Annotated in this window: 54 protein-coding genes (1 of these 54 running past the window's edge); 33 read left to right on the top strand and 21 right to left on the bottom strand. The window is 72.3% G+C overall.

What is annotated here, in order from left to right; all coding sequences use genetic code 11:
• Positions 1-189: 189 nt before the first annotated feature.
• The 4 genes from ACIQUC_RS08880 to ACIQUC_RS08865 form a co-directional block, all read right to left on the bottom strand.
• Complete coding sequence (locus ACIQUC_RS08880; RefSeq protein ID WP_022905954.1) at positions 190-792, bottom strand: DUF1992 domain-containing protein; 603 nt, start codon at positions 790-792, stop codon at positions 190-192.
• Positions 793-805: 13 nt separating this feature from the next.
• A complete protein-coding gene (locus ACIQUC_RS08875) occupies positions 806-2,635 on the bottom strand; it encodes a glycoside hydrolase family 15 protein (protein WP_402265649.1) in 1,830 nt (609 codons plus the stop codon).
• A 65-nt stretch (positions 2,636-2,700) separates the two neighbouring features.
• A complete protein-coding gene (locus ACIQUC_RS08870; protein WP_402265646.1) occupies positions 2,701-3,468 on the bottom strand; it encodes an alpha/beta hydrolase in 768 nt (255 codons plus the stop codon).
• Positions 3,468-3,995: a phenolic acid decarboxylase gene (locus ACIQUC_RS08865; RefSeq protein ID WP_402265644.1), complete on the bottom strand. Its 528-nt coding sequence runs from the start codon at positions 3,993-3,995 to the stop codon at positions 3,468-3,470. Before ACIQUC_RS08865 ends, ACIQUC_RS08870 begins: the two co-directional genes overlap by 1 nt.
• A gap of 64 nt (positions 3,996-4,059) precedes the next feature.
• On the opposite strand from ACIQUC_RS08865, the gene ACIQUC_RS08860 reads away from it, so the two are divergent.
• The 4 genes from ACIQUC_RS08860 (at position 4,060) to ACIQUC_RS08845 (ending at position 8,384) form a co-directional block, all read left to right on the top strand.
• Complete coding sequence (locus tag ACIQUC_RS08860) at positions 4,060-4,524, top strand: MarR family winged helix-turn-helix transcriptional regulator (RefSeq protein ID WP_402265641.1); 465 nt, start codon at positions 4,060-4,062, stop codon at positions 4,522-4,524.
• A gap of 529 nt (positions 4,525-5,053) precedes the next feature.
• Entirely contained in the window at positions 5,054-6,220 is a 1,167-nt protein-coding gene (locus tag ACIQUC_RS08855; RefSeq protein ID WP_402265638.1) for an RtcB family protein, read from the top strand.
• 124 nt (positions 6,221-6,344) lie between these two features.
• Positions 6,345-7,178 (top strand): DUF1206 domain-containing protein, encoded by an 834-nt coding sequence (locus tag ACIQUC_RS08850; RefSeq protein WP_402265635.1) that lies wholly within the window; start codon positions 6,345-6,347, stop codon positions 7,176-7,178.
• 126 nt (positions 7,179-7,304) lie between these two features.
• On the top strand, positions 7,305-8,384 hold the full coding sequence (locus tag ACIQUC_RS08845) for an alpha/beta fold hydrolase (protein WP_402265632.1): 1,080 nt from the start codon (positions 7,305-7,307) through the stop codon (positions 8,382-8,384).
• Between the two features lie 144 nt (positions 8,385-8,528).
• On the opposite strand, the gene ACIQUC_RS08840 is transcribed toward ACIQUC_RS08845, so the two are convergent.
• The 4 genes from ACIQUC_RS08840 to ACIQUC_RS08825 form a co-directional block, all read right to left on the bottom strand.
• On the bottom strand, positions 8,529-9,722 hold the full coding sequence (locus ACIQUC_RS08840) for an NAD(P)/FAD-dependent oxidoreductase (RefSeq protein WP_402265629.1): 1,194 nt from the start codon (positions 9,720-9,722) through the stop codon (positions 8,529-8,531).
• A gap of 66 nt (positions 9,723-9,788) precedes the next feature.
• Positions 9,789-10,295 (bottom strand): Dps family protein, encoded by a 507-nt coding sequence (locus tag ACIQUC_RS08835; protein ID WP_402265626.1) that lies wholly within the window; start codon positions 10,293-10,295, stop codon positions 9,789-9,791.
• 107 nt (positions 10,296-10,402) lie between these two features.
• Complete coding sequence (locus ACIQUC_RS08830; protein ID WP_022908038.1) at positions 10,403-10,915, bottom strand: MarR family winged helix-turn-helix transcriptional regulator; 513 nt, start codon at positions 10,913-10,915, stop codon at positions 10,403-10,405.
• 142 nt (positions 10,916-11,057) lie between these two features.
• Positions 11,058-11,615, bottom strand: a complete 558-nt coding sequence (locus tag ACIQUC_RS08825) for an NADPH-dependent FMN reductase (protein WP_022907734.1) — start codon at positions 11,613-11,615, stop codon at positions 11,058-11,060.
• Between the two features lie 164 nt (positions 11,616-11,779).
• On the opposite strand from ACIQUC_RS08825, the gene ACIQUC_RS08820 reads away from it, so the two are divergent.
• The 7 genes from ACIQUC_RS08820 (at position 11,780) to ACIQUC_RS08790 (ending at position 19,499) form a co-directional block, all read left to right on the top strand.
• On the top strand, positions 11,780-13,417 hold the full coding sequence (locus tag ACIQUC_RS08820) for a glycoside hydrolase family 13 protein (protein ID WP_402265622.1): 1,638 nt from the start codon (positions 11,780-11,782) through the stop codon (positions 13,415-13,417).
• Positions 13,418-13,519: 102 nt separating this feature from the next.
• A complete protein-coding gene (locus tag ACIQUC_RS08815; protein ID WP_402265620.1) occupies positions 13,520-15,538 on the top strand; it encodes a hypothetical protein in 2,019 nt (672 codons plus the stop codon).
• A gap of 130 nt (positions 15,539-15,668) precedes the next feature.
• Positions 15,669-16,310: a DUF308 domain-containing protein gene (locus ACIQUC_RS08810; RefSeq protein WP_402265618.1), complete on the top strand. Its 642-nt coding sequence runs from the start codon at positions 15,669-15,671 to the stop codon at positions 16,308-16,310.
• Positions 16,307-16,570, top strand: a complete 264-nt coding sequence (locus ACIQUC_RS08805; RefSeq protein ID WP_402265615.1) for a hypothetical protein — start codon at positions 16,307-16,309, stop codon at positions 16,568-16,570. The genes ACIQUC_RS08810 and ACIQUC_RS08805 overlap by 4 nt, the downstream gene beginning before the upstream one ends.
• A 55-nt stretch (positions 16,571-16,625) precedes the next feature.
• On the top strand, positions 16,626-18,038 hold the full coding sequence (locus ACIQUC_RS08800) for an MFS transporter (protein ID WP_031262401.1): 1,413 nt from the start codon (positions 16,626-16,628) through the stop codon (positions 18,036-18,038).
• Between the two features lie 143 nt (positions 18,039-18,181).
• A complete protein-coding gene (locus ACIQUC_RS08795; RefSeq protein ID WP_402265612.1) occupies positions 18,182-18,721 on the top strand; it encodes an RNA polymerase sigma factor in 540 nt (179 codons plus the stop codon).
• Positions 18,711-19,499 (top strand): hypothetical protein, encoded by a 789-nt coding sequence (locus ACIQUC_RS08790; protein WP_148286952.1) that lies wholly within the window; start codon positions 18,711-18,713, stop codon positions 19,497-19,499. The genes ACIQUC_RS08795 and ACIQUC_RS08790 overlap by 11 nt, the downstream gene beginning before the upstream one ends.
• Positions 19,500-19,572: 73 nt before the next feature.
• Here the strand turns inward: ACIQUC_RS08790 and ACIQUC_RS08785 are convergent, their stop codons facing one another.
• Complete coding sequence (locus ACIQUC_RS08785) at positions 19,573-20,502, bottom strand: LysR family transcriptional regulator (RefSeq protein WP_402265609.1); 930 nt, start codon at positions 20,500-20,502, stop codon at positions 19,573-19,575.
• Between the two features lie 49 nt (positions 20,503-20,551).
• Here ACIQUC_RS08785 and ACIQUC_RS08780 point away from each other — a divergent pair, with 49 nt between their 5' ends.
• On the top strand, positions 20,552-21,844 hold the full coding sequence (locus ACIQUC_RS08780) for an MFS transporter (RefSeq protein WP_402265606.1): 1,293 nt from the start codon (positions 20,552-20,554) through the stop codon (positions 21,842-21,844).
• Positions 21,845-21,891: 47 nt separating this feature from the next.
• Positions 21,892-22,503, top strand: coding sequence for a hypothetical protein (locus ACIQUC_RS08775; RefSeq protein ID WP_402265604.1), 612 nt, complete (start codon positions 21,892-21,894; stop codon positions 22,501-22,503).
• A 276-nt stretch (positions 22,504-22,779) separates the two neighbouring features.
• Here the strand turns inward: ACIQUC_RS08775 and ACIQUC_RS08770 are convergent, their stop codons facing one another.
• Entirely contained in the window at positions 22,780-23,700 is a 921-nt protein-coding gene (locus tag ACIQUC_RS08770; protein ID WP_402265601.1) for a cation diffusion facilitator family transporter, read from the bottom strand.
• A gap of 47 nt (positions 23,701-23,747) precedes the next feature.
• On the opposite strand from ACIQUC_RS08770, the gene ACIQUC_RS08765 reads away from it, so the two are divergent.
• Both ACIQUC_RS08765 and ACIQUC_RS08760 read left to right on the top strand, forming a co-directional pair.
• The gene (locus ACIQUC_RS08765) at positions 23,748-24,413 is read left to right on the top strand and encodes a DUF4166 domain-containing protein (protein WP_402265598.1); all 666 of its coding nucleotides are present in this window, start codon (positions 23,748-23,750) and stop codon (positions 24,411-24,413) included.
• Between the two features lies 1 nt (position 24,414).
• On the top strand, positions 24,415-25,392 hold the full coding sequence (locus tag ACIQUC_RS08760) for an epimerase (RefSeq protein WP_402265596.1): 978 nt from the start codon (positions 24,415-24,417) through the stop codon (positions 25,390-25,392).
• Here the strand turns inward: ACIQUC_RS08760 and ACIQUC_RS08755 are convergent.
• Positions 25,361-26,389 carry an EamA family transporter gene (locus ACIQUC_RS08755; RefSeq protein ID WP_402265593.1) on the bottom strand — a complete coding sequence of 343 codons (1,029 nt, stop codon included), beginning with the start codon at positions 26,387-26,389 and terminating at the stop codon, positions 25,361-25,363. The two genes, ACIQUC_RS08760 and ACIQUC_RS08755, sit on opposite strands and share 32 nt — an antisense overlap.
• A gap of 72 nt (positions 26,390-26,461) precedes the next feature.
• Between ACIQUC_RS08755 and ACIQUC_RS08750 the strand changes: the two genes are divergently transcribed.
• A complete protein-coding gene (locus tag ACIQUC_RS08750; RefSeq protein WP_402265590.1) occupies positions 26,462-27,376 on the top strand; it encodes a LysR family transcriptional regulator in 915 nt (304 codons plus the stop codon).
• 60 nt (positions 27,377-27,436) lie between these two features.
• On the opposite strand, the gene purB is transcribed toward ACIQUC_RS08750, so the two are convergent.
• The 3 genes from purB to ACIQUC_RS08735 all read right to left on the bottom strand — a co-directional run bounded on the left by purB (position 27,437) and on the right by ACIQUC_RS08735 (position 29,849).
• Positions 27,437-28,822 carry an adenylosuccinate lyase gene (gene purB, locus ACIQUC_RS08745; RefSeq protein WP_022907179.1) on the bottom strand — a complete coding sequence of 462 codons (1,386 nt, stop codon included), beginning with the start codon at positions 28,820-28,822 and terminating at the stop codon, positions 27,437-27,439.
• Complete coding sequence (locus ACIQUC_RS08740) at positions 28,819-29,331, bottom strand: low molecular weight protein-tyrosine-phosphatase (RefSeq protein ID WP_031262388.1); 513 nt, start codon at positions 29,329-29,331, stop codon at positions 28,819-28,821. The genes purB and ACIQUC_RS08740 overlap by 4 nt, the downstream gene beginning before the upstream one ends.
• Positions 29,332-29,450: 119 nt before the next feature.
• A complete protein-coding gene (locus ACIQUC_RS08735) occupies positions 29,451-29,849 on the bottom strand; it encodes a phage holin family protein (RefSeq protein ID WP_022907176.1) in 399 nt (132 codons plus the stop codon).
• Between the two features lie 218 nt (positions 29,850-30,067).
• Here ACIQUC_RS08735 and ACIQUC_RS08730 point away from each other — a divergent pair, with 218 nt between their 5' ends.
• The 5 genes from ACIQUC_RS08730 (at position 30,068) to ACIQUC_RS08710 (ending at position 35,721) form a co-directional block, all read left to right on the top strand.
• Complete coding sequence (locus ACIQUC_RS08730; protein ID WP_402265585.1) at positions 30,068-31,147, top strand: histidinol-phosphate transaminase; 1,080 nt, start codon at positions 30,068-30,070, stop codon at positions 31,145-31,147.
• A 23-nt stretch (positions 31,148-31,170) separates the two neighbouring features.
• Positions 31,171-32,307 carry a thiamine pyrophosphate-dependent dehydrogenase E1 component subunit alpha gene (locus ACIQUC_RS08725; RefSeq protein ID WP_022907174.1) on the top strand — a complete coding sequence of 379 codons (1,137 nt, stop codon included), beginning with the start codon at positions 31,171-31,173 and terminating at the stop codon, positions 32,305-32,307.
• Positions 32,308-32,393: 86 nt separating this feature from the next.
• Positions 32,394-33,353, top strand: a complete 960-nt coding sequence (locus tag ACIQUC_RS08720) for an alpha-ketoacid dehydrogenase subunit beta (protein WP_031262385.1) — start codon at positions 32,394-32,396, stop codon at positions 33,351-33,353.
• Positions 33,354-33,393: 40 nt separating this feature from the next.
• Positions 33,394-35,016 carry a dihydrolipoamide acetyltransferase family protein gene (locus ACIQUC_RS08715; RefSeq protein ID WP_402265582.1) on the top strand — a complete coding sequence of 541 codons (1,623 nt, stop codon included), beginning with the start codon at positions 33,394-33,396 and terminating at the stop codon, positions 35,014-35,016.
• Between the two features lie 129 nt (positions 35,017-35,145).
• On the top strand, positions 35,146-35,721 hold the full coding sequence (locus tag ACIQUC_RS08710) for a GNAT family N-acetyltransferase (RefSeq protein ID WP_022907171.1): 576 nt from the start codon (positions 35,146-35,148) through the stop codon (positions 35,719-35,721).
• Here the strand turns inward: ACIQUC_RS08710 and ACIQUC_RS08705 are convergent.
• The 5 genes from ACIQUC_RS08705 to ACIQUC_RS08685 form a co-directional block, all read right to left on the bottom strand.
• Positions 35,683-35,889 carry a hypothetical protein gene (locus tag ACIQUC_RS08705; protein ID WP_022907170.1) on the bottom strand — a complete coding sequence of 69 codons (207 nt, stop codon included), beginning with the start codon at positions 35,887-35,889 and terminating at the stop codon, positions 35,683-35,685. The two genes, ACIQUC_RS08710 and ACIQUC_RS08705, sit on opposite strands and share 39 nt — an antisense overlap.
• Entirely contained in the window at positions 35,886-37,166 is a 1,281-nt protein-coding gene (locus tag ACIQUC_RS08700; protein ID WP_402265578.1) for an alpha/beta hydrolase, read from the bottom strand. Before ACIQUC_RS08700 ends, ACIQUC_RS08705 begins: the two co-directional genes overlap by 4 nt.
• Entirely contained in the window at positions 37,163-39,181 is a 2,019-nt protein-coding gene (locus ACIQUC_RS08695; protein ID WP_402265575.1) for a bifunctional lysylphosphatidylglycerol flippase/synthetase MprF, read from the bottom strand. Before ACIQUC_RS08695 ends, ACIQUC_RS08700 begins: the two co-directional genes overlap by 4 nt.
• Before the next feature lie 98 nt (positions 39,182-39,279).
• Positions 39,280-40,482: a sensor histidine kinase gene (locus tag ACIQUC_RS08690; RefSeq protein ID WP_402265573.1), complete on the bottom strand. Its 1,203-nt coding sequence runs from the start codon at positions 40,480-40,482 to the stop codon at positions 39,280-39,282.
• Positions 40,475-41,098 (bottom strand): response regulator transcription factor, encoded by a 624-nt coding sequence (locus tag ACIQUC_RS08685; protein ID WP_222836466.1) that lies wholly within the window; start codon positions 41,096-41,098, stop codon positions 40,475-40,477. Before ACIQUC_RS08685 ends, ACIQUC_RS08690 begins: the two co-directional genes overlap by 8 nt.
• 115 nt (positions 41,099-41,213) lie before the next feature.
• Between ACIQUC_RS08685 and ACIQUC_RS08680 the strand changes: the two genes are divergently transcribed.
• Entirely contained in the window at positions 41,214-41,954 is a 741-nt protein-coding gene (locus ACIQUC_RS08680; protein WP_402265571.1) for a GntR family transcriptional regulator, read from the top strand.
• A 79-nt stretch (positions 41,955-42,033) separates the two neighbouring features.
• On the opposite strand, the gene ACIQUC_RS08675 is transcribed toward ACIQUC_RS08680, so the two are convergent.
• On the bottom strand, positions 42,034-42,486 hold the full coding sequence (locus ACIQUC_RS08675) for a PTS glucose transporter subunit IIA (RefSeq protein WP_402265568.1): 453 nt from the start codon (positions 42,484-42,486) through the stop codon (positions 42,034-42,036).
• Complete coding sequence (locus tag ACIQUC_RS08670) at positions 42,483-42,719, bottom strand: PTS transporter subunit EIIB (protein WP_022907163.1); 237 nt, start codon at positions 42,717-42,719, stop codon at positions 42,483-42,485. The genes ACIQUC_RS08675 and ACIQUC_RS08670 overlap by 4 nt, the downstream gene beginning before the upstream one ends.
• Positions 42,720-42,897: 178 nt before the next feature.
• Here ACIQUC_RS08670 and ACIQUC_RS08665 point away from each other — a divergent pair, with 178 nt between their 5' ends.
• The 11 genes from ACIQUC_RS08665 to ACIQUC_RS08615 all read left to right on the top strand — a co-directional run.
• A complete protein-coding gene (locus tag ACIQUC_RS08665) occupies positions 42,898-44,163 on the top strand; it encodes a PTS transporter subunit EIIC (protein WP_022907162.1) in 1,266 nt (421 codons plus the stop codon).
• Positions 44,164-44,295: 132 nt separating this feature from the next.
• Positions 44,296-45,207 (top strand): metal ABC transporter solute-binding protein, Zn/Mn family, encoded by a 912-nt coding sequence (locus tag ACIQUC_RS08660; RefSeq protein WP_402265564.1) that lies wholly within the window; start codon positions 44,296-44,298, stop codon positions 45,205-45,207.
• Positions 45,204-46,085, top strand: a complete 882-nt coding sequence (locus ACIQUC_RS08655) for an ABC transporter ATP-binding protein (RefSeq protein ID WP_022907160.1) — start codon at positions 45,204-45,206, stop codon at positions 46,083-46,085. Before ACIQUC_RS08660 ends, ACIQUC_RS08655 begins: the two co-directional genes overlap by 4 nt.
• Positions 46,085-47,032, top strand: coding sequence for a metal ABC transporter permease (locus tag ACIQUC_RS08650; protein WP_402265561.1), 948 nt, complete (start codon positions 46,085-46,087; stop codon positions 47,030-47,032). Before ACIQUC_RS08655 ends, ACIQUC_RS08650 begins: the two co-directional genes overlap by 1 nt.
• Entirely contained in the window at positions 47,029-47,454 is a 426-nt protein-coding gene (locus tag ACIQUC_RS08645) for a Fur family transcriptional regulator (RefSeq protein ID WP_022908195.1), read from the top strand. Before ACIQUC_RS08650 ends, ACIQUC_RS08645 begins: the two co-directional genes overlap by 4 nt.
• A gap of 10 nt (positions 47,455-47,464) precedes the next feature.
• Positions 47,465-48,160, top strand: coding sequence for an alpha/beta fold hydrolase (locus ACIQUC_RS08640; protein WP_402265557.1), 696 nt, complete (start codon positions 47,465-47,467; stop codon positions 48,158-48,160).
• A 455-nt stretch (positions 48,161-48,615) separates the two neighbouring features.
• Positions 48,616-48,852 carry a 50S ribosomal protein L28 gene (rpmB, locus tag ACIQUC_RS08635; RefSeq protein ID WP_022903747.1) on the top strand — a complete coding sequence of 79 codons (237 nt, stop codon included), beginning with the start codon at positions 48,616-48,618 and terminating at the stop codon, positions 48,850-48,852.
• Complete coding sequence (rpmG, locus tag ACIQUC_RS08630) at positions 48,852-49,022, top strand: 50S ribosomal protein L33 (RefSeq protein WP_022908193.1); 171 nt, start codon at positions 48,852-48,854, stop codon at positions 49,020-49,022. The genes rpmB and rpmG overlap by 1 nt, the downstream gene beginning before the upstream one ends.
• 2 nt (positions 49,023-49,024) lie before the next feature.
• Positions 49,025-49,330, top strand: coding sequence for a 30S ribosomal protein S14 (rpsN, locus tag ACIQUC_RS08625; RefSeq protein WP_022908192.1), 306 nt, complete (start codon positions 49,025-49,027; stop codon positions 49,328-49,330).
• Positions 49,331-49,618: 288 nt separating this feature from the next.
• Positions 49,619-49,906, top strand: coding sequence for an HU family DNA-binding protein (locus ACIQUC_RS08620; protein ID WP_022908191.1), 288 nt, complete (start codon positions 49,619-49,621; stop codon positions 49,904-49,906).
• A gap of 147 nt (positions 49,907-50,053) precedes the next feature.
• A protein-coding gene (locus tag ACIQUC_RS08615) for a cytochrome c oxidase assembly protein (RefSeq protein ID WP_402265552.1) crosses the window boundary here: on the top strand, positions 50,054-50,177 show its 5' portion. 1,820 nt of this gene lie beyond the right edge of the window; the window shows 124 of its 1,944 coding nt (coding positions 1-124); it begins with the start codon at positions 50,054-50,056; its stop codon lies beyond the right edge, outside the window.

Genomic DNA, 50,177 nt, shown 5'->3' with positions numbered 1-50,177 from the left:
GAAGCTGCTCAACAGCACCTTCAAGACCGACGCCGTGAAGTCCGGCCTCCTCGTCGGCGTCGCGACCATCACCGCACAGATCAAGTAACACCCCCCCGCCAGGAACGACCGCAGCACCGCGCCACGAGCGCGGTGCTGCGGTCGTTCTGGCGTCCGGGGGAGGGGGCGGTCCAGGAGGCGCAGATCACCTCATCGACGTCGGTGCCACCACCGTCGTGGTCGGTCCGCCTCGGCAGCGGCCCAGTCCGCGGCCGCCTGCGCCTCGGCCGCGAGGCGTTCCTGCCGGCGTTCCCGCCAGCGCCCCACCTCGGTGTCGACGTCACGGAGCGGGGTCACCACCGGCGGCCCACCGAGCAGCTGCCGACGGGCCTCCTTCACGCGGGCGTTGAAGTCCTCGAGCACGGCACGGACGTCGGCCTCGAGGGCGAGGTCATCGAGCCGTCCGTCCAGCTCGCCGTCCTCCTTGCGCAGCGACAGCGCCGGCGGAGCGATGCCGGTGATCTCCTCGCGCTCGATCTTCGCCTTGATCCACCAGTCGGGATCGTGGCGCCCGTCGTTCCCCGGGAGCGGCTTGCCGTGGTACGGGTTGCCCTCGAAGGCGCCCCGCCGCTCGGCCTGTTCGATCTGGGCGCGGGCGTGCGCGGCGACGTCGGCGGCCTTCAGGAGCCGACGTTCCTCGCGGACCTCGTCGGGGTCGAGGGAGCCGCGTTCGATCTCGCTGTCCACGAGCTGCTGGTACCGGTAGCGAGCGGCTCGTCGCAGCCGGTCCATGCGTGCATCGACGTCGTTCATGACCCCTCCATGATCACTCCCCGGAGCGCTCCTCGCCAGCGACCTCCTCGATCGTGAGCGCCGCCTGGATGAGCGCGAGGTGCGACAGCCCCTGCGGGATGTTGCCCATGAAGGCGCCGTCCTCGCTGATCATCTCGCTGAACATGCCGACGTCGTTCGCCTGCTCGACCATCTCGTCCATGAGCGCACGGGCGTCGTCGACCCGTCCGACACAGGCCATCGCGGCGGCGAGCCAGAACGAGCACGCCACGAACGGCGACTCCTCGGACTCCATGCCCGAGTACCGGTACACGAGCGGGCCGTGCTGCAGCTGCTCCTCGATCGCGCGGATCGTCGACTCCATGCGGGGGCCGCGGTCGAACGCGCTCATCGCGTGCAGCAGGATCGACGTGTCGAGCTCGTCGGACCCCGGGTACATCACGTAGTACCCGCGCTCCTCGTCCCACCCGTGCTCGGCGACCCACTGCTCGATGAGCTCGCGGTTCTCCACCCACTTGTCGCGGGGACCGTCGATCATGCCCGCGTCGTGCAGCTCCGCCGCGGCGTCGAGCGCCTGCCAGCAGCCGATCTTGCTCGAGACGTAGTGCTGCGTGTCCTGCAGCTCCCACATGCCCGAGTCCGGCTCCTCCCAGCGGTGGCACGCGTCGTCGGCGAGTCCCTGCAGGACGGCGGCGGTCTTCCGGTCGAGGACGTTGCCCGCGCGGACGTACTGGCGGAGGATCTCGAAGACGTCGCCCCACACCCCGAGCTGCAGCTGGTCCCCGGCACGGTTCCCGATGGTCACGGGGCCGATGCCGTTCCAGCCCGGCACGTCACGCTCCTCGACGCCGTCGCTCTTCGAGCCGTCCAGACCGTAGAAGATCGGCATGTCCGAGTCGTGCTCGGCGATGGTCCGCATCACCCACGAGACGGCGGCGTGGGTCTCCTCGCGCAGCCCGAAACGGGTCAGCGCGTGCACCGTGTAGGACAGGTCGCGGACCCACGCGAAGCGGTAGTCCCAGTTCTTGCCACCCGTGCGGTCCTCCGGCAGGCTCGTCGTCGGCGCTGCCGCGATCGCACCGGTCGGCGAGTAGATGAGCAGCTTCAGTGCGAGGGCGCTCCGCTGCACGTGTTCGGCCCACGGTCCGTCGTAGTGGAACTCCCGCGACCAGGTGGCCCAGTTCTCGATCGTCCGGTCCATCGCGTCGAGGGCGCTCTCCGGGCGTGGCATGAAGATCGGTTCGTCGTGCGTGCCGACGATGGTCAGGATGTGCTTCGAGCCCTCGGTCGCCGAGAACCGTCCGGAGAACCGCGGCCCGTCGTCGTGCCCGGGGTCGAACCCGTGCTCGACGATCGCGATCGTGATGCCGTCGATGCCGATGACGGCACCGTTGGCGGTGTCGAGTCGCTTCGGCTCAGCCGTGTTCAACAGGGTGCCCGGCACGACGGCCCACTCGAGCTCGACGCTGCCGGCGACGCCCTGCACGCACCGCGCGACCTCGGCCCACGGCAGCCGTCCGGCGACCCCGGTCACCATCGCGTCCGTGACGGTCACGGTGCCCGTCGACGTCGTCCAGGTGGTCACGAGCACGTTCGTGCCGGGCAGGTACTCCCTGGAGACCCGGGCGTCCTGGTCGACCGGGCGGAGCGCGACGTACCCGCCGTGCTCGGCGTCGAGGATGCTCGCGAAGACCGGCGGTGAGTCCATCGACGGGATGGGCAGCCAGTCGATGCGCCCGTCACGCGCGACGAGCGCCACGGTCCGACCGTCGCCGATCGCCCCGTAGGAGCGGAGCGGCGCGTATCCGTCGGTGCGCTCCTCGTCGTGGATCACGTCAGGGGTGTCTCCGGTGCGCTCGGTCATGCTCCCAGACTGCCCGTGCCCCGTGCCGGGCCATCAGGCGGACGTACCCCGCGGCGTCGGACCGGTCAGCGCACGCTGCCGCTCGTCGCGGCGAGCAGGTGGTCGAGGAGCGTCCGCCGCCACGGCACCGACGACCAGCCGTGGTCGGCGCCGTCCACCGCGGTGAACACCGCCCCGGGGAGCACCTCGCCGTACCGCTGCCCGTACCGGACGGGGACGATCTGGTCCGCGGTGCCGTGCAGGACCTCGGCGGGGCCGGTGTACCGGTCGATCGTGTCGTACACGTCGAGGCCTGCCCGCACCTCGTCGATGAACGCGGTGCCGAGGGCCATGCCGCCGAAGTCGAACCACCCCTGCTCCCGCGCCGCAGCGAGCGGCTGCCCCTGGATCTCGTCGTGCCGCGCGATGTCGTCGACGACCACGCCGGCCGGTGACCACAGGGTGAGGGTCGCGACCAGGTCGGGCACCCGCGCGGCCGCCATGGCGGACTCCACCGCGCCGAGGCTGTGGGCCACGACGTGGACGGGCGCGTCGGTGTCGGCGGCGAGGCTGCGGATCATCCCTGCGACCTGCTCGACCTCGTCGCCGATGGTGATGTCGGCGAAGTCGCCGTCGCTCGTGCCGTGTCCGAGGCGGCTGTAGGAGCGCGTGGCGGTGCCGTGCTCGGCCAGCGCGCGGGCGGTCTGGACGAACAGCTGCTGCCCGCCGGTGTCGGTGCTGCCGAAGCCGTGCACGAGCAGAGCGGCTCGGTGCCCGGGCGTGACGTCGCCGAGCTGCCACCCGCGGAGCGTCCGACCGCCGTGGTCGAGCGTGATCGCCGTCGTCGTCGCCATCAGTTGCTCCGGTCCGCGAATCCAGCGGGCAGGTCGCCCGGGGCGGTGTCGACGATGGTCTCGTCGTCCTCGCCGACGTGCTCGAACAGCGTGATGTGGGCGAACTCGGGCACGACGTAGATCGGGTAGGTGGGGCCCTGGTCGCGGTACTCGCGCATGCGGTCGAGGTGGTCGTTCTGGAACAGCACGGTCTTGCTGCCGTCCTCCTCCACCCAGTGCGGGAAGAAGATCGTGCCGTGCAGGACCCGCTCGCCGGGCACGACCGTCACGACGACGCTGGTACCGGTCGGTTCGTTCCACGACACCTTGTAGACGCCGGCGGTGAGGGCGACCAGGTCGACCTGCTGGTCCTTCACCCAGCGGCCGCCGACCATGCCGGAGTGGATGCGGTAGTCGATCGTGGTGGCGTTCTTCACGTACATCTCGTACTGCCACCCGTTGGCGTAGGTGTAGATGAAGCGGTGGCCGACGATGCCGGAGAGGTCCTGCTCGGGGACGGGGTGCTCGACGCTGGTGGTGATGTCCATGCCATCGAGTTTGCTCTCGGATTACGTTTGTTGCAAGCGTACTTCCGGTGACTACCCTGGGAACGTGGACGAGCGAGCGGACGGATCCGACCTGCCCCGGGTGGCCCGGCGACTGAGCGCCGAGATCGGGCCGTTCCGACGTGTCCTGCTGACCACCGCGCGGTCGTCGGTGGACCTCCCCGACATCCCGGACGCGCAGATCGAGGTGCTCCGACGGCTCGACGAGGACGGGTGGTCGAGCCCGACGGCGATCGGCCGTGCACTCGGCCTCGCACGCTCCACCGTGAGCAACCTCGTCCAGGCGATGGAGCGCGACGGGCTGGTCGAACGGCGGCTCGCGCGCGGTGACGGGCGGAGCACCGAGGTCGGCTTGACGACCCTGGCCCGGGAACGGCTGGCGGTCTACGACGCCTCGGCCGAACGGGTGCTCGTCACGGCGATGTCCGCGCTGTCGGAGGACGACCGGCGGGCGCTCGCACGTGCGGTGCCGGCGCTCGCGCGGTTGCGCGAGCAGCTCGACGGCGACTGAGACCAGCGCCCGAGCCCGGCGACCGAGCCCGGTGACCGAGCCCAGCCGCCGAGCCGAGCGACCGAGCCCGGCGACCGAGCCCAGCCGCCGAGCCGAGCGACCGAGCCGGGCGACCGGGCAGTCGACCGGCGACCGAGCCAGACGACACGCCCGGGATGACTTGTGCATCCCGGGCGTGTCGTACTACGGTCGTGCTCCTGCCCACCGGCAGGACCGCCCGTCCCGGGCACCAGTGGAAGGACCGCGCGTGCGCGCCGAACAGCACCCCGAACAGTGGGTCGAGCTCCAGCTTGACGCACTCGTCGTGCTGCTCGATCAGCGCAACGAGCAGCAGTCCGACCGCTACCCCGCATAGGCACGCGACGTCACCCGACGCCCCGTGCCCACCCGGCCCGGGGCGTCCTCAGAACGCGCTGCCCTCCGGACACCACGGCTCGTGGTGCAGGACGGCAGCAGGACCTCGCCTCGGACCGTCACCGAAGACCGTCACAGAAGGCGGTCGCCGACCGTCACGAAAGCGAGACGAACCATGCAGAAGATCACCGACCGATTGCTCAGCTGGGCCTCACTGCTCGAGGAGAACACCGAGCAGCAGGCCCGCACGACGGCACGGATGCCGTTCGTGTTCCCGCACCTGGCCCTCATGCCGGACGCCCACCTCGGGCTCGGCGCCACCGTCGGGTCGGTCATCCCGACCCTCGGCGCCGTCATGCCCGCGGCCGTCGGCGTGGACATCGGCTGCGGCATGATCGCGGTCCGGACGCAGTTCACCGCGGGTGACCTGCCCGACGACCTGCGGGTCCTCCGCGAGCAGATCGAGCGCGCGATCCCGCTGTCGGCGGGTGCGTCGAACCGGAAGGTCGTCGCGACCGCCGCGCCGCGGATCGCCGAGCTCGAGGCGATGGCCGAGGCCGCCGGCTTCGACCCCGCCGGGGCGCACGGCGGCTGGCGGAACCAGCTCGGCACGCTCGGGTCCGGCAACCACTTCATCGAGGTCTCCCTCGACGAGGCGGACCGCGTCTGGCTCTTCCTGCACTCCGGGTCCCGGGGCGTCGGCAACAAGATCGCCCAGCGGCACATCAGGATCGCCAAGCAGGCGATGCAGCGCTGGTGGATCGAGCTGCCGGACCCCGACCTCGCGTACCTCGTCGAGGGCACCCCGGAGTTCGACCGCTACATCGCCGAGCTGCGGTGGGCGCAGCACTTCGCGCTCCTCAACCGCGAGGAGATGATGGACCGCGTCGTCCGGCAGCTGTCCGAGGTGCTCGGGACCCCGGTCGACGAGCAGGAGCGGATCAACTGCCACCACAACTTCACGCAGCGCGAGACGCACTGGGGGAAGAGCGTGTGGGTGTCCCGCAAGGGCGCGATCCAGGCGAAGGCGGGACAGCCGGGGCTCATCCCGGGGTCGATGGGCACGGCGTCGTACGTGGTCGAGGGCCTCGGCAACAAGCCGTCGCTGGAGTCGTCGCCGCACGGTGCGGGCCGGCTGTTCTCGCGGAGCGCGGCACGGCGGACGTTCACGCACGACCAGCTCCGCGAGGCGATGGTCGGCATCGAGTACCGCGACACCGACGCCTTCCTCGACGAGATCCCGGCGGCGTACAAGCCGATCGACCAGGTGATGGCGGACGCGTCGGAGCTCGTGTCGATCCGGCACACGCTGCGGCAGGTCGTCAACGTCAAGGGTGACTGACGAGGCGACCCCGGTCACGACGGGAGGCGCGGTGCGGGCCCGCACCGCGCCTCCCGTCTGCCAGATCGCCGGGTGTCACCGCCCCTGCCGGACAGGGGCGGTGCGGACGGGCACGCTCGATGGGGTGAGTGAGCAGGCGGAACAGGCGGCCCGGACGACGGGCCGCGAAGCGAAGCGCATCGCCGACAGCCGGTGGTTCGAGCTGACAGCGCGCGCAGGGTTCGTCGGCAACGGCATCGTGCACCTGCTGATCGGGTACCTGGCGATCCTGCTCGGCGTCGGCACCGCGTCGTCCGGGAGCGAGACCGACCAGTCCGGTGCGCTCCAGCAGCTCGAAGCGGTCCCCGGCGGCGTCGTCCTACTGTGGGTCGTGGCGATCGGGTGTGCGGCGCTGACGATCCGTCTCGCGCTCGAGGCCGTCGTCGGCGGCCGGACCGACAGCGCCCGTGCGTGGGGCAACCGGTTGAAGAACGTCGGCAAGGCCGTGGTCTACGGGGTCATCGCGTACTCCGCGGCGTCGTACGCGGTCGGCGCGGGGAAGAGTTCGAGCGGCTCGTCCCGGAGTGCCGCGGCCACGGCGCTCGCGACCCCCGGCGGTGTGTTCCTGCTCTTCCTCGTCGCCGCGATCGCCGTCGCGGTCGGCGTCGGCCTCGTGGTCATCGGCTGCCGGCGCTCGTTCTGGAAGCAGCTCGTCCGGCCGCGACGGCCGATCGAGCGCGTCGTCACCGTGCTCGGCGTCGTCGGGTACGTCCTGAAGGGCATCGCGATCGTGGTCGTCGGTGTCCTCGTCGCCGTCGCGGCGGTCCGGAGCGACCCGGACCAGGCGACCGGACTCGACGGGGCCTTCGACGCGCTGCGCTCGATGCCCGGCGGGGCGTTCGTCCTCGTCGTGATCGGCATCGGCTTCATCGCCTTCGGGGTCTACAGCTTCTTCCGCGCCCGCTACGCCCGCCTCTGACCACGGGCGGACCCCGCGAACACCTTCAGCCGCCGCCGGGGCGGTGTCCCGGTGATCGGCCGTCCCGCGGGTATCCTGGGCGATCGCCCGAAGCCGAGGAGCGACGACCGACCCGAGGAGACCCACGTGGACGACGAGCACACGGACGCTCGACCGGATCCGGCGAAGCGACTGGGCGAGGCGGAGGACGCCGACGTCACGGTCGAGGTCGACCGCGTCGCGGTGGACGGCACCTACGTGCGGGTGAGCTCGGTGGGCCAGCCCGGCGACCGTGCGTTCCTGCTCGTCGCGGGACTCGGGATCGCAGCCACGTACTACGAGCGACTCGCCCCGCACCTCAACGAGAACGGCCCGGTGCACGCCCTCGACCTGCCGGGCTTCGCGGGTGTCCCGCGCTTCCGGGGGAAGGTCTCGATCGAGCGGTACGCCGACGCGGTCGAGAAGGTCATCGACGACCTGCGGCTCGTCGACCCGGTGCTCGTCGGCCACTCGATGGGGACGCAGGTCGTGACCGAGGTGGCCGCCCGTCGGCCGGAGATCTCCGACCTGGTGCTCATCAGCCCGGTGGTCGACTCGCACGCGCGGACGGTCCGGCAGTCGGCGTTCCGGTTCCTCCGGTCCACGGTGCACGAGCCCGCGGCGGTGCGGTGGCACGGGATCACTGCGTACGCGCTGTGCGGGTGGCACTGGTTCTCGAAGGTCCTGCCGCGGATGATCGCGTTCCCGATCGAGGAACGCGCCGCCGAGGTGCAGGCCCACACGCTCATCGTCCGTGGCGAGCACGACGCGATGGTGCCGCGCGACTGGGTCCGTCGCCTCGCACGGGTGTTCCCGTACGCGGTGCTGCGCGAGGTCGTGGACGGTGCGCACTCGGTCATGCACGCGCAGGCCGACGCCGTCGCCCGGCTCGCGGTCGCGCACGTCGCCGGGCGGCTGCCCGACCGTGGCGTGTCCTCGCTGCAGCGGGTGCGGGACGACTCGACGTCGTCCGATCTCGCCCGGCTGAGCCCGCGGGACGCCTGGCTGCTCGTGAAGTCACGCTTCGTCGAACTGGCCGGCATGGCGCGGAACGACGACGAGACGCTCGAGGCCGCGAAGTCGGCGCACGCGGTGGCGATGGCGGACGGCGACGGCCTGCCCGTCGACCCCGCTGATCGTCGCGAGGTCGTCGACGAGGTCGCGCCGGAGACCCGAGGGACGGACTGAGCCGCGGGACGGAGACCCGCGCGACGGACTGAACCGCGGGACGGAGACCCGAGGGACGGACTGAGCCGCGACCGGACCCCACGACGAACGCGGCACGGCGCCGGTCGAGACGACCGGCGCCGTGCCGCGTGACCGGACCGGTCGCTAGGGCGTGATCCGCCCCACGAGCATGTCCGGGGTGAGGCTGTGTGCCTCAGCGAGGACCTTGCGGGCCTCGTCCGTCTTGTCCCACACGTTCCACAGCAGGACGCCGCGCACGGTGTCGTCGTCGTCGAGGTAGTAGACGACGCCCGTGACGGTCGGGTCCTGCCAGTCCTCGACGGTGCGGAGCTTCGTGGAGACCTGTCCGACCGCCTCGTACCCCATGTCGAAGACGTCCGAGTAGAACATCGGCGTGTGGTCGTAGGTCTCGTCGGCGTCGGCGAGGTTGCGGCCCGCCTGACGACCCTGCTGCTGCGCGTTGTCGACGTGCTCGACCCGCCGTGTGCCGAGGATCCGGTCCGGGTACTCGGCGACGTCGCCGGCCGCGAAGACCGAGTCGTCGTCGGTCAGCAGCGTCGAGGACACGACGATGCCGTCGCGCACGGTCAGCCCGGCGTCGGCCGCGAGCTGCGTCGCCGGCTCGATCCCGAGGCCGACCACGACGGCGTCCGCTTCGACCGTGGAGCCGTCGTCGAGGGTCAGCGTGACGCCGCCCTCGTGCTCGGTGCCCCGCTCGACCCGACGACCGAGCCGCAGCTGGACACCGTGGTCGACGAAGCGCTGCTGGAAGGCCTTCGCGAGGTCCTCCGGGAACATCCGACCGCCGACGATCTCGTCGGGGTCGACGAGCGTCACGCGGGCACCGTTCTGGACGACGCCCGAAGCGATCTCGGTGCCGATGTACCCGCCGCCGACGACCGCGACGTGGGCACCGGCGTCGGCGAGCTCACGCAGCCGCCGGTAGTCGGTGGCGCTGCGGTAGTCGAGCACGCGCTCGGACGGCTCGAGACCGGGCAGTCCGCGTGGTCGGCCGCCGGTGGCGAGGAGCAGACGCTCGTAGCCGTGGGTCTGCCCGTCGGCGGTCGTGACGGTCTTCGCCTGGCGGTCGATCGCCGTCACCGCAGACCCGAGCAGGAAGGTCGCCCCGGTCTCCTCGGTGTGCAGGTCGACCTTCTCGTCCCAGCTGAAGTCCGGGTCGGTCCAGAGCTTCTTAGACAGCGCCGGACGGGCGTACGGCCGGTCCGGCTCCTCGCTGAGGATGCCGATCGAGCCCTCGGTGTCGAGTTCGCGGATGCCGCGCGCTGCGGCATCGGCGACCATCCCGCCGCCGACGACGAGGTAGCGGAAGTCGGTCATGACGTCTCCTGGATCGTTGCGACCGAGTCGGTCCCGACTCGGTGGTGACGGCGCACCTGGTCGCCCTTACGAGTGTGCCGAGGCGTCCGCGACGGCCGGCGTGGTGGCGGACGCGAGCGGGGTGCTCGGTGCGCGGTTCTCGGCCGAGACCATCCAGGCGAGCTGCTCGAGGCGCTCGATGAAGCCGTGCAGCAGGTCGGCCGTCGTCGGGTCTTCGTCGTCGACCTCGTCGTGGACGTCGCGCATGGTGCCGGTCGCCTGGTAGAGGCGCAGCGTCACCTGGTCGATGGCGTCGTGGGTCGTGATCTCGCCCTCGGGGAACTGGTCGAGGTGGCTCGTCGCGGCGACGGTCGACGAGCGGCCGTCCGGCACGGCGTAGAGCGCACGCATGCGCTCCGCGGTGTCGTCCGCGAACTCGCGAGCGGCGTCGACGATCTCGTCGAGCTGGAGGTGGAGGTCCCGGAAGTTCGTCCCGAGGATGTTCCAGTGGGCCTGCTTGCCCTGCACGTGCAGGTCGATGAGGTCCACGAGGACCGCCTGGAGGTTCTTGGCGAGCTTGTCCGATGCGTGCATGATCGGTTCCTTCCGCGTTGGTGACCGGTACCAACCCGGTCTACGCGGCGCGGCATGGCGTCCGCTCAGAGGACGCGTCCCCCGTCCGTTCGGCTCGCTCGGTGGGCTCAGTGCGCGACGGCGGGGTCCACCTGGTCGACCGCGGCGCGCATCTGCTCGAGGAACACCGCGACGACCCGGGCGTCGTCCGGCGAGAGGCCCTCGGCGATGCCCATCATCCGGCGGTGCATGACGCCGAGGGTCGCGCGGACCTCTTCGTCGGTCTCGGTGGTCGGCGTGATCACGAGCGCACGCCGGTCGGTCGGGTGCGGGTCGCGCCGGACGTGGTTCGACTTCACGAGCCGGTCGATGAGGATCGTCGTCGACGCCGACGAGATCTTGAGGTAGGCGGAGAGGTCCTTCGGCTTGACCGTCCGACCGGCGCGCTGGGCCTGCAGCAGGAAGCGCACCGCGAGCAGGTCGGTCTCGCCCATGCCCATCGAGTCGCGGGTGCGGCGGCGCATCGCGGTCTCGGCGGCACGGTACCGACGGAGGGCGTTCAGGACGGTCACGCCCCGCTGGGTCGCGTCGTCATCGGGGAACCAGTACCCGGACGCTTCCGTGATCTCCTGCGTGGACATGGGAGACAGGGTAGCCGGTCTCGTTGCTAGGACGTCTAGCGATCTCTCGGGATGCGGTGGGCGCGACCGTGCAGGGACGGGAGGCGCGGTGCGGGCCCGCACCGCGCCTCCCGTCCGCCGCCTGGTCGCGTCGGCGACGTCGTCAGGCCGCGGCCTGCTCCTCGGACGCGCCGGCGAGCGCGGTGAGCGCGCCCTGGACGAGCTCGACGACCTCGGCGTCCTCGCGCGGGTGGGTCTCGGCGAACCGGACGACCGACTGCGGGATCGCGACCTTGACGTCCTCGAGGACCTTCGCACCGGCGATGCCGGCGACCTTCCGTGCGTCGTCGTGCGCCCAGACGCCGCCGAACTGGCCGAACGCCGAGCCGATGACGGCGAGCGGCTTGCCCGAGATGGGCGAGGCGCCGAACGGACGCGAGGCCCAGTCGAGCGCGTTCTTCAGGACGGCCGGGATCGTGCCGTTGTACTCGGGCGTGACGAGCAGCACGGCGTCGGCGGCGTCGATCGCGGCGCGGAAGGCGACGGCCGCGGCGGGCGGGGTGTCGCCGTCGATGTCCTCGTTGTAGAAGGGCAGGTCGACGATGCCGTCGAAGGTCGACAGTTCGATGCCCTCCGGGGCGTGGTGCGCGGCCGCCTCGGCGAGCTTGCGGTTGATGGACTCGGCGCGGAGGCTGCCGACGAGGGCGAGGACGTTCGTCATGGGGATCCTTCGGTTCTGGGACGGAAAGGTGTCATCGACAACCAATGCGTGCGCGCCGAGCGCTATTCCCGGGCCGGTCGGACGCCGTCCCCGGGTCGGGCGGACGCCTTCCCGGGTCGGGCGGACGCCTTCCCGGGTCGGGCGATCGTCGCTACGGTGGCGACGTGAGCACGCTTCGGACGCCGGCCAGCACACCCCGCACGACCGACCCGGACTGGTGGCGGGACGCCGTCGTCTACCAGGTGTACCCGCGGAGCTTCGCGGACAGCGACGCTGACGGGCTCGGCGACCTGGCGGGGATCACGAGCCGGGTGCCGTACCTGGCGTCGCTCGGCGTCGACGCGGTCTGGCTCTCCCCGTTCTTCCCCTCGCCCCTGGCCGACGGAGGCTACGACGTGGCCGACTACCGCGACGTCGACCGTCGCCTCGGGACGCTCGACGACTTCGACGCGCTGGTCCGTGCCGCGCACGAGCACGACATCCGGGTCATCGTCGACATCGTGCCGGACCACACCTCGGACGAGCACGCCTGGTTCCGTCAGGCGCTCGCCGCGGCCCCCGGGTCGCCGGAGCGGGCCCGGTACGTCTTCCGCGACGGCGCGGGGGTCGACGGCGAGCTCCCGCCGAGCGACTGGGTGTCGAACTTCGGCGGCAGCCCCTGGACGCGGGTGGCGGACGGCCAGTGGTACCTGCACCTGTTCGCGCCCGAGCAGCCGGACCTCGACTGGTCGAACCCCGAGGTCCGCGCGGACTTCGAGGACACCCTGCGCTTCTGGTCCGACCGGGGTGTCGACGGCTTCCGGGTGGACGTCGCGCACGGCCTGGCGAAGGACCTGTCGACGCCGTACCGGCCGTCCGACGAACACGCGCTGCCCCTCGACGGCTCCGACCCGCTGTACGACCGCGACGAGGTGCACGAGATCTTCCGGGCGTGGCGTCTCGTGCTCGACGAGTACGACCCGCCCCGGGCCGCGGTCGCCGAGGCCTGGGCGCCCGGCCCGCGCCGCGTCCTCTACGCGCGCCCGTCGGAGCTCGGGCAGGCGTTCAACTTCGACCTGCTCGAAGCGCCGTTCGACGCCACCGCGTTCCGGGAGATCGTCGACCGCAACCTGTCCGCGTCGGCCGAGTCCGGTGCGTCCAGCACGTGGGTGCTGTCGAACCACGACGTCGTCCGGCACGCCACCCGCTACGGTCTGCCGGACGGCACCGACACCGACGCGTGGCTGATGACCGACGGCACCGCGCCGGCACTCGACCGGACGAAGGGGCTCCGACGGGCGCGGGCGGCGACGCTGCTGATGCTGGCACTGCCCGGGTCTTCGTACGTCTACCAGGGCGAGGAACTCGGCCTCGAGGAGGCCGTGGCGATCCCGCACGAGCTGCTGCAGGACCCGAAGTGGATCCGCACCGGGCACACCGTGAAGGGGCGGGACGGGTGCCGCGTGCCGATCCCGTGGACCACGTCGGGGCCCTCGTTCGGCTTCGGGGCGGTCGCGCCGCACCTGCCGCAGCCGGCCGACTTCGGGGCGTCCTCGGTCGAGGCGGAGGACGGCGACCCGGCGTCGACGCTCTCCCTCTACCGGGCGGCGACCGCTGCCCGTCGGGACCTGCAGCGCGGCGAGGACCTGGTCTGGCTCGACGCTCCGGCCGGGGTCGTGGCCTTCGCGCGCCACGACGGCTGGCGGTCGGTCACGAACTTCGGGACCGAGCCGGTGCCGCTGCCGGACGGCGAGGTCGTCGTGGCGTCCGGTCCGCTCGCCGACGGGTTGCTCCCCGGGGAGACCACCGTCTGGCTCCGCTGACGGTTCTCCGTTCGTCCTCCACAGCCAGGAGGCGCGGGGCGGCGTTCCACAGATCGGCTCACGTCCGTCCGGCGGGTGCGTGCCGCTCGCGACCATCGGGGCATGACAGCTCCCAACACCCCACCGGGCGGCCGACCGCCCGCCCGGTCGCGCCGGCTCCGCCGCGTCGCGGCCGCCGCCTCCGTCCTCACCGCGCTCGGCGTCCTCGCCGCACCGGGCCTCGTGCCGTCCGCCTCCTCGGCCGACGAGCTCGCCTTCCCCTACGAGAACTCGTTCACGACCGCAGCCGGCGGTGCGCTGCACGGTGACGCCACGGTCGTCGACGGCCGACTCCGGCTGACCGACGACGTCAAGGACCAGGCGGGTGCGTGGTCGATGGACGACACGTTCCCGTCCAGCCTCGGGCTCGAGGTCGAGTTCAGCTACGCGATGTACCGCGACGTGGACGACCCCGGTGCCGACGGCCTCCTGCTGTTCCTCGCCGACGGTGCCGCCCCGCAGGGCGTCGGGTCGTTCGGCGCCGGACTCGGGTACGCGTGCCGCCGCGAGGCGTCCCAGGGCGGCGGCCTGTCCTGCGACCTGCCGGGGGTCCCCGGTGGGTTCGCCGGCATCGCGATCGACCACTACGGCAACTTCTCCACGCCGATCAACTACTCCGGACCCGGCGCGCAGCCCGACACCGTGTCGATCCGCGGCTCCGGCGACGGGGTGCTCGGCTACCGGTGGGTCGCCGCCGCCCCGGCTCCCGGCGGCACCGAGACCGACGGGCCGTCGCTCCGCAAGGTCCGGGTGACGCTGCTCCCCGGCGACGCGGGGGAGCTCGCGGTCACCGTCCGCCTGCAGGACGGCGACCGGATGCGGACCGTGCTCGACCGGGTCCCGCTGCACGGCGACGGTCAGGCACCGCTGCCGAGCACGCTGCGCCTCGGGTTCGCGGGGGCGACCGGCAGTCACGTCAACGTGCACGAGGTCGACGACCTGCGCGTGTGGACGCCGACCGACGTGGCCGTCGAGCAGGACCTGGCCCCGACCGTCGGTACCGGCGGGGACGTCGACTACACCGTGACCGCACGGAACGTCGGGGTGAACGCGTCGGACCCGAGCGCACTCGCGGTCGACGTGCCCGATGCCCTGCAGGACGTCACCTGGACCTGCGCGGCCGCGACGGGGTCCTCGTGCGGGACCGGTTCGGGCACCGGCGACGTGGACACGGCGCTCGGACTGCCCCGGGGCGGCTCGGCGACCATCACGGTGCACGGCAGCGTCCCGGACGGTGCCGACGGCACGCTCGAGAGCATCGCCACCATCCGTCCGGCACCCCGCACGGCCGACACGAACGAGGACGACAACACCTCGACGGCGAGCACGACGGTCACCGCCCGGACGGACGCGCACGTCGAGACGGACAAGTCGGTGTCGCCCGCGACCGCGGTCCGACCGGGCGACGAGGTCGAGTACACCGTCACGGCCAGGAACCGCGGGCCGGGCACGGCCGAGGACGTCGGGGCGGTCGACGAGCTGCCCGCCGCGCTGCGGTTCGTCGGGTCGCCGGACGGCTGCACCGCCGAGGGGCAGGACGTGACCTGCCGTTCCGGTGCCGCCCTGGCCGTCGGGGAGTCGGTGGCGTTCCGGATCCGGGCGCGACTCGACCCGAGCTACTCCGGCGACGGCTCGGACGTGGTGAACGTGGCGACCGCGACGTCGCCGACCGACCCGGACGGTGGCGACCCCTCGCCGGGGGTCGGGATCGTGGTGGTCCCCGGGGACGACGGCGACGGCGACGGCGACGGCGGCGACGGCGGCGGCGGCAGCGGAGGCGGTGGCGGTGACCACGGCGGCGGCTCCGGCGGCGGGGACCACCGCGGCGACCAGGGGCAGCGCCCTGCGGGGCCGGACGGCGGCGCGGCCGACCCCGCCGGGGAGCCCGGGAACGCTGGCGACCCCGGTGCCGCCGGGCCGGTCCGCGCCGGGGCCCTCGCGTACACCGGTAGCGAGGGACTCGGGCTCGTCGGTGCGGTGGCGGCCGCAGGGACCGCGCTGGGTGCCGCCGGCTGGTGGCTCGCCCGGCGACGCGTCCGACATCGCACCACCGCCCGTGCGACCGGACCGGGGTCACGCTGACCCGGGTCCGACGGTGCCATCGGATGCTGCTGGTTCGAGCATCCTCAGCGGCCGATCGCCCCGCGCGGTCGGCCGCTGCACGGCACGGCGGTAGGATCGAACCACGATCCGCATGCCCGAAAGAGGTCTCGTGTCCGACTCCGTGGACGACTCCGGCCAGCGCGCGCGGTACTGGCCGATCCCCGTCCTCCGGGCCGTGCCAGCCGCGATCGTGGCCATCGTCATCACCTTCTCGTCCAACCACGCAGCGGGCTACGGCCTGCTGCTGTTCGGTGGGTTCGCGACGGTGGACGGGCTCGTGCTGCTCCTCGCCGGCGCCACGCGGCTCCCGTCGGACGGCCGGTCGCGACGGACCACCCTCGTGCAGGCCGTCATCTCCCTCGCCGCCGCGGTCGCCGCGTTCGCGTGCAACGGCCTCGGCCTGCCGGCGTTCATCGCGGTCGTCGCCGCCTTCGCGGTGCTCACCGGGGCACTCGAACTCACCCAGGGGCTCCGCGCACGCGGGCGTTCGCCGTTCGCCCGCGACTGGATGACCGTCGGCGGCCTGACGCTGCTGCTCGCCGTCGCCTTCCTGGTGACGCCGCCCGACTACTCGCAGCAGCTCGGCGGTGTCGAGCGGGTCACCGGCACGCTGGACGCCTCGATCGTCCTCGTCGGCCTGCTCGGCGCGTACCTCGCCATCACCGCGGTCTTCCACGTGATCGCCGGACTCTCGCACAAGTGGGGGACCGCGGCCCCGGCCGCCACCCCGGACGGAGCACCACACGCATGACCACCCCCAGCCGCCGCGACCGCCTGCGCCCGGTCGAGCTCCTCGGGATCTCCGCGATCGTCGCGGTCTTCACCGGGCTCGTCGTGCTGATCGCGACGCGTGAGCTCCAGCTCGCCGCGATCTTCCTCGGCATCGCGTTCATCGTCGTCGTGGTGGTCCTCGCGATGCTGCAGCTGGCGTCGTCGAGCGACCAGGACGACAACGACATGCTCGGTGGGCACAAGACCCCGGGCGAAGGAGACGGCAACGACTTCCACTGAGTCGCACGCCGCCCCCGCGGCCCCGGCGCGACGACCGTTCCAGGGTGATCCGGGCCTGCCGCAGCGCTACCGCCACCGGTACCTGATCCTCGCGGTCTGCTGCATGAGCCTGTTCATCGTCTCGATGGACGCCACCGTGGTGAACGTCGCGCTGCCGTCGATCGGGCGTGAGCTCGGCAGCTCCATCTCCGGGCTGCAGTGGACGATCGACGCGTACACGCTGGTGCTCGCGAGCCTGCTCCTGCTCTCCGGCTCCACCGCGGACCGGATCGGGCGCCGGACCACCTTCCAGATCGGACTCGCGCTCTTCACGGTCGGGTCGCTGCTCTGCTCGCTCGCGCCCTCGGTCGGTTGGCTCGTCGTCTACCGGATGGTGCAGGCGGTCGGCGGTTCGATGATGAACCCGGTGGCGATGTCGATCATCACGGCGACGTTCGACGACGCGAAGGAGCGGGCACGCGCCGTGGGCGTCTGGGGAGCGGTCGTCGGGGTGTCGATGGGCCTGGGCCCGCTCGTCGGCGGCGCGCTCACGGACACGGTCGGCTGGCGGGCGATCTTCTGGATCAACGTGCCGATCGGCATCGCCGCCGTCGTGCTGACGTTCCTGTTCGTGCCGGAGTCGAAGTCCCCGCGCCCCCGGCGTCTCGACCCCGTCGGGCAGGTACTGGTGATCGTCCTGCTCGCCACCCTCGTCGGTGGGCTGATCGAGGGACCCCGGCTCGGGTGGGCGTCGCCGGCGGCACTCGGACTGTTCGTCCTCGCGGCGGCGGCGCTCGTGGTCCTCGTCGCCGTCGAACGTCGGCGCCGGGAGCCGCTCATCGACGTCCGGTTCTTCCGCAGCATCCCGTTCTCGGCCGCCGTCCTCACCGCGATCGGCGCCTTCGGAGCGAACGGTGCGTTCCTGTTCCTCAACGCGCTCTACCTGCAGGAGGTCCGGGGCATGTCCCCGTTCGAGGCAGGTCTCTGGACCCTGCCGGCGGCCGTGGCGACGATGCTCGTGTCGCCGCTGTCCGGCCGACTCGTCGGGTCGATCGGCACCCGGGTCCCGCTGGTCCTCGCCGGGATCGGCGTCGCGGGAGCCGGCGCGATCCTCACGACCATCGATGCGCGGACGCCGATGTGGGTCCTCGTCGTCGCCTTCGTCCTGTTCGGCTTCGGGTTCGGGATGGTGAACGCCCCCATCACCAACACGGCCGTCTCCGGGATGCCTCGCGCACAGTCCGGGTCCGCGGCCGCCGTCGCGTCGACGAGTCGGCAGACCGGGGTGTCGCTCGGGGTCGCACTCGCCGGCACCGTCACCGGAGCGAGTGCGGTCGCCACCGTCGGCGCCGGGTTCGCCGTGGCCACGCACGCGATGTGGTGGATCGTCGTCGGCATCGGCGTGGGGATCGTGGCCGTCGGCTTCGTGTCGACCTCGGCGGCGGCGAAGCGCTCGGTCGACGGCATCGCGTACCTGCTCGACGCCTGACCGTACGGCGCCACGCGCCACGCGCCACCCGCCGCGCGCCTGGCTCCACACTCCGACACGCCCGGGATAACGTCCTCGACACGGTCTTGTCACGATCGCGGGTCGTTCGGACACCTCTGGAGTGAAGGGGGTGGGATGTGGACGTGACGACGGGCACCGACACGGACGAGGCGATCGTCCGTGCGATGGCACGGGGCGACAAGACCGCGCTCGCCCGGGCGTTCGACCGGTACGCCGCGACCCTCACCCGCTACGCCTGGGCCCTCGTCGACGACCGGCAGGACGTCGAGGAGGTCGTGCAGGACGCCTTCCTGACGCTCTGGCAGCGCGCCGAGACCCTCGAGCTGCCGGCCGACACGATGTTGCCGTGGCTGCTGGTCGTCTGCCGGAACCACGCGTTCAACACCGGCCGGAAGCAGGCCCGGCGCCGCGCCGACGAGCTCCCCGAGCAGCTCGCCGCACCCGAGGACCACGCCGAGGCCCGCGAGCGCCTGCGCTGGGTCCGCGACGCGATCGACGCACTCCCGGACACCGACCGACGCATCTGCGAGCTCTGCCTCCTCGAGGGGCACTCCTACGCCGAGGCCGCCGAGATGCTGGGCCTCAGCGTCGGTGCGGTCACCCAGCGGGTCTCCCGCAACCGACGCCGACTCAAGAAGGTGGTGATGCACGATGAACACTGAGCCCCCCGAGGGAGACGACCTGCAGCGCATGCTCGTCTCGATGAAGCAGCACGTCCTCGAACGCGCCACCCCGCGTCCGAAGCGGCGTCGGTTCCGTCCGGGCATCGCGCTCGGTGTCATCGGGCTGCTGGCGATCGGGACCGCGACGGGCGCCGTGGCCCTGTCGCTGTCGCAGCAGGAAACGCCCGTCGCCGCACCGACCACCACGCAGCAGCCGGAGCCGTCGCCCTCCGCGACGACCCCGTCCTCGGCGCCGATCACCGAGCGCCCGACGCCGCGGCCGACCCCGACCCCGACCCCGACCCCGTCGGCGCAAGCCGCCTCGAACGTGCTCATCCCGGGCGATTGCTACCAGCTGGTGCCGGACGCCGACTACGACCGGTTCTTCGGTGCCGCGGCCCACACCTCGACGGTCTTGGGCGCGGGCGAACCCCGAGAACCCGACGGCAACGACCGCATCAGGGGCCACCTCGACGACCCGCACGAGTGGTTGTTCTGCACCTGGCAGAACTTCGGGGTCGAGGCGAACATCACGATCCGGGTCAGCCACACGGCGGACATCGGCCCGGACACCCCCGAGCAGTACGCGGAGCAGTCGGGCTCCTGTGCGGACCGCTTCGGCGGCCGTATGTGCCAGTTCACGACGTCGGCGGAGCGCGTCCTGCCGCTCACGGTGACGACGCTGCAGCGCGACGGCGTGACGATCCAGATCGACCAGACCGACTTCCCGACGGACGGGCTCCTGGCCGCGATCGTCGGGGAGATCTGGGGGGACTGACGGCCTGGAGGCGCGTGGCGGGGACGACCCGCGCCTCCAGTCCGTCGGTGGGGAAGGACCAGGTCCCGGCCGCTCAGCCGGCCTGCGCGACCACGTCGACGCGCGCCGCCACGATGTCGCGCGCCAGCGTGCGCACCGCCCGGTTGGGCTCCGGACTCGTCCGCATCGCGAGCCCGATCCGCAGCGGGTCGACCGCGTCCTCGAGCTCGAGCACGGTGCCGTCGTGGCGCACACCGGAGTCGGGGACGACCCCGACACCGAGGCCGGCCGACGCGAACCGGATCACCGCGGGCATGTCGTTCATCTCGGCGACGATGCGGCGGCGGATCCCGAGCCGCTCCAGCGCGGCGTCGAGGATGATCCGGTTGCCGAAGCCGTGCGCGGTGTCGATGAACGGCTCGTCGGCGAGCTCGGTGAGCGACACCGAGCGGCGCCCGGCGAACCGGTGGTCGGCGCTCGTGAAGACCCGGAACGGCATCTCGCGGAGCGGCGCCACCTCGACTCCGGCCGGGACCGCCGGGAGGCCCGTGTAGGCGATGTCGAGCCGCCCGGCGACCAGGTCCTGCACGAGCCCGGTCGTCCCGGAGGGCGAGGTCATGAGCTCGACGGCGACCAGGGGGTGCCGCTGCCGGAACCGTCGGAGCACCCCGGTGAGGTCGACGATGTCCATGCTCGTGAAGATGCCGAGCCGGACGCGTCCGCGCAGGTCGGCGTCGTCGACGGTCGCCAGGTCGCGCATCCGGTCGAGGGACTCCAGCACGGCGCGGGCGTGGGGGAGCAGGTCCTCGCCGGCGGTCGTCAGGACGAGGTGTCGTCCGGTGCGGTCGAACAGCCGCACGCCGAGGCTCCGCTCGAGCGACGCGATCCCGGCGGACACGGTCGACTGCGCGGCCCAGAGCCGTTCGGCCGCGCGGGTGACGCTGCCCTCGGCGGCGACGGTGACGAACTGTTCGAGCAGACGGGTCTCCACCGCCACAGTATCGAGCAGGTCGATGGATGACATCAAGGGCATCCATTGGACTCGATGGGCGGTGGCGGGGCACCATCGGAGCATGCCGACCGACACCGCATCCACACCCGCCCTGAGCGGCGCCGCAACGAGCGCGCGCAGCGCCGCAGCGAGTGAGCGCGTCGCCGCCCCGCGCGGCCGCCGAGCGCACACGCGTCGTCGACACGGTGTCGGCTTCTGGGCCGTGGCGTTCGCGTTCCTCGCGGTCATGGCCTTCGCGACGGTGCCCGCGCCGCTCTACGTCATCTACCAGGCACGCGACGGGTTCCCGACGTTCACGACCACCGTGGTGTTCGCCGCCTACGGCGTGGGCGTGGTGGGGTCCCTGTACCTCGCGGGACACCTCAGCGACGTGCACGGACGCCGGCCCCTCATCCTCGTGTCGGTGGCGCTCGAGCTCGTCGCCGCGGTGCTCTTCCTCGTCTGGAACGACGTCAGCGGGCTCATCGTCGCCCGGCTGGTGACCGGCCTCGGCGTCGGACTCCTGACGGCGACGGCCACCGCGCACCTCGGGGAACTCCGGGTCCGGGCGACGGGCTCGTCGTCGTCCGCCGGTGGCGCCGGCGTGGTCGCCGGGGCGGTGAACCTCGGCGGGCTGTCGCTCGGCGCGCTCGTCGGCGGCGCCCTCGCCGAGTTCGTCGGGCAGCCGCTGATGGTGCCGTACGTCGTGTTCGTCGTGGCACTGGTGGTCGCGTTCGCGGTCGTGCTCGCCGCCCCGGAGACCGTCGACCGCCCGGCGTCGCCCGTGCCCTACCGCCCGCAGCGGCTGCAGGCACCCGAGGGGCAGGCCGGGGCGTTCTGGACCGCCGGCACCGCCGCGTTCGCCGCCCTCGCGGTGCAGGGGCTCTTCACCTCGGTCGCGCCGACGTTCCTCGCGACGACGTTCCACGTGACCGACCGGCTCGCCGCCGGGGCCACGACGTTCGGGGTGTTCGCGGCGAGTGCGGTGTCGCAGATCGTCTTCGCCCGACTGACACAGCGGACGCAGGTCCGGCTCGGGATGGTGCTGCTCGTCGCCGGCCTCGTGGTCCTCGCGGTCGCCGCGGTCGTGCTGCAGGTCGCCGGGTTCATCGGCGGCGGGGTGGTCGCCGGTGCCGGTGTCGGGCTGCTCTTCCGTGCGGCGATCGGCAGCGCGGGGGCGCTCGTCCGACCCGAACGCCGCGGAGGCGTCCTCGCCGCCACCTTCCTCATCGCCTACGCCGGGCTGACCGTGCCGGTCGTCGCGGTCGGCGCCGCGCTCCTCGTGCTGCCGACGCTGCCGGTGCTGCTCGGGTACGTCGTGTTCGTCGTGATGCTGGCGGTCGTCGCCGGGACGCGGCTGGCCGCTCGGGCCTGAGCGGCCAGGTCCCGGGAGGCGCGACACCCGTCCGGCATACTGGGCGCGTGTCCCAGAAGCGCAACCGTTCCGTCATCACCGGGATCGCGGCCGTGCTGGCCGCGGGCCTCGTGGCCGGTGGGGTCGCGCTGACGGCGCAGCGCGGTGCCGACGACCCGGTGCTCGGCGGTACCGGGGTCAGTGTCGTCCCGAGCGCGACCGCCGGCGACGGGGCGACGAAGGACGGCACGGTGACGATCACCCGGACCGGCCCGGACCTGCCCGGCGACGACGTCCTCGACCGCTGCGACACCAGCAGCCGCGGGACGGTGGCCCGCTACGACACCGAGGCGCTCGGCGCGGTCGTGCTGCAGTGCGGGAACTCCGGCCAGGGCTACGAGCACATCCGCATCCGGCACACCCGGGACTGGGAGGACGTGCTCTCCGGTCACGGCTCCCGGGACTGGGACGACGCGATGCTCACCGCGGTGCAGTCCGCCCTCGAGGCACCCGCGACCGGGTACCCGCAGGACGCCGGCGACGGCAAGGTCTGCTACGCCGCTCCGGTTCGGTTCGACGACGGGAGCCGACCCGCGGCCGAGCCCTTCGTCCGCGTGATCGTCTCGTCCACCACGGACCGGGTGATCACGGCGTTCCCCACGAGCGACGGCGGCTGCTGACCTCGCCCCGGGGATCGGCCGGGGCGAGGGAGCGTCGACCGTCGAGTCGATGCGACAGCGTCGTTGTCGTACGACGTCGGCGATGTCGTCGGTTGCGTCCGCGGGTGGTTGCACGCGCGGGGTAGCGACAGCGTCGTTGTCGTACGACGTCGGCGATGTCGTCGGTTGCGTCCGCGGGTGCTTGCAAGCGCGGGGTAGCGACAGCGTCGTTGTCGTACGACGTCGACATCGTCGCACCGAGTCCGCCGCCGCACCACGCGCGCACCACGCGCCTCGCTACGCGTGCACCTCGTGCTCGTGCCGGCGGTGCGATGCGGGCTCGAGCTGGAACGTCGAGTGCTCCACCGGGACGTCGAAGTGCTCCGCGACGCACTGCTGCAGCTCGTCGAGGATCCGCGGGGCGTGCGCGGTCGAGAAGCACTCGTCGTCGACCACCACGTGCGCGGTCAGGTTCGGCACCCCGGTCGCCACGAGCGTCGCGTGCAGGTCGTGCACGGCGATGACGTGTTCGAGCTCGAGGATGTGGCCCCGCACGTCGTCGAGGTCGAGCCCCGGCGGCGTCGACTCGAGCAGCACGTTCGCGGTCTCGCGCAGGAGCCGGACGGCCCGCGGCAGGATGAGCAGCCCGATGAGGATCGCGGCGACCGAGTCGGCACGCTCCCACCCGGTCAGCATGAGGACGATCGCGGCGGCGATGACCGCGACGGAGCCGAGGGTGTCGTTGAGGACCTCGAGCCGGGCGGCGCGCGAGGTGAACCCCTCGCCGGAGGCCCGCAGCAGCACCGCGTAGGCCACGAGGTTGCCCACGAGCCCGATGATGCCGAAGACCAGCAGCGGCCCGGAGTGGATGTCGGCCGGGACGAACAACCGCTGGATCGCCGAGATGATCACGTAGACGCCCACGGCGAGCAGGATCGCGGCCTGCGCCGTGGCACCCAGGACCTCGGCACGCTGGAAGCCCCAGGTGCGCTGCGCCGTCGGACTGCGCCGGGCGAGCCGGGTGGCGACGAGCCCGATGCCGAGCCCTCCGGTGTCGACGACCATGTGCCCGGCGTCGACGAGCAGCGCGAGGGACCCGGTCACCACGGCACCGACCACCTCGGCCAGCAGGATCGTCGCCGAGATGCAGAACGCGATGAGCAGTGCGCGCTCGGACGCGTGCCCGTGCGAGTGCCCCGCTCCGTGGTCGTGTCCCATGCGCACCATCGTAGGGATCCGCACCGACGCCGTGCCAGGATCGGGACGTGTCCCGGTCGCTGTACGAGCTGTCCACCCCGCCCGAGGTGCTGGCCCGGCTGCACCCGCGGCTGTCGACGTACTTCGGCGCGATCCCGCCCGGACACGTCGGCCGTGGCGAGGGCGTCTTCGACGTCGTCGGCACGCCGCGCCGCTGGCTCTGGCCGCTGCTCGCCTGGTTCGCCCGCGACGCCGTCATGTTCCCGGTCTGGGAACGGGACGTCCCCTTCACGGTGGAGAACCGTCCGGCTCGCGTCCGTCGTGGACGAGGAGACCGCAAGGCGCGACCCGCCGTGCGCGCGCACCGCACCTTCCGGTTCCGCTCCGGCAGCCGCACGATGGTGGACGCCATCACCGCCGAACCGGACGGCCTGGTCGACCACCTCGGCCGCCGCGGGCGCGTCAGCGCCCGGCTCCGGGCGGAGGTCGATGCGCACGGCCCGGACACGGGCGCCCTGCGCCTCGTCTCCACCCACGTGACGTTCCGTGCGCTCGGACGCGAGGTGCGCCTCCCGGCTGCCGTGTCCCCGCGTGTGACGCTCGTGGAACGATTCGATGACGATGCCGACCGGCAGCGCGTGTCCCTGGTGCTCTCGGCCCCGCTGGTCGGCACGCTGTACCGGTACGAGGGGGCGTTCCGGTACGAGATCGCGCCGGACAGGGAACGGGGATGAGATGAGCGACCAGAAGGGCCGCGCCGTGATCGCGGGGGCGAGCGGTTTCGTCGGGCAGCACCTGCAGGACGCCTTCCGCGACGAGGGCTACGAGGTCGTCACGATCGGCCGCACCGGCGACGCCGTGTGGGGCAACACCATGCGGATCCGGGAGCTCGTGGACGGCGCCGCACTCGTCGTGAACATGGCGGGCAAGAGCGTGAACTGCCGCTACGGCAGGCGCAACCGGGCGGAGATCATCCGCTCCCGGGTCGACACGACCCTCGAACTGGCCGAGGCGATCCGCACGAGCGAGCACCCGCCGCCGCTGTGGGTGAACGCCTCGACCGCGACGATCTACCGGCACGCCGACGACCGCCCCCAGGACGAGGTGACGGGCGAGCTCGGCGAGGGGTTCTCGGTCTCGGTGGCGACGGCGTGGGAGGACGCCCTCTTCGCGGCCGACCTGCCCGGTACCCGCCGCGTCGCGCTCCGGATGGCGATCGTCTTCGGCGACGGCAGCGCCCTCGTGCCGCTCATCCGGCTGGCGCAGGCGGGACTCGGCGGACCGCAGTACGACGGACCGTGGTTCCCGACGCGTGCACGACTCCGTGCGGGGACGTACCACCACGACCGGCGCACCCGCGGCCGGCAGCGGTTCAGCTGGGTGCACATCGCGGACGTCCTCGGCGCGGTCCGGTTCGTCCGCGACCACGAGGACATCGACGGAGCGGTCAACGTCTCGAGCCCGAACCCGTCCGACAACCGCACGGTGATGGCGACCATCCGCGACGCGGTCGGGCGTCGGTTCGGCATCCCGACGTGGCGGTGGATGCTCGAACTCGGGTCGTTCGCGATCCGCACCGAGACCGAACTCGTGCTGAAGAGCCGGTGGGTGGTGCCGACCCGGCTGGTGGAGGCCGGGTACGAGTTCCGCTACCCGCACCTGCGCGGGGCGCTCGCCGGGATCATCGCCGAGCGTCGCCAGCACCGGGGCTGAGCGTCGGCACCGGCAGGTCGCTGAGGTCGCTCGAACTGCTGCCCAGGACGCCGGCGGGCGGCACGTCGTGCGACCTCGGCGGGGCGTCCGCGGCGTGTGGTGCGACCTCGACGGGTCGCGGTGCCGGGTGGGACCGCGCCGGCCGGGACGACCACAGCACCGCGGCCACGACCACGACCCCGGCCGCCACCTCGACCCCGTCGGGCACCTCGCCGAACGCCACCCACGACGCGAACACCCCCACGACCGGCACGAGCATCGAGAACGGTGCGACCGTGCTCGACGGGTAGGTCGCCATGAGCCGCGACCAGATGCCGTACCCCACGAGGGTCGCCACCAGCACGATGTAGAGCACGCCGAGGTCCGCCGGCAGTGCCTCGGCCGTGAACGCCGTCCCGAGCGCCCGCCCGATGCGCGATGGTCCCTCGACGACGAACGACAGCACGGCCATCGGGACCGGCGGCACGATCGACCACCACAGGGTCAGGTGCAGGGGGTTCGCGGCGCCGGCACGCCGGGTCGCCACGTTGCCGATCGCCCAGCCGAGGGCGCCGCACAGCGCGAGCACGACGGGCAGCAGGGCCGCCGCCTGCGCCCGGTGCACGGCGATCGCCGCGAGGGCGGCCACCGCGATCGTGACCCCGACCACCTGCCGCCCGGTCAGCCGTTCGCGCAGGAAGACCCCGGCGAGCACCACCGTGAACGGCGCCGACGCCTGCAGCACGAGCGACGCCAGCCCGGACGGCAGCCCCGCGGCCATGCCGAGGTACAGGAACGCGAACTGCAGGACGCCGAGCCCCGTGCCCACGAGCAGCAGCCGTCCGAACGGGATCCGCGGGCGCGGTACGAGCAGCACGGTCGGGACCGCGAGCAGCGTGAACCGGATCGCCGCGAGCAGGAAGGGCGGGAAGTGCTCGAGTGCCAGGGCCGTCGCGGGGAAGTTCAGTCCCCACACCACGGCGACGACGACGGCGAGGAGACGGTCACGGGTACGCACAGGTCGATGGTGCTGTAGCGAGACCGTTCAGCACCAGCGAACAGTTCCGAAGCGACGTTGTAGTCTCCCTGCATGGTCGGCTTCGACGTGCAGCTCCTCGCCGTCCTGCGCGAGCTCGCCGAACGGGGCAGCGTCACCGCCGTCGCCCGGGCCACCCACCGCACGCCCAGCGCGGTCTCGCAGCAGCTCCAGACCCTGCAGCGACAGGTGGGCGTCCCGCTCGTGGAACGCATCGGCCGCGGCGTCCGGCTCACCGAGCACGGCCGGGTGCTCGCCGGGTTGGCGAGCGGCGTCGCGACGGCGATCGCGACGGTCGACGCGGCCTGGCAGGAGCACCTCGGCGGCGGGACCGGACGGGTCGACCTCGCGATCTTCCCGTCGGCGGCCGAACTGCTGCTCCCCGGGGTCCTGACCCGGATGCGCGCGCACCCCGGCATCACGCTGTCACTGGTCGACGTGGACGTCGGCGAGGGCGCGTTCGCCCCGCTCGCCGCCGACCACGACGTCGTCGTCGGGCACCGCTCCGACGGGGTGCGCCCGGCGGACCAGGGCGCGGTGCAGACGGTGCCGCTGCTGCGGGAACCGCTCGACGTCGCCCTGCCGGACGGGCACCGGCTCGCGGGGCGGGCACGCGTCGGGATCGACGAGGTGGTCGGCGAGACCTGGATCGGGGTGCCGGAGGGCTACCCGATCGACCGGGTCCTGCAGGCGATGGCGGCCGCGTCCGACGTCCCGCCGAGCGTGGCCTTCCGGACGATCCACCTGCCCGTCATCGAGAACCTCGTCGTCGCCGGCCACGGGATCGCGCTCGTGCCGCGGTACACCTCGGGGACGCGGGCGTCCGGTCGGTTCCACCTCGCGGAACTGGCCGACGTCCGCGCGGGGCGGCGGATCGAGGCGCTCGTCCGTCCGGACCGTGCGGTCCGCCCCGCGGTGCGGACGGTCCTGGAGGCGCTGGTCGCCGAGGCCGTGGACGTCACCACGTGAGGTGGTGACGTCCACGGCGGGGCCGAGCCGCGCCTCCAGGAGGCGTCGGTGCGGGACGCGTCAGACGTCGAGGTGGTCGACGAGCTCGTCCGCGAGACCCGTGTAGGTCGCCGGGGTCAGGTTCGTCAGGCGCGCCTTGGCACCCGAGGAGATGTCCAGCCCGTTCACGAACGCGACGAGCTCCGCCTGCCCGATCCGCTTGCCGCGGGTGAGCTCCTTGAGCATCGCGTACGGGTCCTCGATGTTCGACTGCCCGGCGGTGACCTCGGCGCGGATGACCGTCTGGATCGCCTCGGCGAGGACCTCCCAGTTGCGGTCGAGGTCCTCGGCGAGACGGACCTCGTTCACGGCGATCTCGCCCAGCCCGCGGCGCAGGTTGTCGAGTGCGAGCAGCGAGTGCCCGAACGCGACGCCGATGTTCCGCTGCGTGGTGGAGTCGGTGAGGTCACGCTGCAGGCGGCTCGTGACGAGCGTCTCGGACAGGGTCGAGAACAGCGCCGACGAGATCTCGAGGTTCGCCTCGGCGTTCTCGAACCGGATCGGGTTGATCTTGTGCGGCATCGTCGACGACCCCGTGGCACCCGCCACCGGGATCTGCGTGAAGTACCCCATCGAGATGTAGGTCCACACGTCGGTCGCGAGGTTGTGCAGGATCCGGTTCGCGTGCCGGACCCGGTCGTACAGCTCGGCCTGCCAGTCGTGCGACTCGATCTGCGTCGTGAGCGGGTTCCAGGTGAGCCCGAGCCCCTCGACGAACTCGCGGGACAGTGCCGGCCAGTCGGCTTCCGGGTCGGCGGCGAGGTGCGCCGAGAAGGTGCCGGTCGCGCCCGAGAACTTGCCGAGGTACTCGCCGCCCTCGATCTGGGAGAGCACCCGCTCGAGGCGGTAGACGACCACGGCGAGCTCCTTGCCGAGCGTCGTCGGGGTCGCCGGCTGTCCGTGCGTGTGCGAGAGCATCGGGACGCTCTTCAGCTCGTCGGCGAGCTCGCGGAGCTTCGTGAGGACCGCCTTGAACGCCGGCAGCCACACCTGGTCGACGGTGTCCCGCACGGTGAGCGCGTAGGACAGGTTGTTGACGTCCTCGCTCGTCGCGGCGAAGTGCGTGAGCTCGGCGATCGCGTCGAGCCCGAGCTCGGACAGGCGCCGGCGGACGAAGTACTCGACCGCCTTGACGTCGTGCCGGGTCGTGGCCTCGATCTCGGCGAGCTCGGCGATCTGCTCGTGCCCGAAGCCCGACACGACCTGGCGGAGCGCGGCCTTGTCGTCGACGCTGAGCGGCGACGTGGTGAACATCGCGTGGTCGGTCAGGAAGATGAGCCACTCGACCTCGACGACGATGCGGGCGCGGTTGAGCCCGGCCTCGGAGAGGTGCTCGCCCACCGTGTGCACGATCGGGTAGTAGCGCCCGTCGAGCGGGCTGATCGGCTGCGGGGGAAGGGGGGTCATGGGGCTCCCTGACGGACTGCCGGCTCGAGTTGGCGGAAGAGCGCCCGGCAGGCCCGTTCGACGGTCGAGAGCACTCGGTCGAACTCGTGCCGGTCCGCGTAGTACGGATCCGGAACGTCGGTCTGCTGGGGCCAGGCGTCGTCGTACCGCAGCAGGAGCGTCACCTTCGCGGCGTCGTCCATGGTCGGTGCCCACGAGCGCAGGATGCGTTCGTGGGAGCGGTCGAGTGCGACCACCAGATCGAGGTCCGGGAACCGGTCCGGGTCGAACTGGCGGGCGCGATGCCTGCTGCCATCGTATCCGCGCGCGGCGAGCGCCGCGATCGTGCGCTCGTCGGCCGGCTCGCCGACGTGCCAGTCGCCGGTGCCGGCGGACTCGACCTGGAACCGGTCGGCCATGCCCGCGTCCGCCGCCAGCTGGGCGAACACGATCCCGGCCATGGGGGAGCGGCAGATGTTGCCGCTGCAGACGAACGAGACCCGGAAGGGGGCGTCGGCGTCCGCGGTCATGGGGACATCATGGCGCAGCCGGCGCGCGTCCGCGATGCTGCTGCCGCCGGGAGGCGCGGTGCCGGTCCGGTCGTCGGCCCACCCCGGCGGGGTCGTCGCGCACGCGCCGTCGGCCAGCGTCACGCGCGCGGGCGGTTCAGCACCGGCCGCGCGAACAGCCCGATCAGCCAGGCGAAGACCGCGAGCACGAAGGCGCCGACGATGCCCCAGCCGAACGAGTCGACGTGCAGCCCGAAGCCGAACGCGTCCGAGATCCCGGCGACGATGAGGAGCAGGACCGCGTTCACGACGAACGAGATGAGCCCGAGCGTGAGGATGTAGAGCGGGAACGCCACGATCCGGATGAGCGTGCCGATCACCGCGTTCACGAGACCGAACACGAACGCCACGAGCAGGTACGTGAGGACGGTGGCCGTGGTGCCGCCGTCGCCGAAGGGCGTGACGGAGACGCCGCTGACGATCAGCGTGGTGAGCCAGAGCGCGACGGCGTTGACGACGAGGCGGACGAGGAATCGCATGCCCCCATGATGCCCGTGCCCACCCGGGCGCGTGCCGCGAGGACGGGCCGGTAGCCTGGACCCGTGACTGACGAGCGCGTGCACATCAGGCACCCGGACGGGCACGGCATCGCCGTCCTCCCGGCCCGGTAGCCTGGTCCCGCGACTGACGAGCGCGTGCACATCAGGCACCTGGATGGGCACGGCATCGCCGTCCTCCCGACCGGTAGCCTGGTCCCGTGACTGACGAGCGCGTGCACATCCGGCCCGAGATCGCCGTCCTCCCGGCGTACAAGCAGGGTCGCCAGGCCGAGGCCTCCGCCTTCAAGCTGTCGAGCAACGAGAACCCGTTCCCGCCGCTCCCCGGCGTCGTCGAGGCCGTGCAGGCGCAGACCGCGTTCAACCGCTACCCGGACGCCACCGCCCTCGCCGTCCGGGCCGAGCTCGCGCACCGCTTCGGGACGGGTGTCGACGAGGTCCACGTCGCCCCCGGCAGCGTCGCGATCCTGCACGAGCTCGCCAAGGCCACCGCGGGCCCCGGCGACGAGGTCGTCTACGCGTGGCGCTCCTTCGAGGCCTACCCGGGCGTCGTGACGGTCGCCGGCGCCACGAGCGTGCAGGTGCCGAACCGTCCGGACGGCGGCCACGACCTCGACGCGATGGCAGCGGCGGTCACCGAACGCACCCGGATGCTGATCGTCTGCACGCCGAACAACCCGACCGGCCCGGTCGTCACCGCGGCGGAGTTCGAGGCGTTCATGGCGTCGGTGCCGCCGACCTTGCTCGTGGTGCTCGACGAGGCCTACGCCGAGTTCGTCACCGATACGGACGCGGTGCGGGGACCGGCGCTCCTCGAGCGGTACCCGAACCTCGTCGTCCTCCGCACCTTCTCGAAGGCGTACGGACTGGCCGGACTCCGTGTCGGGTACGCCCTCGGCCCGGCGTACGTACTCGACGCCGTACGCGCCTGCGCGATCCCGTTGTCGGTCACCGCGCAGGGGCAGGCCGCGGCGCTCGCGAGCCTCGAGCGGGAGTCCGAGCTGCTCGAACGCGTGTCCGAGATCGCCGCCCTTCGCGACCGCGTCGTGACGTCCCTCCGCGAGCAGGGCTGGGACGTCCCCGACGCCCAGGGCAACTTCGTGTGGCTGCCGACCGGGGCGCACACCCAGCACGCGGCGGAGCGCTTCGAACAGGCCGGGATCATCGTCCGGGCGTTCGCGTCGGAGGGCATCCGCATCTCGATCGGGGAGCACGAGGCTGTGGGAACGCTCCTCGAAACCGCCCGGTCGCTTGTGGGGGACCTCCAGGCGACCGAGTAGTCGCTGCCGCTACGCTGGCCCGCATGTCATTCCGCGCCGCGGCCCCCGCGACGACCACCGTCCGGCTCCTCGACCCCGAGGGCCGGTTCGTGGAGACCGACGAGAACGCCGAGTTCGCCGCCGCCGCGCGGGCGATCCCGGACGAGACCCTGCTGGCGATGCACCGCCGCATGGTCCTCACCCGTCGGTTCGACCACGCCGGCCACAACCTCCAGCGCACCGGGCAGCTCGGCCTCTGGGTGCCGAGCCACGGGCAGGAAGCCGCGCAGACCGGCTCCGCCTTCGCCCTCCGTGCGCAGGACCACGTGTTCCCGTCGTACCGCGAGCACGCCGTCACGATGCACCGCGGCGTCGAGCCGATGGAGATCATCGCGATGTACCGCGGGCAGACCCACGGCGGGTGGGACCCGGACGAGCGGGGCAACACCCACATCTCGACCCTGGTGATCGGTTCGCAGACGCTCCACGCCACCGGGTACGCGCTCGGCCAGAAGCTCGACGGCGACGTCGGCACGGGCGACCCCGACCGCGACGCCTGCTCGATCGTCTACTTCGGCGACGGCGCGACGAGCCAGGGCGACGTGAACGAGGCCTTCGTGTTCTCCGCGTCGACCGGGGCGCCGGTCGTCTTCTTCCTGCAGAACAACCACTGGGCCATCTCGGTGCCCGTGTCCGTGCAGTCGCCGACCCCGCTCGTCGACCGCCCGCGCGGCTTCGGCATCCCGAGCGTCCTGATCGACGGCAACGACGTCCTCGCGGCGTACACCGCCTCGGTCGTCGCCACCGACCACGCCCGCAGCGGCCAGGGCCCGGCCTTCATCGAGGCCGAGACCTACCGCATCGGCGCGCACACGAGTTCCGACGACCCGAGCCGCTACCGCGAGGACGACGAGCTCCAGGACTGGGTCCGACGTGACCCGATCGCCCGCTCCGAGGCGTACCTGCGGTCCAAGGGCGTCACCGACGCGCAGCTGGCCGAGTTCGACGCCGAGGGCGAGGACATCGCCGCCGACGTCCGCCGCCGCACCGTCGCGCTCACGCCGCCGTCCGTCGACGTCATGTTCGACAACGTCTACCGCGAGCCGCACCCGCTGATCGCCGAGCAGAAGGCCTGGCTCGAACAGTACGAGGCCGGCTTCGAAGGGGGCGCCCACGCATGAGCACCACCGAGCAGCTCTTCGACTACACCCTGCGCTCCCACCCGGGCGCCGGCGAGGTCCCGAGCGACCCCACCCCGACCCTGACGATGGCCAAGGCGCTCAACGCCGGACTGGCCGCCGCGATGCAGGCGGACGACAAGGTCCTGCTGATGGGCGAGGACATCGGCGCCCTCGGCGGCGTGTTCCGCATCACCGAGGGCCTGCAGCAGCGGTTCGGCGCGGAGCGCGTCCGGGACACCCCGCTCGCCGAGTCCGGCATCATCGGCACCGCGATCGGTCTCGCCCTGCGCGGCTACCGCCCGGTCGTCGAGATCCAGTTCGACGGCTTCGTCTGGCCGGGCTTCGACCAGATCACGTCGCAGCTGGCGAAGATGGCGAACCGGCTGCCGGCGCACATGTCGCTGCCCGTCGTGATCCGCATCCCCTACGGCGGCCACATCGGCGCCGTGGAGCACCACCAGGAGTCCCCGGAGGCGTACTTCGCGCACACCCCGGGTCTGCGGGTCGTGAGCCCGAGCACCCCGAACGACGCCTACTGGATGATCCAGGAGGCCATCGCGTCGAAGGACCCGGTGGTCTTCCTCGAGCCGAAGTCGCGCTACTGGCCCAAGGGGCAGGTCGACCTCGTCGACGGCCACGTGCCGATGCACACCTCCCGCGTGGCCCGCACCGGCACCGAGGTCACCCTCGTCGGCCACGGCGCCATGGTCGCCACGCTCATGCAGGCGGCCGAGATCGCCGAGTCCGAGGGCACGAGCTGCGAGGTCATCGACCTCCGTTCGATCTCGCCGATCGACTGGGAGCCGCTCCTCGCCTCGGTCCGGAAGACCGGCCGGCTCGTCATCGCACAAGAGGCGTCCGGCTTCGTGAGCGTCGGCAGCGAGATCGCCGCGACGGTCGCCGAGCGGGCCTTCTACACGATGCAGGCGCCGCCGCTCCGGGTCTCCGGGTTCGACGTGCCGTTCCCGGTGTCGAAGCTGGAGCACCTGCACCTGCCGGACGCCGACCGCGTCCTCGAGGCCGTCGACCGCGCCCTCGCCTACTGACATCCCGACCGAGTTCGACCAGACCGCCGAAGGAGCCGTAGTGGCCGCCGCCGAATTCCCCCTGCCCGACGTGGGCGAAGGCCTCACCGAGGCCGAGATCGTGCAGTGGCGCGTCGCGATCGGGGACGAGATCGCCGTCGACCAGGTGCTCGTCGAGATCGAGACGGCCAAGTCGCTCGTCGAGCTCCCGTCGCCGTTCTCCGGCACCGTGACGGGGCTCCTCGTCTCCGAGGGCGACACCGTCGAGGTCGGCAAGCCGATCATCCGGGTCGAGTCCGACGCGTCGGTCGCGTCCGGTGCACCGGTGACGGCTCCGTCCGCTCCGGCGGCACAGCCGGGAGGCACGGCACCGGTCGCGGACAGCGTCCCGACCTCGCCGGTGGTCGCCGCCACCCCGCCGGCAGCGCCCGCCCCGGCAGCGCCCGCCCCGGCGGCGCCGGCCCCGGTGGCTCCCGTCGCGCAGACCCCGCCCGCTCCCGCGGCGACCCCGGCACCGGCTGCAACGCCGGCTCCCGCCGTCGCCGCTCCCGCCACGCCCGCGCAGCCCGTCGCCGAGGGCGCCTCGGTCGTCGGGACCGACGAGTCCTCCGGCGCCGTCCTCGTCGGCTACGGCTCGGCGACCTCGTCGCCGTCCCGTCGCAAGCCGGGCGCCCGCCGGGCCGCAGCGCTCGCGGCCGAGGCGAGCCGCGCCTCCAGTGCCGACGCCGCCGCGGCCGCCGAGGCCGCCAACGACCCGGGCGAGGAGTCGACCGCCGAGGCGATCACCGCCCTCGGCTCCGCCCCGCGCAAGCAGAGCACCGCGACGAACGTCCTCGCGAAGCCCCCGATCCGGAAGCTGGCGAAGGACCTCGGCGTCGAGCTGAGCGAGATCGTCGCGACCGGGCTCGCCGGCGAGGTCACGCGCGACGACGTCATCCGGCACGCGAAGCAGGCCAGCGTCTTCCGCAACATCGAGACGCCCGAGTGGGGCGAGGTGCGCAGCGAGACGATCCCGGTCAAGGGCGTCCGCAAGGCCATCGCCACCGCGATGACCACGTCGGCGTTCACCGCGCCGCACGTGTCCCTGTTCGTCGACGTCGACGCGACCCACACGATGGAGTTCGTCAAGCGGCTCAAGGCGTCGCCGACGTTCGCGGGCGTCAAGGTGTCGCCGCTCCTCATCGTCGCGAAGGCCGTGATCTGGGCCGTCCGCCGCAACCGCTCGGTGAACTCGACCTGGACCGACCGCGAGATCATCGTCCACCACTTCGTGAACCTCGGCATCGCCGCGGCGACCCCGCGCGGACTGATCGTGCCGAACATCAAGGACGCGCAGGACATGTCCCTGCTCGAGCTCGCCCAGGCCCTCGAGCAGCTCACCCTGACCGCCCGCGACGGCAAGACCACCCCGGCGCAGATGGCCAACGGCACGGTGTCGATCACGAACATCGGCGTGTTCGGCATGGACACCGGCACCCCGATCCTCAACCCGGGCGAGGTCGCGATCGTCGCCATGGGCACGATCAAGCCGAAGCCGTGGGTCGTCGACGGCGAGGTCCGCTCGCGCATGGTGACGACCATCGGCGCCTCGTTCGACCACCGGGTCGTCGACGGTGACGTGGCGTCGCGCTTCGTGCACGACGTGGCCTCGGTGCTCGAGGAACCGGCGCTCCTGCTCGACTGAGCGGCTTCGTGAGCAGGAACGGTCGAGTGTCGCCGAGCTGCTCGACCGTTCCTGCTCACCATCTGCGGGCTTCCGCAAACGTCGCGTGGTGTTCACACGGATGTCGGTGGGCGGGGCGATGATCGACCCATGGTCCACCAGCTCCTGATGCCCCCGCAGGAGATCCGAACGGATCGCCTCCTGCTCACCCCGCTGTCGCCGGCGGACATCGACGACGTGCACGCGCTGTTCTCCGACGCGCGCACGTGGACGCACCTGCCCACCGGTCGGCACACGGCACGGGCGACGACCATCGACCTCGTCCAGCGCAAGATCGGCGGCCGGGCACGCCACGGGCTCGGCTCGTGGGCGGTCCGGTCCTCGGCCGACCACGCGTTCCTCGGGGTCGGCGGCGTGGACATGACGGCGGGCGGCGTCTGGAACCTCGGCTACCGCCTGACGCCGTCGGCGTGGGGCAACGGCTACGCGACCGAGGTCGCGCTCGCGGCCGTCGCCGCCGCGCGGGACGTGGGCGCCGACGTCCCCGTGACCGGGCGCGTCCTGACGAACAACCCGGCCTCGGCCGCGGTGCTCGGGCGCGCTGGCCTGTCCCTGGTGTGGCAGGGGTCGACCTCCGCACCGACCCCCGGCGGGGTCGAGCGACAGGTCTGGGCCGACCGGGCGTTGTCACGGACGCAGCGGGCCTGGCTCGTCGCCAACGCCTGAGCCGGGTCCCTCCACCGGGGTCGACGCCTCCGACGAGGGGACGAGCGCGCGGGCGACCCCGCACAGCACCAGCAGGACGACGGCGACCGGGGTGGCTCCGACCGGACCCACGGCCATGAGCACGACCGCGGCGAGGGCGACGACGGGCAGGGTGACGACGCCGGTCACCGCAGGGCTCCGAACAGGGCGTCGGCCTCGTGCGGCAGCTCCGTGCGCAGGGACCACTGCACGGTGTTCCAGTCGTGGCCGCTCTTCGGCGCGGAGGCGACGACGGTGTCCGCGCCCGCCGCCCGTGCCGCACGGCCGAGCTTCCGCGCGTTCTCGCTGAACTGGCGGTCGGCCGAGCCCGCGGTGAGCCACAGGGCGTGCCCGCCGAGGCCGTTCTCCCGCATCTGCGCGATCGGGGCGGCCGCCCGCCACGCGGCGACGGACCCGCCGAAGGCCTGGTCGGCGCTGTGCTGGGGGTTCTGGTCGATCGGTTGCAGCTCGCTGGAGATCGCCAGCGCCGCGCCGAACGACGCCGGGTCCGCGGTGACGAACTGCATCGCGCACGTCGCCCCCTGCGAGAAGCCGACGAGCCCCCATGCTCGTCGGTCCGGCGTGACGGGGAGGTGGGCAGCGAGCCACGCGGGCACGTCCCGGGTGACGTAGGACGCCGACTTCCCGAGCCGCGAGTCGACGCACATCGGGTTGCGACCCGGTGCCGACAGCTGGTCGACGGACACGACGATCGGCGCCCGCCCGTGGTGCGCGGCGGCGTACGCGTCGAGCACCGTGCCCATCTGCCCGGCGGTGAACATGTCGCTCGGGGCTCCCGGCTGCCCGGCGAACGCCAGGACCACGGGCAGGCGCGCCGGGTCGCGGACGAGGGCGGCAGGCGGCAGGTAGACGACGGCGGGACGTGCCGGGAAGCCCGAGCGCGTCCCCGGGATGTCGACCGTCCGGATCACGCCCGCCGCGGGCATCGTGGCCGCCGGGGTGGCGTCGAGGTCGAGCGCGGGGTACGGGTCGCTCTGCACCACGGTGCCGAGGGTCGGGTACTTGGCGAACTCGACGTTCACGCCGAGCGCCGGGACGAGGAGCGCGGCCGGTACCAGGACGGCGGCCAGCACCCGGCGCCCGCGACCGCCCTGCACGATCCCGGTGACCGCCAGCGCGAGGGCCGCCGTGGCCATCGCGACCCACATGCGCGTGACGCCGCTCAGGGCGACGCCGAACAGGTCGACCACGTCGCTGACGACCCAGCAGACGACCAGCACCGCCACGGCCGCGACCGCCGCGACGACCGCGCGCACCCGCACCGCCCGCCACGCGGGGCCGGAGCGCATCCGCCGGAGCCCGGGGAGCAGGACGGCGAGTGCGAGCACGGCGAAGGCGGTGTCGATCGGGACGAGCTTCGACGGTGCCTGCAGCTGCGTCGCGAGCAGCCAGGCGGTCGGACTCACGACCGGGCCGCCGCGCGGGCGTCCGCCGCCTGGACCCGGTGCGCCTGGCGGAGCGCCCACAGGTGCTTCGGGCGGAGCCCCGGCACGTACGCCGCCGCCAGGGCGCGGGTCACCCGCGGGACGTGCAGCGGCGTGGGGACGACGAGCCAGAGCGGTTCGTGCCGGGCGCCGAACTTCTCCTTGAAGCGCTGCAGCGAGCGGAAGCCGTACACCGGTTCGAGCGCCCGGGCGAGCATCGCCGACCCGCGCACGACGAGCGGACCCGCCCCCGCGTGCGCGGCGAGTGGCGTGCCGGACAGGCTGATCGTGGTGAGGCCGGCCTCGCGGGCGCGGAGGGCGGTCCGGGCGATGAGGAACTCCATCACGCCGGGCATCCCGTCGTCGCCGCGGCGCATGACGTCGAGCGTGTACCCGGTCAGCGCCCCGCGTTCGTGGACGGGCAGCCAGCTGGTCACCGCGGTGACGTGACCGTCCGCGGTGACGGCGAGCAGGAGCCGGACGTCCGGGTCGTCCAGCTCCCGGAACCCGCCGAGCGTGAAGCCCATCTCGGGCAGCCGACGGTCGGCGGCCCACCGCGTGCAGATGGCCTCGACCTCGGCACGCTGGTCGGCCCCGAGCGCGTCGAGGGTCGTCCACTCGTCGCGGACGCCCTCGCGGTCGGCCCGGTTCGAGGCGGTGCGCAGGTCCTGCCGCTTCTTGCCTCGGAGGTCGAAGGTCGTCACGTCGAGCACGCACTCGACACCGACCGGCAGCGCGGTCCAGCCCTCGGCGCCGAGGATCGCGCGGACCGGCTCGTGCACGCTCGTGAACGCGGGGACCCAACCCTGGCGCTCGCAGAAGGCCGTGAAGCCGGCGAGCACCTCGGCGCGGTCAGCGGTGGCGCACGCCGGGTCCGACACGGCGAGGGCGACCTCGCCGCGCACCCGGTAGGCCACGGCACCGAGCCCGCCCGGGTGGGTCCAGGTCGCGTTCCCGCGCCAGGTGCCCATGTGCCCGAGGGTGCCGGCGTCGCCGTCGCGGAGCATCGAGACGAGGTCGTCACGCCCGGCACCGGCGGCCCGGAACCGTGCCCGGACGAGTCGCGGTCGGAGGACGACGACGGCCAGCAGCACGGCGGCCGGGACGATCCACGCCCCGAGCAGGGTCACCTGCCACTCGACCGCGTCCAGACCGAGTCCCTGCCACTGCACGGCGTCGTCCTGGACCGGCTCGATGAGGAAGACGTCGGCGAGCACGACGGTGAGCGTCAGCAGCACGGCGATCGCCAGCGCGACACCGACCCGCCGCCCGCGGTGGACGAGCCAGGCGGCGAGGAGCAGCAGGACGCCGACGACGACCACTGAGCCGTTCGGCATCGCGTCGGCGAACGGGGAGAGCACGCCGTCCGGGTCGGGCACGACGGGCGTCACGAGGGTCCCGGCACCGAGCGCGATGAGGGCGCTCACCACGACGGTCCGGGCGGTGACGGCGGTGCTGCGGTGCGCGGGCTCGGAGGCGCGGCGGACGATCCAGGCACCGGCGGCGGTCCCGAGCAGGGTCGCGAGGGCACGGGCCAGGTCCGACCCGTGGCCGGCGAAGAGCACGAGGGTCAGGACGACGGTCCACAGGGCGGCACGGACGCGCCAGCGGCGCTGCGGGGGCATCGTCGCCGAGGCGGCACCTAGCAGTGCGGTGGCCACGATCGACGGCGCGAAGAGCGGTTGCCCGACGGCGAACTCGGCGTGCGCCTCGCCCAGCGCCGACCCGATGGTGACGGTGAGGAGCGTCGCGAGGACACCGACGAGCGGCGCTCCGATCCCGACGACCAGGGTCCGGAGCGACCCGAGGGACCGCTCGGCGAGGACCGTCGTCAGGACCACGGCCACGAGGGCGAGGCACGCGACGGGCGGGTGGTGCGGGAAGTCCGGCTCGGAGTGTGCCATCCGGGCGGTCACGACGAGCACGGCCGCGGCCACCGTCACGACGACGGAGACCGGGAACCGACGGAGACGTCCGATGAGTGCTGTTGGTGCCACGGTCCCATCACAGCGGACCGCGCGCTCCGGGACATCGCTCCACGGCGTGAACCCCGATGGCCGATCGGCCATCGCCGCGTCGCTCCGGGGGACGACCGTCAGACGACGGGCGCGGACGGCACGTGCTCGACCGGCAGCCGCAGGTGCAGTGCGAACCCGTCGTCCGGCTGCGGACCCGACTCCATGCTCCCGCCGAGGAGCGACGCCCGTTCGCCGAGCCCGATCAGCCCGAGGCCGGAACCCGGCAGCTCGAGCCGTTCCGAACGCGCGGGGCCGTTCACCACGTCGACGAGGACGTGCTCACCGTGGATCCGGCCGCTGACCCGGACGGTCGCGTCGGGGGCGTGCTTGCGGACGTTCGTCAGCCCCTCCTGCACGAACCGGTAGACGGCCCGCTGGAGCGGCTGCGCGAGGGTGTCCGGCAGGTCGACGGTGGTGCTGGTCTCGAGGCCGCTCTCGGCCACCAGCCGGGGCAGGTCGGCGAGGACCGGCTGCGGCGCGATCTCGCGGTCGGTACCGCCGGACGCCCGCAGCACCTGCACCATCTCGCGGAGCTCCTGCAGGGTGACGACGCACAGCTGCCGGATCGTCCGCGCGAACCCGCGCTCGGCCTCGTCGCGGCCGGCCATCTGCATCGCACCGGCCTGCACCGCGATGAGGGTGACCTGGTGCGAGACGACATCGTGCATCTCGCGGGCGAGCAGGGCCCGTTCGCGGGAGAGCGCCACGGCCGCGGCCTGTCGGCGTTCGTCCTCGCGGGCCCGGCGGGACTCGACGAGCTGCTCGGTCAGGCGGGCACGGGTCTGCACGAGCAGGCCGACGGCGAGCGGACCGAGGGCGAAGATGAGTGCGTAGACCACCGAGACGACGATCTCGTCGAGGGTCTGCGGCGGCCCGACGAACCCGCTGAACCCGACGAACTGCACCAGGGCGGCGAGGAGCATCAGCCACCGGCGGCTCGTGCGCTCCCCGAGGGTGAACAGCGCCACGCTGGCGGCCACCACCGCGGACCCGACGAACAGTCCGGGCATGGTCAGGGCGAACGCGAGCACGGGGAAGCGTCGGCGGAGCAGCAGCGCCGCCGCGGCGACGAGCGACAGCCACGTCTCGAGGGTGGTGGCACCGGAGATGTCGAGCACCGCATCGGCGACCGCGGCGGCGACGAAGAGGGCGTCGAGCACCCACCACGGTGCGGGGTGGGTGCGCGCCAGACGCAGGCCGGCGTCGACGAGCCGGTCGAGCCTCCCGTCCGTCGCCGCGAGCACCTGCCGGACCCGCCCGGGCCGCTCCCCGTCAGCCATCCAGGAGCCCCGCCTCGGCCGCGCGCAGCGCGAGCTGGACCCGCGTCGGGACGCCGAACGCGGCGAGGAGCGACCGGATGTCCTCCTTGACGGTGCCGGTGCTCACCCCGAGCCGACGGCCGATGTCCGGGTTGCTGACGCCGTCGGCGACGAGCCGGAGGACGGCGTGCTCCCGGTCGCTGACGGCCGGCGCCGGGGCACTCGGACGTGCCGCGAAGAGCTTGGTCCGGTCGACACCCGGGGCCAGCACGACCCCGCCGCGGGCGAGGACGCGGACGTACTCGGCGAGGCCCTCGGGATCGGTGTCCTTCAGCAGGAACCCGGCGGCACCGAGCTCCATCGCCTGCCCGACGTACTCGTCGGTGTCGAAGGTGGTGAGCATCGCGACGGCGGGCGGCTCGGGGAACGCCCGGAGCTCCCGGAGGACCTCGAGCCCGTTCACGCGCGGCATCCGCACGTCGAGCAGGACGACGTCCGGCGCGTGGTCGCGGATGGTCCGCACGGCGTCGACGTCCCCGGTCGTGGCGACGACGTCGATGTCCGGTGCGGCGCCGAGGATGAGCTCGAAGCCGTAGCGGACGAGCGTCTCGTCGTCGACGATCACCACGGTTGTCACGCGCGTCATCTTGTCATGCACGTTGGCGTTCCGAGGGGGACTCGTTACTGTGGCAGCAACTGGTCATGTCCGCGCATGACCACCCGCACGACCAGCGACGGAGCACGAGGACCGCATGACGAGCCGGATCACCGAGGGTGCCGAACCGAAGCACCAGCAGCTGCGTCGGATCCTCCTCGACCTCGCCACGGTCCGCCTCGCACCCGGTGCGGCGATCCCGTCGGAACGCCAGCTCATCGCCGAGTACGGGGTGTCCCGGATCACCGTTCGCGAGGCCCTCGGGCAGCTCGTGAACGAGGGCTACCTCGAACGCGTGCGCGGCAAGGGCACCTTCGTGGCGCACCGACCCGTGCAGTCGACCCTGCACCTGGCGTCCTTCACCGAGGAGATGCGTGCGATGGGGCATGTACCGACGACGGTCGTGCTCGTCCGCGAGGAGCGGGTGCCCCCGTCCGACACGGCCGCGGCGCTGCGGCTCGACCCCGACGTCCGCGCCTTCCACGTGAAGCGGCTGCGCATGGCCGACGGCGCACCGGTGTCCATCGACGACGCCTGGTTCGTCGCGGATGCGTTCCCGGGCCTGCTCGAGCACGACCTGTCCGACTCGGTGTACTCGATCATCGCGACGGAGTACGGCACGCCGATCGACCGCGCGCAGCAGACCGTCGCCGCGAACCCGGCGGCGGACGACGTGGCCACCCTGCTCGGCACGAAGACCGGGGCGCCGCTGCTGGAGTTCGACCGGGTGTCCTACGCGGGGGAGCGCCCGGTGGAGCACACGCGGAGCTGGTACCGCTCGGACCGCTACCGCGTGCAGATGGAGGTCACGGCGACGGCGGCGAACGCGGACGCCTAGCGCCGACCGTCGCGCTGCGCGACACCGCACGGCACGTCGAGGCCGTGCGGTGTCGCCGAGTGCGTGGGAAGGCCCCCGCTCAGACCTCGAACAGGGTGTCGCCGTCGCGCACCGTGGTGCCGACCGCGTCCTGCGCGATGGAGTCCGGCGCGGAGCCGAGCACGACGACCGGGCAGATCGGCGAGTAGCCGGCAGCCGAGATCACCGAGGGGGTGAACCGGACGACGGGGTCGCCCGCGACGACGGTGTCGCCCTCGGTGGCGAGGAGCTCGAAGCCCTCGCCCGACAGCTTCACGGTGTCGATGCCCACGTGCACGAGCACGTCGGTGCCCGCGGCGCCCTGCAGGGCGAACGCGTGCGGGTGCAGCTTGACGATCGTGCCGTCGACCGGCGCGACCGCGGTCACGGCGCCGTCGACCCCGGTCGGGTCCACCGCGACGCCGGCACCGACGAGCTGCCCGGCGAACACCGGGTCCGGCACGTCGGCCAGTGCGACGACCGGGCCCTGGAACGGAGTCCGGACCGCGGTCACAGCTCGTCCTGGATGTCCTGCGCGAGGTTGTCGGCGATCGGGCCGACGATGACCTGCCAACCCGTCCCGCCGCCGACGACGGCCTGGGCGCCCGCGGCCTTCAGCGCGTCCTTGTCGACCAGGTCGCCGTCCTCGACCTCGACGCGGAGGCGCGTGATGCAGCCCTCGACCTCGTCGATGTTCTCGGCGCCACCGAGCGCGGCGATGATGTCAGCGGCCTTGATGTCAGCCATCGTTTCCTCCTCGTTACGAAAACGCATGCCGGGTTGACAGGCGTGGGGTCGCGGTTCAGACTACGGAACTGGTCATGACCGGACAGGACCGGACCTGGCGACACCGCCGAGGTTACCTGCGCTGACTGTACGACTCAACTCACCCCGACAGCTCCACCCAACGACGAGAGGACCTCCGATGAGCACCACCACTGCCACGGATGTGCCGGAGAAGAAGACGCCGAAGAAGCAGTCGCGCGTCTTCGCCAACGCCCAGCGGCTCGGCCGCAGCCTCCTGCTGCCCATCGCGGTCATGCCGGCTGCCGGCATCCTGCTCCGCCTCGGCCAGGCCGACATGCTCGGGGCGATCCCCGGCTTCGAGAAGGGCGCGACGATCATCGCCGCGGCCGGCAACGGTGTGTTCACCTGGCTGCCCCTCCTCTTCGCGGTCGGCATCGCGATCGGGTGGGCGAAGAAGTCCGACGGCACCACGGCGCTCGCCGCCGTCGTCGGCTACATGGTCATGTACCAGGTCTTCGCGGCCATGTCCCCGATCGTGCTCGACGGGGTGAAGGACGCGAACGGCAACCAGGCCACCATCAACTTCGGCGTCCTCGGCGGCATCGTCATGGGGCTCGTGTCGGCCGTGCTGTGGGAGAAGTTCCACCGCACGAAGATGCCCGACTTCCTCGGCTTCTTCTCGGGCCGCCGCCTCGTGCCGATCCTCACCGCGGTCGCGGGTCTCCTCATCGCCGTCGTGATGTCGTTCTTCTACCGCTACTTCGACATCGCCCTGACCGCCGCCGGCCAGGCCGTCGCGGACAACGCCGTCCTCGGTGGTGGCATCTTCGGGTTCGTCAACCGCATGCTCATCCCGATCGGGCTGCACCAGCTGCTGAACTTCTTCCCGTGGTTCCAGCTCGGCAGCTTCACCACGGGCGGCGTGACCTACCACGGCGACATCGCGCGCTTCCTCGCCGGCGACCCGACGGCCGGCATCTTCCAGACCGGCTTCTTCCCGATCATGATGTTCGCGCTGCCCGCCGGTGCCCTCGCGATCTGGCGCAACGCCAAGCCGCAGAACCGCAAGCTCGTCGGCGGCATCATGCTCTCGGCCGCGCTCACCTCGTTCGTGACCGGCATCACCGAGCCCCTCGAGTACTCGTTCATGTTCGTCGCGTTCCCGCTCTACATCATCCACGCGGTCCTCACGGGCACCTCGCTGGCCCTGGTGAACGCCCTGGGCATCCACGACGGTTTCTCGTTCTCGGCCGGTGCGATCGACTACGTGCTGAACTTCGGCAAGGCGGACGGGGCCATCTGGCTCATCCCGATCGGCCTCGGCTACGCGGTCGTCTACTACTTCCTGTTCAGCTTCGTGATCAAGAAGTGGAACCTCCGCACCCCCGGGCGCGAAGAGGACACGATCGCCGAGAACACCATCGACGCGGCCACCAAGCCGTAGCCGTCACGAGGTGACGGACGTCACCTGCTGACGGACGGGAGGCGCGGTGCCGGCTGGCACCGCGCCTCCCGTCCGTCAACGGGTTGATACTGGTTTTGACAACCGTTATCAACTGGCCCTACGCTCGTCGACATGCACAACCGTCTCCTCGCCCTGCCGCTCGTCGTCGGCGCCGCCGCGCTCGCCCTGACGGGCTGTGCGACGTCCTCCGCCTCCGGTGACGCGTCGGGCGACGGCACCGTCCGGGTCGTCGCCTCCACCAACGTCTACGGCTCGATCGTCGAGGCGATCGGCGGCGACCACGTCTCCGTCACGAGCATCCTCGACGACCCGTCGCAGGACCCGCACTCGTTCGAGTCGAGCGCCACGACGCAGCTCGCGGTGTCCAAGGCCGACCTCCTCATCGAGAACGGCGGCGGGTACGACGACTTCATGACCACCCTCGCCGACGCGTCCAGCACCAAGGCGGACACGATCAACGTCGTCGAGCTCTCCGGTCTCGACAAGGGTGGCGACGCCGAGTTCAACGAGCACGTCTTCTACAGCTACCCGACGATGGTCAAGCTCGCCGACGACGTCGCGAAGCGCCTCGGGGACCTCGACCGGCAGGACGCGGACACCTTCACGAAGAACGCCGACGCGCTGACGACGAAGCTCGAGGGGCTCGAGGCGAAGACGGCCGAGCTCAAGAAGACGTACGACGGCGAGAAGGTGGCGTACACCGAGCCCGTCCCGGGGTACCTCTTCGACGCGATCGGCCTCGACAACGTCACGCCCGAGGCCTTCTCCGAGGCGATCGAGGAGGGCGACGACGTGCCCCCGGCGGCGCTGAACGACACGCTCAAGCTGTTCACGAACAAGACCGTGAAGCTCCTCGCGTACAACGAGCAGACGTCCAGCCCGGAGACCGAGCAGGTCAAGAAGGCGGCCGACGAGAACGGCGTCCCCGTCATCGGTGTCACGGAGACGCTCCCGAAGGGGGAGGATTACGTCTCGTGGCAGCAGGCGAACATCGACCAGGTGCAGGCGGCGCTCCAGAAGTGACGACCGTCTCCCACCCGACGACCGAGCGGACCGCCACTGCCCCGGGCAGTGGCGGTTCCGCCGTGCTCGAACTCCGCGACGCCGGACTGTCGTACGGCTCCCGTGCGCTCTGGTCGCACCTCGACCTCGACCTGGCGCCCGGCGAGTTCGTCGCGGTGCTCGGACCGAACGGGGCGGGCAAGACCTCGCTCCTCCGCACGGTCCTCGGGCAGCAGCGGCTGACGAGCGGCTCGATGTCGTTCCTCGGCCAGCCCGTCCGGCGCGGGCACCGGAAGATCGGGTACATCCCACAGCAGCGCCTGATGGACGCCGGCACCCCGCTCCGGGCGCGGGACATGGTCGCGCAGGGCGTGACCGGCTCACGGTGGGGCATCACGCCCGCGAGCCGTGCCGAACGGTCCCGGGTCGATCGCATCCTCGACGAGGTCGGGGCCACCGCCTTCGCGGACGCCCCGGTGGCCGAGCTGTCCGGCGGCGAGCAGCAGCGCACCCGCGTCGGACAGGCCATCGCCGCAGACCCCGCGCTGCTCCTCTGTGACGAGCCGCTCATCTCGCTCGACCTGCGGCACCAGCGCGGCGTCACCGAGCTCATCGACCGGCAGCGTCGGCAGCAGGGCGCGGCGGTGCTCTTCGTCACCCACGACGTGAACCCGATCCTCGACGTCGTCGACCGCGTGCTCTACATCGCGGGCGGACGCTTCCGGATCGGAGCACCGGACGAGGTCCTCCGCACCGACGTGCTCTCCGACCTGTACGGCACGCCCGTCGACGTCGTCCGCACGATGGGGCGGATCGTCATCGTCGGCGCGAACGACGCGCACGACCAGCACTGCGACGCGGACCCGAACGCCGTGACGCCCGACGACGGGCGGATCTGATGGACGTCTGGTCGCAGGTCTTCTCCTTCCAGGACTACGGCGAGCTCGTCGTGCTCGTGCAGAACTCGATCTGGGCGGGTGCGGTGCTCGGCATCGTCGGCGGGCTCATCGGGCCGTTCGTCGTCGCCCGGAACATGCCCTTCGCCGTGCACGGCATCTCGGAGCTCTCGTTCGCGGGTGCCTCGGCATCGCTGCTGCTCGGCGTGAACGTGGTCACCGGGTCGCTCGTCGGGTCCGTGATCGCGGCGCTGCTCATCGGGCTGCTCGGGTCCAGGGCGCGCGACCGCAACTCGATCATCGCCGTGCTCATGCCCTTCGGCCTCGGCCTCGGCATCCTCTGCCTCGCGCTCTACAAGGGCCGCGCGGCGAACAAGTTCGGCCTGCTCACCGGACAGATCGTCTCGGTGGACAACCCGCAGCTGACGTTCCTCGTCGTCGTGGCCGCGATCGTCGTCGTGACGCTCCTGGTGATCTGGCGCCCGCTGATGTTCTCGTCGGTCGACCCGGACGTGGCCGCCGCCGCCGGGGTGCCGGTGCGGACCCTGGCGCTCGTCTTCATGCTCGTGCTCGGGCTGGCCACCGCGGTGTCGGTGCAGATCGTCGGCGCGCTCCTCGTGCTGTCGCTGCTCGTCACGCCCGCCGCGGCCGCCCTGCGCCTCAGCTCCCACCCCGTCGTCGTGCCGATCCTGTCGACCGTGTTCGCCGTCGTCTCGGTGGTCGGTGGGATCCTGCTCGCCCTCGGCGGGGGCCTGCCCATCAGCCCGTACGTCACGACCATCTCGTTCGTGATCTGGGTGGTCTGCCGGATCGTCGGCGGACGCAAGGACAAGCGCGGACGCGACCGGATCGTGCGCCGCGACCAGCGTGACGGGGGCGCACCGCGCCTCCGGGCCGACGACGCGGACCCCCTGTCCGCCGCCGGCCGGAAGGAAGGAGCGACCGCATGAACGCCGTGCAGAAGCCGAAGCGGAACACGTGGCAGCGCGAGGCGGTGCGCACCGCGCTGTCGAGCACCGAGGGGTTCGTCAGCGCGCAGGCGCTGCACCAGCACCTGCGGGACGACGGCTCCACCATCGGACTCGCCACCGTCTACCGGGCGCTCTCCGACCTGGCGACCGAGGGGGACGCGGACTCGCTGCAGCAGGACGGCGAGTCGCTGTACCGCGCGTGCACGACCGACGCGCACCACCACCACCTGATCTGCCGGAACTGCGGCCGCACGGTCGAGATCGAGGCGGACCCGGTGGAGCGGTGGGCGCAGGAGGTCGCGGCGGCCAACGGGTTCACGAACGCCAGCCACGTGGTGGACATCTTCGGGGAGTGCGCCGTGTGCACGGCGGCGCGCACCACGGCGAACGCCGGCGAGTAGCGTCCGCGTCATGCACGTGATCCTGGTGCCCGGCTTCTGGCTCGACGCGAGCGCCTGGGACGAGGTGGCCCCGATGCTCCGAGCAGCCGGGCACTCGGTCGAGGCGGTCACGCGCGACGGCGACACGCTCGACGAGCAGGTGGCTGCCCTGGTCGAGCTGCTCGACGACGTCGCCACGCCGGACGAGCCCGTGGTCCTGGCGGGGCACTCCGGCGCGGGGCCGATCGCGTACATGGCCGCCGATCGCCGCCCGTCGCTCGTCGCGCACCTGCTCTACGTCGACACCTTCCCGGGGCCCGAGGGCGGCTGCGTCAACGACGAGCTGCCCGTGGTGGACGGCGTCGTGCCGCTGCCCTCGTGGGACGTGTGGGAGCCGGCGACCGTGCGCGGCATGACGCCGGAACTGCGCGCGGCCTTCGAGCACCGGGCGATCCCCGAGCCCGCCGCGGTGCCGTCCGACCGGTTCCACTACGGCGACGCCGCGCGGCACACGATCCCGGCGACGGTGATCACGTGCGAGATCCCGGCGGCCGACCTCGCGACGATGGTGGCGGACCACCAGGCCTGGGCGGCGGAGCTCGTGGCGACCGAGGAGCTCTCGATCCTGGGGCTCGAGACGGGGCACTGGCCGATGTTCACGGCACCGCGGGAACTCGGCGAGCTCATGGTGCAGGCGCTGGCCCCGCGGCCGACCGAGGCGTCGTAGCGCGGGCGCCCGCGCCCGCCCGCCCGCGCCCGCCCGCCCGCCCGCGCCCGCGTGCCGCGCCGCGCGCGCCCGCCCCCGTCCCGCTCACTTGGTGAGCAGAAGGTGTCGGCTGGCCGACCGTGATCCGACCATTCCTGCTCACGAACGCGCCCGCCGGAGCCGGGGCGTGCCTCCAGGCCGACCCTCGCAGCTGCGGCGGTTTGCGACACGCCCGGTCGTCGCGTACTGTTGACCCTTGGTTCTCCGCGTCCGCGTGGCGAACCCAGTTGTTCCAAGCCCTCCGACCGTCGCGAACGCCGCGGTCGCGCGGTGTCAACGGCCCCTTCGACAGGGACCGCAGGCCTGGGCGGTGCGCACAACCCCCTCGTTCCGTCGCTCCGCGACCGAGCGCGTGCGCGCCAGGCAAGTGAACTTGGGTGCGGCCGTCCGGTCGCACGGTACCTCAGGAGGAAACCATGGCAGCAGTGTGCCAGGTGACCGGAGCCACCCCCGGCTTCGGACACAACATCTCGCACTCGCACCGCCGGACGAAGCGTCGCTTCGACCCGAACGTGCAGAAGAAGACGTACTACGTGCCCTCGCTTCGTCGTAACGTCACGCTCACGCTCAGCGCGAAGGGCATCAAGGTGATCGACGCACGCGGCATCGAGTCCGTGGTCAAGGATCTCCTCGCCCGTGGGGAGAAGATCTGATGGCCAAGAAGGGTCAGGACGTTCGTCCGATCATCAAGCTCCGCTCGACGGCGGGCACCGGGTTCACCTACGTGACCAAGAAGAACCGTCGCAACAACCCGGACCGTCTCGTGCTCAAGAAGTACGACCCGGTGATCCGCAAGCACGTCGACTTCCGTGAGGAGCGCTAAGCATGGCGAAGAAGAGCAAGATCGCGAAGAACAACCAGCGCGCCGAGATCATCGCGCGCTACGCCGAGCGTCGTCTCGAGCTGAAGAAGGCCCTCGTGGACCCGAACGGCACCGACGAGTCGCGTGAGGCCGCTCGCGTCGGTCTGCAGAAGCTCCCGCGCGACGCGTCGCCGGTCCGCTACCGCAACCGCGACGCCATCGACGGTCGCCCCCGTGGCCACCTCGGTGAGTTCGGCATCAGCCGTGTCCGCTTCCGCGACATGGCCCACCGTGGCGAGCTGCCGGGCATCACGAAGAGCTCCTGGTAGGCACCTGCTTCCGCGAACGCCCCGACACCCGTGTGGTGGCGGGGCGTTCGCCGTTCCCGGGTCGTTTCGGGGGACATCTTCGTCACATCGGTCACATTCGCCCCGTCAGGAGCCCGACAACCCCGGAAATCCGGGCGAGTCGGCAGATTTCGCCTCGGGTGGCTGGTACGTTCGACTCCGGTTCCGCAGGGTCTCACGCCCGCCGGCACCGTGGCACGGAGCACCCGCTCCGGGCGCCGGACGAGAAGTCGTCCGACCGATACTGCAAGAAGTCCGAGGAGGACATCCATGGCTGACAAGTCCCTGAACCGCACCGAGCTCGTCGCTGCCGTCGCCGCTGAGTCCGGCCAGAGCCAGGCCACCGTCAACGGCGTCGTCGACGCGCTCTTCTCCGTCGTCTCCGGCTCGGTCGCCGACGGCACCAAGGTCACGATCCCCGGCTGGATCGCCTTCGAGAAGACCCACCGCGCCGCCCGCACCGGCCGCAACCCGCAGACGGGCGAGGCCATCGAGATCGCCGCGAGCGACTCGGTCAAGGTCAGCGCCGGCTCGAAGCTCAAGGCTGCCGTCAAGTAAGACCGCTCCGCGAACGGAAGGGACGACTCCGGTCGTCCCTTTCGTCGTTCCCGGGGTCCTCCTCCACAGCCAGGAGGCGCGGATCGCCGCCCACAGGTCGGCTCGCTCGATTCCGTGGCCGGGTCGGCCAGCGCCTAGGCTTGACGGGTGGATCGGATCGCGCGCATCGCCGGCCCCGGCGTGCTGCTGCTCGTCGGGTTCGTGTCCCTCCTCGTCGCGCTGGTCGTCGGGGGCGGGGCGAACGCCGCGCTCATCGCCGATCCCGGTGCCG

Origin of the sequence: Curtobacterium sp. NPDC098951 (assembly GCF_044759965.1) — a bacterium.
In the GTDB taxonomy this organism is placed as follows: Bacteria; Actinomycetota; Actinomycetes; order Actinomycetales; family Microbacteriaceae; genus Curtobacterium.
The sequence above is the reverse complement of the archived record's forward strand: the minus strand, read 5'-3'. Positions and strand labels throughout refer to the sequence as shown.

What these genes read in the sequence shown, in the direction of transcription:
- ACIQUC_RS08880 (WP_022905954.1), bottom strand. Translation starts at nt 792, where the DNA reads ATGAACGACGTCGATGCACGCATGGACCGGCTGCGACGAGCCGCTCGC.
- ACIQUC_RS08875 (WP_402265649.1), bottom strand. Translation starts at nt 2,635, where the DNA reads ATGACCGAGCGCACCGGAGACACCCCTGACGTGATCCACGACGAGGAG.
- ACIQUC_RS08870 (WP_402265646.1), bottom strand. Translation starts at nt 3,468, where the DNA reads ATGGCGACGACGACGGCGATCACGCTCGACCACGGCGGTCGGACGCTC.
- ACIQUC_RS08865 (WP_402265644.1), bottom strand. Translation starts at nt 3,995, where the DNA reads ATGGACATCACCACCAGCGTCGAGCACCCCGTCCCCGAGCAGGACCTC.
- ACIQUC_RS08855 (WP_402265638.1), top strand. Translation starts at nt 5,054, where the DNA reads ATGCAGAAGATCACCGACCGATTGCTCAGCTGGGCCTCACTGCTCGAG.
- ACIQUC_RS08840 (WP_402265629.1), bottom strand. Translation starts at nt 9,722, where the DNA reads ATGACCGACTTCCGCTACCTCGTCGTCGGCGGCGGGATGGTCGCCGAT.
- ACIQUC_RS08835 (WP_402265626.1), bottom strand. Translation starts at nt 10,295, where the DNA reads ATGCACGCATCGGACAAGCTCGCCAAGAACCTCCAGGCGGTCCTCGTG.
- ACIQUC_RS08830 (WP_022908038.1), bottom strand. Translation starts at nt 10,915, where the DNA reads ATGTCCACGCAGGAGATCACGGAAGCGTCCGGGTACTGGTTCCCCGAT.
- ACIQUC_RS08825 (WP_022907734.1), bottom strand. Translation starts at nt 11,615, where the DNA reads ATGACGAACGTCCTCGCCCTCGTCGGCAGCCTCCGCGCCGAGTCCATC.
- ACIQUC_RS08815 (WP_402265620.1), top strand. Translation starts at nt 13,520, where the DNA reads ATGACAGCTCCCAACACCCCACCGGGCGGCCGACCGCCCGCCCGGTCG.
- ACIQUC_RS08805 (WP_402265615.1), top strand. Translation starts at nt 16,307, where the DNA reads ATGACCACCCCCAGCCGCCGCGACCGCCTGCGCCCGGTCGAGCTCCTC.
- ACIQUC_RS08790 (WP_148286952.1), top strand. Translation starts at nt 18,711, where the DNA reads ATGAACACTGAGCCCCCCGAGGGAGACGACCTGCAGCGCATGCTCGTC.
- ACIQUC_RS08785 (WP_402265609.1), bottom strand. Translation starts at nt 20,502, where the DNA reads ATGTCATCCATCGACCTGCTCGATACTGTGGCGGTGGAGACCCGTCTG.
- ACIQUC_RS08780 (WP_402265606.1), top strand. Translation starts at nt 20,552, where the DNA reads ATGCCGACCGACACCGCATCCACACCCGCCCTGAGCGGCGCCGCAACG.
- ACIQUC_RS08770 (WP_402265601.1), bottom strand. Translation starts at nt 23,700, where the DNA reads ATGGGACACGACCACGGAGCGGGGCACTCGCACGGGCACGCGTCCGAG.
- ACIQUC_RS08760 (WP_402265596.1), top strand. Translation starts at nt 24,415, where the DNA reads ATGAGCGACCAGAAGGGCCGCGCCGTGATCGCGGGGGCGAGCGGTTTC.
- ACIQUC_RS08750 (WP_402265590.1), top strand. Translation starts at nt 26,462, where the DNA reads ATGGTCGGCTTCGACGTGCAGCTCCTCGCCGTCCTGCGCGAGCTCGCC.
- purB (WP_022907179.1), bottom strand. Translation starts at nt 28,822, where the DNA reads ATGACCCCCCTTCCCCCGCAGCCGATCAGCCCGCTCGACGGGCGCTAC.
- ACIQUC_RS08740 (WP_031262388.1), bottom strand. Translation starts at nt 29,331, where the DNA reads ATGACCGCGGACGCCGACGCCCCCTTCCGGGTCTCGTTCGTCTGCAGC.
- ACIQUC_RS08735 (WP_022907176.1), bottom strand. Translation starts at nt 29,849, where the DNA reads ATGCGATTCCTCGTCCGCCTCGTCGTCAACGCCGTCGCGCTCTGGCTC.
- ACIQUC_RS08725 (WP_022907174.1), top strand. Translation starts at nt 31,171, where the DNA reads ATGTCATTCCGCGCCGCGGCCCCCGCGACGACCACCGTCCGGCTCCTC.
- ACIQUC_RS08720 (WP_031262385.1), top strand. Translation starts at nt 32,394, where the DNA reads ATGGCCAAGGCGCTCAACGCCGGACTGGCCGCCGCGATGCAGGCGGAC.
- ACIQUC_RS08710 (WP_022907171.1), top strand. Translation starts at nt 35,146, where the DNA reads ATGGTCCACCAGCTCCTGATGCCCCCGCAGGAGATCCGAACGGATCGC.
- ACIQUC_RS08690 (WP_402265573.1), bottom strand. Translation starts at nt 40,482, where the DNA reads ATGGCTGACGGGGAGCGGCCCGGGCGGGTCCGGCAGGTGCTCGCGGCG.
- ACIQUC_RS08680 (WP_402265571.1), top strand. Translation starts at nt 41,214, where the DNA reads ATGACGAGCCGGATCACCGAGGGTGCCGAACCGAAGCACCAGCAGCTG.
- ACIQUC_RS08670 (WP_022907163.1), bottom strand. Translation starts at nt 42,719, where the DNA reads ATGGCTGACATCAAGGCCGCTGACATCATCGCCGCGCTCGGTGGCGCC.
- ACIQUC_RS08665 (WP_022907162.1), top strand. Translation starts at nt 42,898, where the DNA reads ATGAGCACCACCACTGCCACGGATGTGCCGGAGAAGAAGACGCCGAAG.
- ACIQUC_RS08660 (WP_402265564.1), top strand. Translation starts at nt 44,296, where the DNA reads ATGCACAACCGTCTCCTCGCCCTGCCGCTCGTCGTCGGCGCCGCCGCG.
- ACIQUC_RS08650 (WP_402265561.1), top strand. Translation starts at nt 46,085, where the DNA reads ATGGACGTCTGGTCGCAGGTCTTCTCCTTCCAGGACTACGGCGAGCTC.
- ACIQUC_RS08645 (WP_022908195.1), top strand. Translation starts at nt 47,029, where the DNA reads ATGAACGCCGTGCAGAAGCCGAAGCGGAACACGTGGCAGCGCGAGGCG.
- ACIQUC_RS08640 (WP_402265557.1), top strand. Translation starts at nt 47,465, where the DNA reads ATGCACGTGATCCTGGTGCCCGGCTTCTGGCTCGACGCGAGCGCCTGG.
- rpmB (WP_022903747.1), top strand. Translation starts at nt 48,616, where the DNA reads ATGGCAGCAGTGTGCCAGGTGACCGGAGCCACCCCCGGCTTCGGACAC.
- rpmG (WP_022908193.1), top strand. Translation starts at nt 48,852, where the DNA reads ATGGCCAAGAAGGGTCAGGACGTTCGTCCGATCATCAAGCTCCGCTCG.
- rpsN (WP_022908192.1), top strand. Translation starts at nt 49,025, where the DNA reads ATGGCGAAGAAGAGCAAGATCGCGAAGAACAACCAGCGCGCCGAGATC.
- ACIQUC_RS08620 (WP_022908191.1), top strand. Translation starts at nt 49,619, where the DNA reads ATGGCTGACAAGTCCCTGAACCGCACCGAGCTCGTCGCTGCCGTCGCC.